The sequence below is a fragment of the Chryseobacterium sp. SSA4.19 genome (assembly GCF_022601875.1).
Lineage (GTDB): Bacteria > Bacteroidota > Bacteroidia > Flavobacteriales > Weeksellaceae > Chryseobacterium.
This window is the reverse complement of the sequence record NZ_JAKVIP010000016.1, coordinates 1-57,671: the sequence shown is the minus strand read 5'-3', so window position 1 is coordinate 57,671 and position 57,671 is coordinate 1. Positions and strand designations below refer to the sequence as shown.

Below are 57,671 nucleotides of genomic sequence, written 5' to 3'. Positions count from 1 at the left end.
GGCTAAAGGTTTATAATAGCAATATTGAAAACGAATACGTTTGGAAAATGCAGCTTTGGGATAATAATATTTTCTGCTCCATAGAATCTGAGCTTCCTAACACCGGAAAATTACTGAAATCTACAAATGGAGGTTTTACGTGGGAAACAAAAGATTTCCCGGATCATTACGTGCAGGCGGTTGGCTTTACATCAACGACTCACGGTTGGATGGGCGGTCATAACACAGGGTTTTATGAAACTTTTGATGGTGGAAATTCCTGGACAAATACCGGGATCGGAGGTTCTTTAAACAGAATTTTAATTCTTAATAATAATCTTGCGTATGCAGCAGGCACAAATCTTTACAAAATGACAACCGGAAATTTGGCGACTCAGGAAATTTCTGTAGAAAAACAGGAAAGGAAGCTGAAAGTTGAAGTTATTCCGAATCCTGTTAAAGATAAATTAAATTTAAATGTAAATTACACGCATTCGGATCATATTATCGTAGGTTTATATGACGCTTCCGGAAAGTTTATTAAAAATATTCTGAAAGATGATGTCAGTGATAAAGGGCTGAAAAAATATTCCTTGGAATTTAATTATCCAAAGGGAAATTATCTGTTGGATATTCATTCTAATTTAGGAAGACAATCAATTAAAATTATTAAATAACTTAAATTCAGGATAAAAGTTTTTGATACATTTTCTCCATTTTGATTGTGAAAAATACACAAACTGAGAGAAATGTTGTCATCTCAAAATCAGTTTAAATAAAAAAATGCGCGGAAATTTTCTGCGCATTTTTCATTTTTAGTATAAATGATTTTAATCTATTCTCTCATTCTTAATTTCGTCAACAATTTCAGGATTCAGCAACGTTGAAATGTCACCGAAATTGCTGAAATCGCCTTCTGCAATTTTTCTTAAAATCCGTCTCATGATCTTTCCGGAGCGTGTTTTGGGAAGCCCTGAAACAAACTGGATTTTATCCAGCTTGGCAATGGGACCGATCTGTTCTGAGATCAGCTGGTTAATTTCTTTCTTGAGGTTTTCCTTCTGGCGGCTTTCTCCGGTTTCTTTTAAAATAACAAAACCATATAATGCATTTCCTTTAATGTCATGAGGATATCCGACGATAGCAGATTCGGCTACGGCAGGGTGTTCATTAATACTGTCTTCAATCGGTGCCGTTCCTAAATTATGTCCTGAAACGATAATCACATCATCCACACGGCCTGTAATCCTGTAATAACCTACTTCATCTCTCAGAGCACCGTCCCCTGTGAAATATTTTCCTGGGAAAGCAGTAAAATAGGTTTCTTTATATCTTTGATGGTCACCCCAGATGGTCCTGGCAATTCCCGGCCATGGAAAACGGATGCAAAGGTTTCCGGTAACCTGGTTTCCTGAAATTTCATTTCGTTTGTCATCCATAAGTACCGGTTGTATTCCAGGCAGCGGCAGGGTAGCATACGTTGGTTTCGTAGGGGTTACAAAAGGAAGCGGTGAGATCATGATACCTCCGGTTTCTGTTTGCCACCATGTATCGACAACCGGACATTTTTTCTTGCCTACATGATCATTAAACCAATGCCATGCCTCTTCGTTAATAGGCTCTCCAACAGAACCTATCACCTTTAAGGTACTTAAATCATGTCTGTCTACCCATTCCGAGCTTTCTTTTGCTAAGGAACGGATAGCCGTAGGAGCCGTATAAAATTGGGTAATTTTATGTTTTTCAATAACCTCCCAGAAACGGTCGGGCTGAGGATAGGTCGGTACGCCTTCAAAAATGACGGTGGTGGCTCCGTTTAAAAGAGGACCATATAAAATATAGGAATGTCCCGTGATCCAGCCGATATCAGCAGTGCACCAGTAGATATCGTTTTCTTTATAATTAAATACATTTTTAAAAGTATAAGCAGTGTATACCATGTATCCTGCGCACGTGTGAAGCATCCCTTTAGGTTTGCCAGTAGATCCGGAAGTATATAGAATGAAGAGCGGATCTTCTGCATCCATAATAACAGTAACGAAATCCGGTGAAGCTTTTTCGTATGCATCAGCCATCCAGTGGTCTCTGCCGGGCTTCATATTAATCTCGTTATGGGTTCTTTTTACCACCAGGACATGTTCTACCGTAGGTGTTTTTTCAAGAGCTTCATCAATGATCGTTTTGAGGTCTAAAACCTTATTTCCCCTGTAGCTTCCATCTGACGTAATCACCATTTTCGCACCGCAGTCATTCACTCTGGAAGCAACGGCAGAAGCGGAAAATCCTGCAAAAATCACAGAATGTACTGCCCCCAGTTTTGCGCACGCAAGCATGGTAATGGCAAGTTCGGGGATCATCGGAAGATAAATGCAGACGCGGTCACCTTTTTCAATGCCCATTTCTCTTAACACATTCGCTGTTTTATTGACTCTTGTATATAACTCGGTGTACGAAATATGCTGCGCTTCCTCTTTCGGGTCATTAGGCTCCCAGATGATTGCTGTTTTTTCACCCCGTACGGAAAGATGGCGGTCCAGGCAGTTTTTGGTAATATTCAGTTTGGCATTTTTAAACCAGCTTATTTTTGCCTCATTCATATCATATTTCACCACCTTGCTCCAGCGCTGGTACCAGACAAAATTCTGATCGGCGATCTTATCCCAGAATTTCTTTGGATTTTTAATTGATTTCTTATATTCTTCAAAATAATGTGGTAAATCTTCTATCAGGTAATTCCTCATATCCTATTCATCTTTAAATTATGGTTACTTAAATGTATGTTTAATTATTGAATAACGTTGTATGTTGGCGATTTTTCCTCTGAATTTCATTAAGGCTATTTCATATCAACCACCTGCGGAATCGAGATATATTTTATGAAATAAGATTGTAGCCCTGCACCGTTTAGTACTAAAGATATTAAGAGCTGACTAATTCATAAGATGTATAACATGCTCCTTTAATGGTAGGAATCATTCAGTGAAAAAGCAATAATATACACTATTCCAGATCAATCTTAAAACTCGTGGTTTTTTTGACCTCGTGCAGTACGATGGAACTGTGATATTGCCCGATATTAGGAATGTTTGAAATAACGTTAACGGTGAAATCATTATAGGTGTTAATATCCTTTGAAACAATTTTCAGCATATAATCATATTCTCCGGAAAGACTGATGATTTCCTGAACCTCATCATATTTTCCGATATTCTTTTCAAAGCTTTCTAAAACTTTCTGGGACTGCTCCTTCAGGCGGACATTGCAATAAACAACGATATTCAATCCCAGCTTTTCACGGTTCAGAAGACCGACATATTTCTCTATGGTTCCGTTTTTCTCCAGCTGCTTGATCCGTTCATAGGTCGGTGTGAAAGTAAGCCCGATCTTCTCTGAAATTTCCTTTACGGATAGAGTAGAATTTTCCTGAATGATGCTGAGAATCATTTTGTCTTTGAAATCCATATGAATATGATTGAATTGTAACAAAAATAATATTTAAAAATGAAATCAGGATATAATTGTGGTATTTTAACTAAGTCAGATTTTCTTTGGAGGTTTACAAAATTGTTGTATCTTTGCGCCTAATGAATAACACAGTATTTATATCATTAGAATTACCTGGCGTAGACGCCCTTTACGATATTTATTTATTTTAAGCGAAGATATTTTCTTCGCTTTTTTTTTGCAAAAAATTTGATTTATTATGTTTACGATTACAGAACTGAGCACTGAGAGAATCAACAGTATACTGACAGAAGCCATGGCTTTTGCAAATGGGAAAACGGCTAAAATTGAAGGAGAAGTTTTTTGTTCAAACCTTTTCTTCGAAGATAGTACAAGAACAAAGACCAGCTTTGATATTGCTGAAAGGAAACTGGGCCTGCAGGTTGTTTCCTTTGATGCTTCCAACAGTTCTGTGAACAAAGGTGAAAGTTTATATGATACTGTAAAGACAATTGAAAGCCTGGGAGTAAACCTGGTCGTGATCAGAGATAAGAAAGACCGTTATTTTGATGAGTTGAAAAACATCGGAATTCCTGTAATCAACGGAGGAGACGGAACGGGGAACCATCCTTCCCAGTGTATGCTGGACCTGATGACCATTTACCAGGAATTCGGAAAGTTTGAAGGCCTGAAAATCGGAATTGTAGGAGATGTAAAACACAGCCGTGTTGCCAATTCAAATGCTGAAGCATTAAGAAGGTTAGGCGCAAAAGTATATTTTTCAGGACCTGAACAATGGTTTGATGAAGGAGCTTTAATCAACGGTACTTATATAGCCGTAGACCAGCTTATTTCGGAAGTAGATGTTCTGATGCTGTTAAGAATTCAGCATGAACGCCACGATGCCAAAATGAGTTTTTACCCATCGGAATACCACAGGAAATACGGATTGACTAAGGCCAGAGAGAAGAGCATGAAAGAAACCTCGATTATCATGCATCCTGCGCCTATCAACAGAGGTGTGGAAATTGATACGGAACTTGTAGAATGCGGACGTTCAAGAATTTTTAAACAAATGGAAAACGGAGTGTTTGCAAGAATGGCCATTCTGAAAGAAGCCCTGGAGAAACAGGGGCATACCTTTAAGTAAATAAGATGTAAAATGTATCATTTTAAATACATTATACTTCTTACAACCGACATGATACAAGAGTAATAGAAATAAAATAGAATAAAGAGATAAAGAAAATGAAGAAAAAATTAATACTGGAGTCCGGTGAAGTATTTCATGGAGAGGGTTTTGGAGCAGCATCGGAAACTGTGGGAGAGGTGGTTTTCAATACCGGGATGACAGGGTATCAGGAGCTGATCTCAGATCCGTCTTACTGCGGCCAGATTGTCTGCATGACGTATCCGCTTATCGGAAACTATGGAATTAATAGAGATGATTACGAGAGTATTGAGCCTGCCATCAAAGGTCTTATTGTAAAAGAACTTTGTGACCTGCCATCTAATTTCCGTACTCAGATCACTTTAGATGAATTATTTAAAAAGAAAGATCTTTCGGGTATTTCAGGAATCGATACCAGAAGGCTGACAAGGATTCTCAGGAACCATGGAGTGGTTAAAGGAAAAATCGTCAATGCTGATGCGGATGAAAATACTGTAGTTTTAGAATTAAAATCTACAACATTCCCAACCAATCAGGTGGAACAGGTTTCTACGAAAACGTCCTACGCCAATCCGGGAAGAGGGCTGAAAGTGGTTTTGGTTGATTTCGGTTCCAAATTGGGGATTATCAGAGAATTATCCCAACGAAACTGTGATATCACGGTAGTTTCCCAGGATGTTACTGCAGAAGAAATTTTATTGATGGATCCGGACGGCGTAATGCTTTCCAATGGTCCCGGTGATCCTGAAGACAACCAACAGGCTTTGGAAATGATCCGTGGAGTATTAGGAAAAGTTCCGATCTTCGGAATCTGCTTGGGTCACCAATTAATAGGGTTGGCTTGTAGAGCAAAAACGTTCAAGTTGAAATTCGGACACCGCGGAGGAAACCATCCCGTATTGGATTTAGAAAAAAACAAAGTGGCTATTACTTCTCAAAACCACGGTTATGCAGTGGATCAGGAAAGTTTGAAAAATACAGATTTAATTGAAACACACATCGCATTGAATGACAGGACAAACGAAGGTCTGAAACACAAGATTCATCCTTGTTTCTCCGTTCAGTACCACCCGGAAGCAAGTCCGGGTCCTGAAGACGCAAATTATTTGTTTGATGACTTCATAGATTTAATGGAGAATTTTAAAAAGTAATTGGATTTCAGATATTAGACATCAGATAAAAGACTTTTAATATGCATAATTTTGAGAAATTAATTTTCTGGCAGAAATCAATAGAGCTTGCAAAAGAAGTTTATATTATTTGTGCTGATTTACCGAAAGATGAAAAATTCGGTTTGATTTCTAAAATTAAAAGATCTATAGTTTCAATCCCTTCAAATATTGCAGAAGGAGCGGGCAGAAATAATGACAGAGAATTCTACCACTTTCTCGGAATAGCAAATGCTTCTTCTTTTGAATTGCAGACACAATTTATCTTAACAAGAGAATTAAATTTATTGAATACAGAAAAGTGAATAGTTTAATATCAGATCTCAATGAAATCCAAAGAATGATTTATACATTCAAATCTAATCTAAAAAAATAACATAACACCGGAAGTCTGAAATCTGACATCTGGCATCTCATATCTAAATTAGAAAATGGCAAAACGTACAGATATAAAAACAATTTTAGTAATCGGTTCCGGGCCTATCATCATCGGTCAGGCGGCGGAATTTGATTACGCAGGAACACAGGCTTGTTTATCTTTGAGAGAAGAAGGCTACAAGGTCATTCTGATCAATTCAAACCCTGCAACGATTATGACTGATGTGGAAATCGCCGATAAAGTGTATATCGAGCCGATATCCCTTCAGTTTGTAAGTCATATCATCAGAAAAGAGCGTCCCGATGCACTTTTACCGACGCTTGGCGGACAGACCGGCTTGAACATGGCAGTAGAATTGGAAAAATCAGGGATTCTTGAGGAATGTAAAGTTGAGGTTCTCGGAACCACGCTTTCAGCAATCAACAGGGCAGAAGACAGGGATTTGTTCCGTGAATTAATGAGAGAGCTGAACGAACCCGTTCCTGAATCCGACATCGTAAATACAGTAGAAGGAGCATTGCGTTTTGCTGAAGAGATCGGTTATCCCGTAATCGTTCGACCTGCTTTTACCATGGGAGGAACAGGTGGCGGAATTGCTTCCAATGAAGCTGAATTAAAAGAAATTTCAGAATTGGGATTAAAATACAGCCCGGTAACGCAGTGTCTGATCGAAAGATCCATCGCAGGCTTCAAAGAAATTGAATACGAAGTAATGCGTGACGCAAACGACAACGCCATTGTAGTCTGTAACATGGAAAACATCGATCCGGTTGGCGTACATACCGGTGATTCAATTGTGGTGGCGCCTTCCCAGACCCTTTCTGACAGAGAATATCAGTTGTTGAGAAACGCTTCGTTAAAAATCATCAGGGCTTTAGGAATTGAAGGCGGATGTAATGTACAGCTGGCTTTAGACCCTAATTCATTTGATTATTATATCATCGAGGTAAATCCCAGGGTTTCCCGGTCATCGGCGTTGGCAAGTAAAGCAACAGGATACCCGATTGCTAAAATTGCAGCAAAAATTGCAGTCGGATTGACTTTGGATGAAATCATGAACCCGGTGACGGGAAAAACATACGCTTGTTTTGAGCCGGCTTTGGATTATGTGGTGACGAAATTCCCGAGGTTCCCGTTTGATAAATTTGAAACGGCAGATAGGAGACTGTCAACCCAGATGAAAGCGACAGGTGAAGTAATGGCAATCGGAAGAAACTTCGAGGAGTCTTTACAGAAAGCCATCCGCTCATTGGAAACTGGAATTAGACATATCGGTTTAAAGACCAAACAGGCGCAAGCACTTACTGCAGAAGAAATCGAAAGAAGGATCAGAGTTTGTGACGATGAGAGGCTTTTCATCATCGGCGATGCTTTAAGAAGAGGATACGATTGGGAGCAGATTGTAGAATGGAGCAAAATCGATAAATTCTTTATCTGGAAAATTAAGAAGTTGATTGATTTCGAAAAGATCATCGCTGATAATAAATTTGATAAAGAAACCTTATTACAGGCTAAAAAATTAGGTTTCGCTGATATTAATATTGCGGTTCTCTGGGATGTAAAAGGACGTGAAGTGTTCAATTTCAGAAAAGAAAACGGAATCATGCCGGTGTACAAAATGGTAGACACCTGCGCTGCGGAATTTGAAAGCGAAACTCCATATTTCTATGGAACTTACGAAGAAGAAAACGAAAGTGCAGCTTCAGACAAAGATAAAATCATTGTTTTAGGTTCAGGACCGATCAGAATCGGGCAGGGTGTTGAGTTTGATTACGCTACCGTTCACTCAGTTTGGGCCATCAAAGAAATGGGCTACGAAGCCATTATCATCAACAACAATCCTGAAACGGTTTCTACGGATTTCTCCGTATCGGATAAATTATATTTCGAACCGTTAACGGAAGAAGATGTTATGAACATCATCGAACTTGAACAGCCAAAAGGCGTTGTGGTTCAGTTCGGCGGACAGACAGCAATTAACTTAGCCGATAAATTAGCTTCTCATGGCGTTCAGATCCTGGGAACTTCCCTTGAAGATTTAGACAGAGCAGAAAACAGAGATAAATTTGAAAAAGCCCTTCAGGAAATGGGGATTCCCCAGCCTTTAGGAAAGACCTCAACTTCCAAGGAAGAGGCGATAAAAATTGCCAATGAAATCGGGTATCCGGTATTGGTTCGTCCAAGCTACGTTTTAGGAGGACGTGCCATGGAAATTGTATATACCGAAGCAGAATTAGCTCACTATATGGAGTTTGCGGTAGACGCAAGTCCGGAACATCCGGTTTTGGTAGACCGATACATGGTGGGAAAAGAAATTGAAGTGGATGCCATCTGTGATGGGGAAACGGTCGTAATCCCGGGAATTATGGAACACATTGAAAGGGCAGGAGTTCACTCCGGAGATTCAATTGCAGTATATCCTCCACAGAATATTTCACAAAGTGAAGTGGAAACCCTGGTAGATTATACCCAGCGATTGGCAAAAGGGCTGAAAGTGATTGGATTGATGAATATTCAGTATGTGCTTTTTGAAGGTAATGTGTATGTCATCGAAGTAAACCCAAGATCATCACGAACGGTTCCTTTCCTGTCTAAGATCACGGAAGTTCCGATGGCGAATTTGGCTACGAAGGCAATTTTAGGTCAGAAACTAACGGATTTAGGTTGTAAAAACGGATTGGTTCCCAATAAAGAAGGTGTTTTTGTAAAAGTTCCTGTATTCTCTTTCTCAAAATTGGCAAAAGTTGATATCTCTTTAGGGCCTGAAATGAAGTCGACAGGAGAAGTGATGGGCAAAGATACCACTCTGGAAAAAGCATTATATAAAGGATTGGTGGCAGCCGGAAGAAAAGTTCCGATGCACGGCTCGATCTTGTTCACGGTTGCAGATAAGCATAAGCAGGAAGCGGCTGATCTGGCAGCAAGATTCCATGAAGTAGGCTTCAGGGTCTGGGCGACGGAAGGAACAGCAAAATTCTTCGGCGAACAGGGAATTCCTTGCAAAATCGGATATAAAATCGGAGAAGAGAGCGTGAACCTGATCGACCTGATCCAGAAAGGAAAAGTTCAATACGTAGTGAATACCATGACGAAAGGTAAGCAATCCGAAAGAGATGGTTTCCAGATCAGGAGAATGAGTGTGGAGAACGGCGTTCCTTGCTTAACCTCAATGGATACGGTGGAAGCCATCCTGAAAGTAATCGAAAGTATGACTTTCAAAATGGAAACGATGTAGTTTCCGGATTGAGATATAATAAAAGCGGGAGATATTTTCTTCCGCTTTTTTAATGGATATTTTTAGAAAATACTAAATTTATTGAAACGTTACAGAAACTATTATGTTGAAACAAATTTTCGGTGTATTATCATTCTTGTCCATAATTTCTTGTGAAGGAGATTTTGAAGAAAAAAGATTATTGGATTATTCTGAAAAAAATGGTAAGGTAAAATTTGAAATAATCAAGAGAGATTTTACTAAAAATGATTCTTTGAATTTTGAAGAAAAAAGATTTGTGGTATTCGATTCCAGAAATCGGATAATCAATAAAAACAATTCTCAATTTTTCTTTTACGATCATAATAATAAACTCAAAGAAATTAAATCTATATATCGTCGTGGTGGTAAAACAAATATACTGATTGATAAATATTTATATGATGAAAAGCAAAACCTTATATTTATAACTTATCAATTTAATGAAGTTGATACAACTCAGATTATCAGATATAATAAATCGAATCAATTGATTCAAAAGGATTATCCGTTAAGACATTTATCAATAAAATATAAATATGTTAAAGATAAAATTTCTGAAATAAGGGAATCAGAAAATGAAAGTATTTCTAAGAACTCCAAATTTATTTATGATAGTATAGGAAATAAGTTAATCGAAGATTGGGAGTTCAAAGAAAACCAAAGGTTAAGAACATATTTTAAATACAATTCTCGCAATAAACCTATATATAAAAGAGATAGTGCTCTTACTAATTCTGGAAATCCAAATGAATATGTTGAATTCATTGATAAATATTATTACGATAAAAATGATTCTTTAATCGAAAAAAGACAATATGGTAGATTTTTAAGTGAAAAAGAGTTTAAATATAGGGGAAAAACTACCTTCGAATACAAAAGAATTATTCGTAATTAAGCTACTTGAATTATTGACCGATATATTATTTCTAACCTGAACTCCTGTCTAAATGCATATACCAACCATCCACATGAATCAGCTGTCCCGTTGTATGAAGATTTTTCAGATAAGAGCAATGCATTCGGACCAGTAATTTTTAAGAAGTCTGAATTTTATTTATAGAATGAATGGACTTATTTTATTTTGTAATAAGACTCATTAAAATATTTGCTGGGTTTTATATAAACTTTATTTCTTTCCACATCAAAAATCCAATTAAATCTTCTCAGTAAATCGGCTCCGAAATAATTTACCGTTTGAGTCTTCAATTCTCCGACAAAAAATCCTGCTGAAACGTCCTTCAGAATAAAATCTCCGACTTTCAAAAAAGGTAAAATTCCCCGTTTGGTTGTGACGCTTCTTCCTGCTGAATTTTTCATTGTTTTTTCACCTGTTATTTTTAGTTTTTTATCCAATTCTTTCCCATCAGAAAATTCATTGCAGTAAATTAAGCCGCCCGAATAACCCGACTGCAAAAGAAAATACAATTCTTCCTGCTGATTTTCGATGATGTTATCAGCAACAATAGAGAAATATCCGTTTTTTGAAAATAGTGGAATCGATTGATATCCTTTCAGGTCAGGCATTTTATCATAAATTACAAACTGACGGTTGTTATAATCAATCTTAAACGTTTTTCCTTTAAAAATTCCGGTTCCTATTTTCCGTCGGCTTCATGACCGGTAATTTCATTGTCGAAAAATCTGATGTTTTCATATTTTTTAGTTCCGATTTTTATTGTATTTCCATCGCTGATTTCATCTTTAAAAATAATGTGATCTGCTTTTCTGGTTCTTTCGGGTGAAATTGAAGCGTCCTCCATGGCAATCTGAAACATTAAATCGAGCGAATCTTTATCATTTACCAAAGTTTTTATAATAACGTTATTGTATTTTGTAATCCTGAAAGGAATGGTGTCCTGAGCTTTAATGATACACAATGAAAGAAAGAAGCTCAGTGAAAAAATGATCTTATTGCTCATGATTGTTGATGATATGCAAGGTTAAATGTAAGAAAATTTACCATCATATTTTAATTAAATAAGAATCCGGATGCGTACAAATGCATATCTTTAAGGAAGAATTAATAATATTAAACACCACATGACCAAACATCAGCAGCGAGTCGCAGAAGTCTATCATTTTTTCAATAATAAAGATACTGTTTTAGGATTCAGGAGATTGCTGGACTGTGCAATGGATACCCAGGATATGGGAATTTACAGAGAAGCTATTGATCTGACCGATTGGAAAGAAAAACATCCTGAAGACGCAGGTAATCTGATTGAGAAATCTAAAGTTCTGCTTCAAAGAATCGAAAAAATCCCGGTAAAAGAATATTCACTTGAAAAATCAGTACTTCTGGCAAGGAATATTGTGAAATCTTATGGACACAACCGCTTTTCTCTGGGGCCTGTTTCCATAGAGATCAACAAAGGCCAGGTATATGGACTGGTAGGGGAAAACGGCAATGGCAAAACCACTTTGCTGCGGATTTTGGCTAGAGAAATTTCTTACCATGAAGGAGAGCTGCAATATTCCTTCAATGAAGAATCTGAAGACGATTATGATCTTCGTACAAAATTGGTGTACATTCCGCAGAGAACAGCCAAATGGTATGGAAATGTAAAAGACAATTTAAAATTTGTCCTTTCCGGTTACGGGATCAGACCGGAGGAAAATGAAACCCGGACGCTGATGATGATTGCCAGGCTTGGTCTCTGGAATTACAGGCACCTGAAGTGGAGTGAGCTTTCTTCCGGATATAAAATGCGGTTTGAATTGGCCAGAACGCTTTTGAGAAAACCTGAAATCCTTCTGCTGGATGAGCCTCTGGCAAATCTTGATGTAGTGGCTCAGCAGGTAATCTTGGAAGATCTCAGGTCGATTGCCGGTTCTGTTAACCATCCTATTGCACTTATTCTGAGTTCACAGCAATTATATGAAGTGGAAAAGGTGTCTGATAAGGTTATTTTCCTGAAAAATGGACAATACAAGGACAATTCCGAGTTGAAAGATGAAATTAACAATAAGCTGATTATAGAGATCGATACCGACAGTTCAAGAGAAGATCTGATTAAGGCTTTTGAAGGTTTCAGTCTTGAAAAACTGAATTTCAACGGAGGCGTGTATGTAGCTTATTTCTCTTCAGAAACAGCGTTTTATGAGGTTATGACAGCGCTTGGGAATGCCAAAACAGATATTGTATATCTCAGGAATATCTCATCCTCCACCAGACGGTTCTTCGTAAATTAAATTCATTTTAATCTATAAAAATGCAGAAAAAAATAAAGCAGTTTAATCAGTATTTGCTGGAAAGATATCCTACAATCTGGAACACAAAGATCGTATGGATGCTTCTAGCGAGTCTTATCATTCATATTGTCTTTTTTATTATCGGTTATATTTCACATTCGGATCCTAAATCGCTTCAGAAGTTTGATGTAAGGGATGATTATTTTGCAGACGGGATGATTTTTATTCATTTGATTATTTCTATCCTTATGATCGTAGGATGGCTGATTTTGATGTTTAAAAACAATGCTTTCAAAAACTTTTATCCAACTACGAAATGGAAACTGTTTTCACAGTTCCTGCAGTATTTTATCATCGTCTTCGCCTGTACTTCATTCTTCTTTTCATACATGACGGGCTTTAGGCTCTTTGTGCAAAATACGTATCCTGACAATGAAATGTCGGAAAAGGTAGCGGTCATTAACAGGACGTATCCTTTCTTTTCTCAGGACATTGAGAATTACACCCTCGACAATAAAGTATTTCCGCAGTATCCGGATCTCTTCTGTGAAACAAATATTGAAAAAATAGACCGCAATAAGAAATACTTTGTGTATTATGACCGTGTGTATCAATTCTATACCTTGTATTCAAAAACAGTAGATAAGAAGGATGCAGCGGGGAATTATTCCTATCCTCAAACGGAGCCGGAAAATAGATTTGCCTACTCGGAAAAGAATGATGATTCTGAAACCTATTACTTTAAAAAAGAGGTAGTGGATCTTTCACCCTATATCAAAACCACAGGCCTTACATTTTATAATTTTTCAAGTCTGTTTTACCGGAACAATCTTGAAGAGAAAATGTTTTTAAAGAGAGGATATTATAATGACCAGTTCAATGATTATAAAAATTCTTACCGGAAAGAAAGATTTGAAGTAAACAGGCTCACGGCAGAATTGTTAAACAAGAAGAATCCGGCAGAACTTGAGAAGCTGATGAAAGATTTCCTCAGAATCTCAGGCGAATTTGGAATTGATCATAACCTGGATTCCAAAAACTGGGCAAAAATGGTATACCAGCCTGAAGATTTCAATGTCCGTTATTTTATTAAGAAATATAAGGTCAGGCCGAATGAAGCATACGATCCTAACGGTCAATATAATGATGACTATGGAACGACTACAGTAGCGACAGATGCGAGAACGGAAGTTGTTGAGGGACATATTGTTAATAAATCCGTCCAGATCAAGGATTTTAATCCTGATATCAGCAAACAAATTTCTCCGGAAGATTATTTTAAGAAAAACCTCACCGATTACTATTACAATACCAGTGACCTCCGGAATTTTTTGGGAAATGTGGATGTCATAAAATCGACTGATTTCTTTTCAGAAAATATCCATATCTACCTTTGGATTGCATTCTTTCTGGCTTCTGTTATCTTCAGTTTCAGAGTAACGGATTTACGGTCATTACTGTTCAGTATGATCAGTGCAGGCGTTCTGTTTCTCGCCGTGGTGCTTATTACCGTTTTATATTCTGTATCAGGAGGAAGGGGAAATGAAGAGTTTTTTATTTCTTATCTGCTGCTGGGTATTGGGCTGCTGATATTATTGGTTCCTTTATGTATGATGAGAAAATTCGGAAAACTTGCTTCATCCATATTCATTACGGTTTCCATCAATGCCTTTGTGCTGTTTGTATTCCTGATATTCTTTATCATAAGTCTTCATCAGAAAGAAACATGCAGGGAGTTGATAAGTTCTAATGGATATAGCGACTGCAAAACAATCATTGAGACCTTAGATTTTTCTTTAAGTTATATTATTCTGGTTATAGGTTTTGTATTTATGTATTTTTATACGGTGATCCTTAAAAAATGGAAAGCCATGCCGGAATAAGATTACTGTTATACATCTTATCTCTCATATTTTTATAAGATTTTTGCTCATGACAATTATAAGAATATTATTCAGACGTTACTCAATACAAATTTATTCCAAAGGAGAAAGTAATCAACAGGCATTTTTTCTTACAGTGGAAGGCGATACGGACAGCCATATTTGTTATGTCAAAGAGGGAAAAAGTATCATAGTCTCCGGCACATTGAGCAGGCAAAAAAAATCGGATAACTAACTCTGTATTGAAAATTAAGATTGTGTTAAAAAACATTCGGACTTATCGCTGTCACTACTTTAAATGTTATCATCGGCCTTGTGCTCATTAATTGAATGTATATATGAGTAATTGTTATTCTGGTTATAATTTAATTTAACAAAATTTGTCAAAACCCGAAATTGATTTATCATCCCGATTTTGTATTTTTAGATAAAATTTTTAAAAGTGAAAAAGTTACTATTTGCAGTTTGTATATCAGCTTCAGCATTAAGTTTTGCCCAAGATTATTCAGTGCCGGCGGCAAGTCCGAGACAAAAGGTAGAACAGCAGTTCTCAATGTCTAAAATCACGATTGATTACGGAAGACCGGGTGTGAAAGGCCGAAAAATCTTCGGAGATCTGGTTCCTTACGGGCAGGTTTGGAGAGCAGGTGCCAATTCATCCACTAAAATTACCTTCGGACAATCCGTGAACTTCGGAGGGAAAATTGTTCCGGCAGGTACATACGGATTATTTATTGTTCCGACTGAAAAAGAATGGAAAGTCATTTTAAATAAAGATTTCCAGCAGTGGGGAGCCTATACCTATGATGCAAAACAGGATGTTGTAGATGTTACCGTTCCGGTTAATAAACTGGCCGATAAGCAGGAATGGTTTGAAATCACTTTAAACCCGACAGATGAGAATTCCGGGAATCTGGCTATTAAATGGGATATGGCCCAGGCAGAAGTGGCTATAAAACCGGCTAAGCCTGAAGCGGTGGTTAAGATCGCAGACAAGCTTAAAGAAATTAAAAAAATAGAAGCTGAAGCAGCCAAAACAAAAAGCTAACCATGCATTTTTCAATTCAGCCTATCCTGGAAGATCAGGAATATCAGTTAATCCCCTTACGGCAAGGGGATTTTGAGTCTTTATACGAGGTGGCCTCCGACCCGGAAGTCTGGAAACAGCATCCGAATAAGGACCGTTACCAGAGAAAGGTTTTTCAGAACTTTTTCCAGGGTGCCATGGAAAGTAAGGGGGCTTTCAAGATTGTAGAAAAAGCTTCAGGAGAAATACTGGGCAGCAGCCGTTATTATGATTATGATGAAACCACCAACCGTATTTTTATAGGTTATACTTTTTACGGAACGAAATCCTGGGGGAAAGGTATTAATACCAAAGTCAAAAAGCTGATGCTTAATTATATTTTTCAGTTTGTAGACCAGGTATACTTTCACGTAGGAAAAGATAATATCCGTTCACGGAAAGCGATGGAAAGACTGGGTGCCAGGAAGATTGATGAACAGGAAGTGGCCTATTTTGGCGAACCTTCAAGAACCAATATTGTATACGAAATCAAAAAAGAAAAAAATATGAAAAAATTTAAAATCCAGCAGTCGCCGTTTATTGTCCCCACTACAGACGGAAAGCTGATTGAAGAACACTGGGGAAAATCGACACAGAATTCAAATATCTCCATAGCGCATATGGTGGCCCCCTCTAACTGGAGCGAACCGCACCAGACCCCGGAATTTGACGAATTCACCCTCATTATTTCCGGTAAAAAACAGTTTGAGATCGACGGGGAAACCGTAATTCTGGAAAAAGGCCAGAGCATTATGATTGAAAAAGGAGCAAGAGTGCGTTACAGCAACCCATTTCCCAAAGAATGTGTATATGTTTCCATCTGTCTTCCTGCGTTTTCTATGGAACTGGTGAACAGGGAGCAGGAAGGAGTAGATTAAGTATGGCCACTCAAACCTGTCCAAAATGTAGAGAAGATACCTTCACCTGGCATCAGATGGATGAAGATTCTGACTTATTAAGTTGGGGATGTTACCAGTGCGGTTACAGTGCGGAAGAAAATGAAAAAGATGAATCTGTCTGCAGCCAATGCGGGAAAAAAGCTAAAAGTCGGTTAAGAGACGATAAAGTTGTATACTGGTGGTGCTTCAGCTGTAAAAGTGAAATTATTGAAAATTAAATCATCTTAACGGTAGAAATTGTTATTTGATCATTGTATAATTATTTGTAAGTTCGCCGCTGTAAAAACTGACAACTATTTTTATACATATGAGAAATAAATTATTCGCCGCTCTTTTATTAGGGATTACGCTTTCAACAACATCTTGTGCTACCATTATTACGGGAACAAAAGATAAAATCACATTCAATTCAGCTCCCGAAGGAGCAAAAGTATTTCATAAAGGTGTTGAAAAATGTACGACACCCTGCACTGCAGAGATTCCTAGATCTTTGAGTAAGCAAATGGTAACATTTGAAAAAGAAGGCTTTACCAGCAAAGAAGTTAAACTTACCAAGACCTTCAATCCCGTAACTTTAGTCAATATCTTATTGGGTGGTGCTATTGGTGTTGGAATCGATGCTGCGACTGGTTCTCTTACTAAATATTCCCCGAAAGAATACAAAGTGGAGCTGGAAGCAAAATAAGCTTTCTTGGCAAAAATACATTTTAAAATATAAACCTGACAGATATTTAAAATCTGCCAGGTTTTTTATTAAGATTAATATATTGTGTCAACCTGATGAATAGAGAAGGAAGTCATTATTTAAGGATTTCCTTAAGGAACATCAGCGTATGATTCCAGGCTCTTTTGGCCATCACGGCATTGTAATCCTGTGATTTCGGATCGGTGAAAGTATGTTTGGAATGAGCATAGGTAATAATCTGCCAGTCGGCATGTCCTTCATTCATTTCTTTGATCAGGTTGTTGTAGTCTTCTGTACCGACGCTTTTATCATCAGCAGGATTTTCTACCAGGATTTTTGTGGAAATCGGTCCGTTTTTTCTCGTCTGGTCTTTTCCGAGACTTCCATGAATAGAAACCACACCCGCAACAGGAAGGTTTCCCCTTGCAGATTCAAGAGCGCCTGCTCCGCCGAAACAATATCCGATAACAGCAACTTTACCTGGAAGCGCTCCGTTCTTTTTCAGCTGTTCCAGAGCCAGAAAAATCCTTTTCTGGTACGCTTCATAATTTTTCTTGTAAGAGCCCGAAGCTTTTGCTGCGGCATCATTATCTGCCGGAATATTTCCCTCCCCATAAATATCTGCAATAAAAGCGATGTATCCCTGTTTCTCAAGTTCCGCTGCTGCGGTTTTAGCTTCATCATCGATTCCTTTCCAGGCTGGAAGAATTAAAACTCCGGGAAGTTTTTTTCCTGCATTGGATGTTACTAAACCGTTCAGTTTTTGAGCTCCGTCCTGGTAAGAAATTTTTTTAAGATTTTGACCGAAAATTGCGGTGGAAGTTAATAGAAGTGTTGATAATACGATTAAACGTTTCATAAGTAAATTTTTAAAATCATTAAATCAAATTTAAGGCTAAAAAGATTATTGATTGTTCTTAATTTCGATACGGATTAATTCATCAACTTTTTCATTGAAATTCAATTTTGTAATTCCTGATACTTTTTCCAAGGTTTTAAAATAATTTTCCTGGTCTTCAGGATTGAATTTTCCACAGGTTAAAAGTTGTAAAACACTGCCAAAACCTTTTTCCTTTTCAATTTTTTTTATAATGATTCCATTGATGAGATTTTCAAAATAAATGGGTGTAGAAGGGAGACTGAAGTTTTCTTTATTACCATATAGTGAAAGCCAATCTGTTTTTTTAGATCCTAAATATGCATCTCTAAAATGTATCCAAATTTGTTCCCATCTATAAAAAGGATGACCGTCGTTAATGTAGGAGTATCCTTCGAGAACTGGCAAATACAAATTTTTTTGTGGATATTTTTTATTAATTCTTGCTTTCCAGAGACTGCCGAAAGAAAAATCATCCAGCATTCCTTTTTGCGTAGAAACAAATAATACACTGTGGTTGTTGCTGTTTGCATAATCAATTCCTAAAAAAAATTGCCAGCGTCGGATTCATCTGTTTTATAATCAATTCCCAAAAGTTTGTTAGCCTTTAAAATTCCATCTGCACAATATACTGTGGTGGGAAGTTTTTGTTCTTTTAGATTTAAACTCAGCTGATTATTTTTTGAGATAAAATCTTTCATTTTTTTTTCATCAATATTCTTTTCAAAGTAAAAAGTGTAATTTTCTATTGATTTTGATTTCCAATTATTTAAATTGTTTTTAATTGTCGATGAAAGCAAATGCTGGTTGTTTATTTCCTGTACTGAAATTTGAATATTCGCAACTGAATGTTTTGTTTCTTTATCTTTAAAATAGCAATTGAGATAAACAATATAATTATTTTTATCACTAACCTCAGCCGATATAATTTCATACATCAGATTGTATTGTGTTGTAAATATTTTACTATTCTGCAGTTTTCTAAGTTCATCTAAAAACAGCCAGGTTTCTAATTTGTTTTTTGGATTTATAATTCTTAAATTCTCATTCTCAATATTTTTATCTAAAATAAATTGACTTAAGTTTTCAATGATTTTTTGTCTTTTTAATGAATCTTCTACAATATTCAGATTATTATTCACAAGAACTTTTGACTGTGAGAAAGTAAATACGTAGAAAAACAGGAATAAAAAAACAGATATATTTTTCATCATTGGTTATCTGGAGATTAAGATCTACGAAACCTATATTGCGTGCCATCGTAAAACGCATTAATATGCTGCAACCCATTTGTTAAAATAATTTCAGAAGCACCAATTATAGAATTATATCTTGCAGTTTGCTCAAACGTTTTTTCAGTTAACTTGATTTGTGGAGCTTTGCATTCAATCAAAATTTTTGGCTGAGCTTTTTCGGTAATTAAAAGATCAATACGTTTTGTTAAACCATTCAGAACAATCTTTTTTTCAGTAATTAAAGCCGATGTAGAGTAGGACTTCACGGTAAGATAATAATGAACCCAATGTTGCCTTACCCATTCTTCAGGCGTAAGCAAAAGGTAAGTTTTACGAACTAAGTCATAAATAAAAAACTTATCTTTGTCCTGCTTGAATTTAAAATCAAAAGTTTCCTGAAAGTTCAGTTTTGGAAGTTCCATTTATAAGATGAAAGAATTAGATACAATCCTCAAAAATATTAAAAATAAAGAAGTTCTGCCGATTTATTTTTTTCACGGAGAAGAACCTTATTTTATTGATCTTGCCGTAAAGGCCCTGGAACATGATTTCCTGAGTGAAGATGAAAAAGCCTTTAATCAAACCGTGGTCTACGGAAAAGATACCGGCTATCCGGAAGTTCTTTCTCTTGCCAGGCAGTTCCCGATGATGGGCGAAAAGCAGTTGGTCATTGTAAAGGAAGCACAGGATTTAAAATTAACCGAAAGCGAGAGCAAAGCGTTGGAGGTATATGTGGAAAATCCGGTTCCTTCCACCGTACTTGTTTTTGCGCACAAGCATAAAAAATTAGACAGCCGGAAAAAAGTAACCAAGTCTCTGGAAAAAGCCGGTGCACTTTTTTTAAGTGAATCGGTAAGAGAACATAACCTTCCGAAATGGATTGCGGATGAATGCAGCAGGCTGGGCATGAAAACGGCACCTAATATGTCTCATTTGCTGGCAGAATATCTCGGGAACGATCTTTCGAGGATTGCCAATGAGCTGAATAAACTTAAAATGATTCTTAAGCCGGGAGAAATTCTAGACGGTACCCTTATAGAAAATCACATCGGCATCAGTAAAGAATATAATGTTTTTGAACTGCAGAAGGCTCTGGGAACTAAAAATGCCAATGCCGCATTTAAAATTGCCCATTATATGGGGAAGAACCCTAAGAACAATCCTTTTGTGATGCTGCTTTCAAGCTTGTATAACTATTTTTCCAATGTCATCATGTATCATACCATGGCGGGCCAGCCTCCGCAGGTAATTGCTTCCCAGATGGGAGTTAATCCGTATTTTATAAAAGATTACTCAGAATCGGCAAGGCTGTATCCGTTAAAGCATGCCACAAGAGTGATCTCAGTGCTACGGGAATTCGATATGAAAGGAAAAGGGCTGGGAGCCGTCAACATGAATGAAGCAGAGCTGATTAAAGAACTGGTTTATAAAATCATTCATGTGGATAAAATCAAGATGAAAGTTTGATACCGTTAAGACCGATAAGCGTTGTTTTCAATATTTTTAATCTGATAGTGTATTATTTACGGCATAATCGAAAACCGGCATCTTAGATATTGACAAGTATCATTAAAATAACTTTAATTAAATATTAAAAATTACGAAATTAGCGGTCATAAATTTTAAATCTTTGAAAAGCAGATTATGGAGCAAAATATTTTAGATTGTGTGATCGTAGGATCCGGACCTTCCGGCTTTACAGCAGCTATTTATGCGGCAAGGGCAGACTTGAAACCTGAGCTGTATACAGGTCTTGAACCGGGCGGACAATTAACCACCACCACGGAAGTGGATAACTTTCCGGGATATCCTTCGGGGATTACGGGTCCTGAAATGATGATGGATCTTCAGAAGCAGGCAGAAAGATTTGATACCAAAGTACATTATGAGATGATCACGAAGGTTGAATTTTCTAAAGAAGTTGGGGGAACACATAAGTTATATGCCGGGAATAAAGAAATTTTTGCCAGAACCGTTATTATTTCTACCGGGGCAACGGCAAAATATTTAGGTCTTGCTGATGAGAAAAAATATGCCGGAGGAGGTGTTTCAGCATGTGCAACCTGTGACGGATTTTTTTATAAAGGAAAAGATGTTGTAGTGGTAGGGGCAGGAGATACGGCAGCTGAAGAAGCTACTTATCTTGCAAAACTGTGCAGAAAGGTAACTATGTTGGTAAGAAAAGATGTTTTCAGAGCGTCTAAAGCAATGATTCACAGGGTACATAATACTCCGAATATTGAAGTAAAATTCCATCATGAGCTGATTGGCATTGAAGGGGAAAATAATTTGGTTGAAAGGGCAGTGGTCATTAACAATCAGACCAATGAAACATCCACAATTGAGGTGGACGGTATTTTTATAGCGATCGGGCACAAGCCTAATACCGATGTTTTTGTCGGACAAATTACTCTGGATGAGAACGGATATATTGCTACTGAAAAAGGGACTGCAAAAACCAATCTTCCGGGCGTCTTCGCGGCGGGTGACGTACAGGATCATATCTACAGACAGGCAATCACGGCTGCAGGAAGCGGATGTATGGCCGCTATGGATGCAGAAAAGTACCTGGCTGAATTAGAAGACTAAATTTTTAATCTCATATAGAATAAAACGCACCCTTTGGTGCGTTTTGTTTTTATATATTTTCCTTGATATATCGATCCGTAAAATTAATCTTTCTGATTTTTAACTGATTATTGCACTTTACGAGATTTTATGCCGAAATATTTTGGCAATCGTGAAAAACATTTTATATTTGCACCACTGAAAACGACGATGCTATCGGAGTTTAAGGAGAGTTGGCAGAGTGGTCGATTGCGGCAGTCTTGAAAACTGTTGACTGTAACAGGTCCGGGGGTTCGAATCCCTCACTCTCCGCCAGTTGGGAAACCAAAATAAGCTAAAACGCTGTAAACATCAATGTTTACAGCGTTTTTTGTTTTAACGATGATATCAAAGAAAATCAAAAAAGAAGGATCATGTAGGATCATGCACTAAAGGGATCAAGTGCAAAAGTTGGAGAAAAAAGATAAAGCTTTATTTTTGTTGAATGTCCAGTGAGAGCGAACTTTTGAATTATTACTTCCCGAATATTAAATTTTTCATTTTTGATATTGTCAGTTGAAGAGAAAGAAAAGCTGCTCCATATTTACTTTGAAGAAAAAAATACGGTTCCAAAAAGTTTTTCATAGATCATGCATAAAAGTTGTTGACTAAGCAAAAAGTTCTCTACCTCTTACTCATAAAGTTGTCCTCTAAAGTTTTTATTACAGCATTAAAATATTCTGTTATAATCGGTACTTCTCTTATTGTAAATACACATTTTTAATTTTATGTATATTAGCGCATTAAAAATTATAACACTATGATAAAAAAATTACTTTCATTAATTGCAACAATTTCATTTTGTTTGTTGGCTTTCAGCCAAACCATATCTTTCGAAACTTCAGAGGGATATACATTAGGGGATATTAACAATCAGCAAGGGTGGAATTATTTGGGAAATTTAGCACCTAATACAGGAATGGTGAGCAATACAGCTGCGACAACAGGATCAAATGCTTTACAGGTATCCGGTAACAATACAACCGACGATGGAAGTATCAGAAAAACGATTACTGGTTTTAATATGACCGAATATTCTTTTGATTACAAGATCGAAGGTATTGATGGCTCAGATTATTTTATGGCAGTCCGCGATAACAGCAATTCTATCATAGGGGCTTTTGTAATAGATTTTGAGGAGGGGAATCTTGCTGTTTATAATGGGATAACGGAAGATACAGATGAAACTGCCATTAATATTTCACCAGATACATGGTACAATTTTAAAATGGTAATCAATAAAACCACCAATACGGTGCAGTATTTTGTAAATAACACACTTTTAGGCAGTAAGAGCATCTCAAGTACAGCAACCAATGTCAGTATTATTGATTTTGGGTATGCCGACTTTGGTACAGGCTTTACTGTTGATAATATTAAAATAGCAGACTCAAATCTTCTGGCAACTTCTGATACTCAGTATGATGCCGATATATATATTTATCCTAATCCTGCATCAGATTATATTAATATCAAAACTCAGGATAAGATTGGACCTGTGGAAATTTATGATGTTTCAGGTAAGCTGGTGTTAAAGGACTTGTCCGGAAAAAATCAGGTCGCTGTGACATCATTGCAAACTGGAACTTATTTTTTAACGGTAAAAATAAAAGATCGGTTAATCAATAAGAAATTTATAAAAAGATAAGCTGAGCGTTTTTAAAGGCTTAAGCCCATTAAACGATATTAAATTAGATCCGAGGAATGATTTCTTCGGATTTTTTATTCACTTTGTGGTTTTTGCATAAACTTGTCCGGGAGAATTACATAAGGGTTATCTTGTAACTTTAATGGTATTGAATTACATTTGTCGTTGATCGAGGAACTTAACTATGAATAAAAAAATAACCGAATGCAGCCATACTTGCTTTATGTGTCAGCATATATTGCCTGAATGGTGGGAAGTGATTAATGTTAAAAGAGATATTATCAAAGTTAAGAAAGGGCAGAAATTCATTGAAGAGGGAAGTAAAAGAGAGGGTGTTTTCTTTATTCAGGATGGTTTTGTTAAAGTACATAAACATTGGGGTGAACGTGAAATGATTGTCCGTTTTGCTAAAAAAGGCGAAATCGTCGGCCACCGGGGAATTTCCGCTGAAAATATGCATTCACCCATTTCGGCAACGGCCATGCAGGACTCCGTTCTGTGCTTTGTAGAGCTGGATTTTTTTAAAACTTTATTAAAAGCCAATATTTCATTGTCCTATGAGCTGATGATGTTTTATGCAGATGAACTGCAATGGTCTGAGCAAAAAATGGGAAGTTTTATCCATTTGTCCGTTAAAGAACGTTTTGTCATTAATCTTAATTATCTCATTAAACATTTTGGGCTTGATGAGTCGAATACACTTCAGATCGAACTGTCGAAAACTGAGATGGCAGCTTATATAGGAACTACATATGAAACCATGTACAGGGTAATAGCAGAAATGGAAAACGCTGATATCCTTACATTTTCCGGTAAACAGATTGAAATTATCAGTCTTACAAAGCTGCAGGCCCAGGCCCTGAGTTGAATCATCATGTCTGAAAATCTGTGTAAAGCACTGAGATTGGTGCTTCTATTTAATTTTACTTTATAATCATATAGTTTTTTAGCGGTGATGAACATATTAGTTCAATAGCATGATGTAAATCATATTTATTGCAATTAATTGTATTTCAATTTGATAGATGATATAATTTGTATCATTTATTTTGAATAATTTTAAATAAGATAATTGTGTCTTATTTAGAAATGTATTGCTGTATCTTTGTTGAAGAAAAACAGGATCCCTCATACAGTAAATGAGTGACCTTTAAATTTAAACGGGATGTTCAGCATTTTCACCAATATCAACAGGAAAGCATTTATTAATGCAATTATTGCTACATTCGTAGTGATCGCTATTACGGTAGCAGGTTCTGTTAATCTTCAGAATTTTGATGCCGCTTTAATCATTTATTTTTTCGGGACCATCAGCATGACATTCGGAGTAGTGTATCATCATTCAGTATGGAAGCAGCGCCCGGCAACGCAGAAATATTGGAAACGTACGTGGGAATTTATTTTCAGCAAAGATTATCCGATCTATATCAAAGAAGTGATCCGCCTTTCCGTACGAAACATTCTTTTCCAGAAGTTTATTGTTTCCAGAGGAAGAATGCGCTGGCTGGGTCATTTTCTTTTAGCAACAGGCTGCCTCATCTCTTTTGTGGTTACGTTTGGTCTTACCTTCGGATGGCTGCATTTTACATTGAAGCCCGGAACGATTGATCAGTACGAAACTCATATGATGGGAGTTACCGTGATGACCTTTCCTCTGAATACCTTTGTTGCGATGTTCTTTTTCCACATCCTGGTCTGGACGGCAATCATGGTAATCATAGGATGTCTGATCATGATGCACAGAAGATTTGTTGATGAAGGGTTAATCGCGACCCAATGGTTTGAGCGCGACTGGCTTCCCTTAATTTTATTGGTTGCTGTTTCCGTGACAGGTTTGGGGATTTGGTTTGATTATACCTATCTCGAAGGAAAAATGAGCCAGTTTATGGCCATTATACATGCGATTACCGTTGCAATGTTTCTGATGTGGATCCCTTTCGGAAAATTCTTTCACATATTTCAGAGACCTGCTCAGGTGGGCGCAAATATTTATAAAATTGAAGGGAAACGGCGCGGGATGCAGATTTGCCCGCACACCGGCGATGAATATACTACCTCAATGCATATCGATGATTTAAAAGAAATCACTCAGGAAATGGGATTCGATTTAGAAAATGAAGAAGGAAAAAGTTATTTAGACTATAGCCCGGAAGGAAAAAGAGCAATGCTCGCCAAAGCGCACCTCAAAGCAAGACAGGAATCAGGAACTTATTTTGGTTAAAATAAAATAAACATGGCAAGATTACCCGTAACAGCCGACGAAATCATTAATGTATTCGGACCGCATCAACATTATCCAAACAAAGGAACCGTAAGGTCAAATCCTCAGAATCCCGATGCTTTGGTAAAAACACATTGCTGTTTTTGCGGCCTGCAGTGTGGGATTCAATTAAAAGTGAAGGATAAAAAAGTCGTGGGTTTCGAACCGTGGAATGACTTTCCTTTTAATGAGGGCAGACTTTGTCCGAAAGGAGTTCAGCGGTACATGCAGGACAATCATCCGGATCGTCTGCTTTCACCCTATAAAAGGATTGAAGGTAAAGGTTTTATCCCGATAGAATGGGAGGAAGCATACGATGTGGTGATTAAGGAAATCAGGAGGATTCAGGAAAAATACGGAAAAAATTCTTTTGCGATGCTGTCAGGCGTTTCTCTAACCAATGAGAAAAGTTATATGGTCGGAAAATTTGCAAGAGTTGCATTGAAAACCGCTAACCTCGATTATAATGGACGGTTGTGTATGGTGAGTGCTGGTGCGGGAAATAAGAAAGCATTCGGAATGGACCGCTCTTCCAACAGCTGGGCAGACCTCGCTCATGCAGAAGTTATCCTTATTACCGGAGCGAATGTGAGCGAATGTTTCCCTGTTTTAACACATAAAATTTGGGAAGCCCGGGATAACGGAGCCAAATTAATCGTTATTGATCCACGCCAGATTCCGATTGCGAGAACGGCCGATATTCATCTGCCGTTAAGACCCGGAACCGATTCAGCACTGACGAATACGATGCTGAAGGTTTTAATTGATAACAATTGGCTGGATAATGATTTCATAAATAATTATACCTCAGGATTTAAAGAAACGGCCGAAGCGGTAAAAGATTGTACCCTCGAGTGGGGTGAAGAAGTGACAGGAGTTCCGAAAGAGCTCATTTTCAAAGCTGCAGAAATGTGGGGGAAAGCAAAAACCAGTTTCCTGATGCACGCTCGTGGCATCGAACATCATTCTAAAGGTGTGCAGAACGTTTCAAGCTGTATTAATTTAGTTTTAGCAACCGGAAGAATAGGAAAACCTTATTGCGGCTATGGAACGATAACCGGACAGGGAAACGGACAGGGCGGTCGGGAACACGGTCATAAATGCGACCAGCTTCCCGGAAACAGAGATATTGAAAATCCGGAGCACCGTAAAATAGTCGCGGATATCTGGGGAATCAAGGAAGAAGATATGCCTCGAAAAGGATTGAGTGCCTATGAAATTATTGAAGCGATCAATAGGGGAGAAATCAAAGGTTTGCTGTCGATCTGTTTCAATCCTTTGGTTTCCCTGCCGAATAACAACAATGTCCGCGCAGCATTGGAAAAATTGGAATTCTATGCAGGAATCGATTTCTTTTTATCTGAAACTCTGCGACACGCCAATATTATTCTTGCAGGTTCTTTGCAGGAAGAGGAAGAGGGAACAACAACTTCTTCAGAAGGTCGTGTGATTAGAATCAGGGCAGTTGTTGATCCACCCGGAAAAGCAAAACGTGACAGCGAAATTTTAATGGAATTAGCCCGTAGATTAGGGGAAGGCGACAAATTCAATTATAAAAAAAGCGAGGAAACTTTTAATGAACTAAGAGTTGCATCAAGAGGAAGTGCTGCCGATTATTACGGGATTACCTACGAAAGAGTAGAAAAAAATCTGGGGATTTTCTGGCCCTGTCCAACCGAAGATCATCCCGGGACACCGAGACTTTGGGAAGATAAACAGTTTAATACAAACGATAAAAAAGCACATTTTAACCCGACTCCTTACAAAAAACCAACTGAAGAACCGGACGAAGAATATCCGATCGTGCTGACAACAGGAAGGGTTGTAAGCCAATATTTAAGCGGTTCACAAACCAGAAGAATCGGAAAACTGGTAGACCTTTATCCGGAACCTTTATTGGAAATTCATCCTAAACTGGCAGCAGAATACGGCATTGAAGAAAATGATTTAATCAAAGTTTCTACCCGGCGAGGAAGCGCATTGTTTCCTGCTAATGTCGTTGAAACCATAAGACAGGACACGGTTTTCATCCCTTATCATTGGGGTGGTGTGAATTCCGCGAACCAATTGACGATTGATGCTTTGGATCCGGTTTCAAAAATACCCGAGTTCAAAGTTTGCTCCTGTAAAATTGAAAAGACTGGACGGAAAAAAGGTGAAAACTCAGTAGAATTTGCCAACCAAAGTAGAGATATTCAATATTAGATTTTAAAAATTATGGCGGAACAGTTTGAAAAATTTAACGATATGGAATTTTTTGTGGATATGCAGCGGTGCATCGGCTGTCACTCGTGTGAGATGGCGTGTGCTGAGTGCGAAACCAACGGAGAAACCTCAATGATCCATATTCATTACGTGGACAGAGCCGAAACCATTCAGACAACCGTTCAGGTATGCATGCACTGCGAAGACCCGATCTGTGCCAATGTTTGCCCGGCGGACGCAATTACAAAAGACGAATATGGAATTGTTCACACTGCAGATACCTCAAAATGTATCGGCTGTGCCAACTGTGTTATCGGCTGCCCGTTCGGCGTTCCGCAAATCCCGGATCAGAGTGCCATGCTGATGATGAAATGTAATATGTGCTACGACCGAACCAGCACAGGCCTAAAACCCATGTGTGCTACTGTCTGCCCAAGCGGAGCCTTAACGTTTGATACCAGAGATAATGTGGCGAAGAAAAGACCTAACAGTACACCGGTCAACCGTTTTATTTTCGGGAAAGAAATCGTCAATACTAAAGTAAATATCATGATGCCGAAAGGCAGCGAAGAATTAAAAGTTTTTTAAACCTCTTACCATGTCAGAAGATCATAAAAAAATTCCCGCCTGGAAATCCGATTTTCCAATTAAAAAACGGGAAGCAGCCTATGTTTCACGTAAAGAATTCATCAAGCTGATTACCTTTTTTTCAGGTACTTTAGCGTTAGCGAATTTGGGAATTCCGGTATTCAATCATTTCAAAAAAGAAGAAACACTGGGAGAATATTTCGTAGGACTGACCACCGATCTTAAAGTCGGCAGCATGCGGACTTTCTACATCAACGAGAACCATAGAACGCCATACATGCTCATCAGGTTAGCTGAAGACAAATGGAAGGTTTTTGAGCAGAAATGTACCCACTTATCCTGTTCTGTTTTATACAATCATGAAGATAGAGTGATAGAATGCCCTTGCCACCACGGTTTTTTCAATCCGGATGACGGTTCAGTGATACAGGGGCCACCGCCGAGACCGCTACCGCAATTGACGGTTGTAATAAAAGAAGACAAAATCTACGTGACAGATTTTATCAAAGAATCGAAAGATACTCACGGACACGGATAAAAAGTTTGCGGGCTTAAGCATTTAAAAATTAATTAAAAACCGAAAAAATGTCAGTACGAAAGAAACCCATAAAAAAAGTAACCTTCCGCGTCAACGAGATGTTGGTTGCTATTATCAGTATTTATATTTTGCTGGTCAGTCTGCAGATGTGGCTTTTGTTTGGAACCATCAACAAAGCGTTAGACAAAGAGCACATCGATTTTGCCTGGTATTCGGCAATTGGTTCGGTGATTATTTTTATGTGTACGGTTTTCTTTTTGAGATATGTACCTGATATTCCAACCGGGCAAGTTAAAAATTCACAAGATGAAAGCGATGGCAAATCCTACTGATTTAGTCGATTCTTTCGGGCGCAAACACAATTATCTCCGGCTTTCGATTACTGACAGCTGCAATTTCCGCTGCCTGTATTGTATGCCCGATGAGCCGTTCAAAAGTACACCATCAATTGAGTTGATGAGCAATCAGGAAATTTATGAAATTTCTAAAATTTTCGTTCAGAAATTCAATATCAATAAAATCAGAATTACGGGTGGTGAACCTTTGGTCCGAAACGGTTTTGAATCCATCATTCGTCAGATTTCAACACTGGGAGCTCATATAGGAATCACAACCAACGGCGTTTTGCTTCATAAATATTTTGATTTATTTGAAGAATGTGGTGTAAAAAATCTCAATATCAGCATTGATTCTCTCGACCGCGAAAAATTTAAATATATTACTAAAAGAGATTTGTTTCAAACGGTTTGGGAAAATAGTAAAGAAAGTATCAAAAGGGGATTTAATGTAAAATTAAATGTTGTCATAATGCGAGGCTTCAATGAAAACGAAATTCCTGAGTTCATAGCACTTTCACATCATTACCCCATCGAGTTAAGATTTATAGAATTCATGCCTTTTACCGGAAATTCGTGGGAGAAAAATAAAGTTATTCCGATATCTGAAATGCTGACTTTAGTTTCAGAACATTTACCCTATGAAAAGGTGGAAGACCACAAAAATGATACATCCAGAAAATACAGAATTAATGCGGAAAGCAAAGGCCTTTTCGGATTTATTTCTACGATGAGTAATTCATTTTGTGCAGGTTGCAACCGGATCCGGATTACTTCCGACGGGAAAATGAAAAACTGTCTTTTCGGTGCAGATGAGTTTGACTTAATTAAATCTATAAGAAATAATGAAGATCTGAACGAGATTATACAATTTGCGATCGCTCAAAAGCACAAAGAAAAAGGTGGACAATTCTCAAAAATGGAAAATATAAAAAAAAGTGAAATTGTCAACAGAAATATGATAAAAATAGGGGGCTGATTTTATTTGAACACCGATAGGCTGAAAAATACATAACGGCAGATTTTATGATATGAAACGGTTAATGCTGTAGGCTCTTGCTGTAGTGGAGTAGATTTATGGGAAAAATAAAACAATTGAATAGCAGAAATAATGGCGAATATGTCTTTTAAAAATAAATGAATAATAAAATATCTGTGTTTTTATAAAATAAACTTCTTAATAAATAATACCAATGAAAAAATTAACCAATCTAATTACAGTTGTAATGATTGCATTGACAATGTTACAATGTAAAAAATCAGACACAATCAATCCTGTACCTGATAATTCTGTAAAAACCGCTCAAAAACATTCAGAAGAAAAGGAAAGCCACAAACATGACGAAAAAGAAGATTTGAAGTATGTAAGTAAAGAAGTAAAAGTAACAGGAGATGTCGTAACACCATTGACCTTAACGGTAGATTCTTTAAAAAAAATGAAGGTGATAGAACTCAAAGATTTTAAAATTGTTTGCCAGACCGGTTTGACAAAAGACAGCGTAGAATCTACAAAAGGAGTTTTACTGACTGACATTTTGGAAAAAGCAAAGATCGCCCAACAGGAGCATAAAGACCGTAATTTCTATATCATTACAAGAGCTTCAGATGATTACAAAGCTACATTTTCCTGGGCAGAATTCTTCAATAGCCCGATTGGCGAAAAAGCGTATGTCGTATTTGAGCAAAACGGAAGGCCCTTGAAAGAAAAAGGAGAAATGATTATGGTAAGCCTTAACGATACCAAAACCGGTCCGCGACATGTAAAGTGGCTGAAAAGCATTGAAGTAAACCGAGTGAAATAAGAAAAAGTAAAACCAGATAAAATTTCATCCCCGATTTTAAACTTTAAAAGCGTCTTCAAAATGAAATACTTTATCCCCGTTTCCGAAGCAAAAAAAATTATTGAATCACAAATTTTCCGGACAGAGAAAATAACGGTTTCATTATTAGAAGCTCAAGGATTCTTTACCTCGGAACCTATTTTTGCAACTTTAGATGTTCCCTCCTTTAATAACTCTGCGATGGACGGTTACGGATTTCGGTTTGATGATTTAGCAGATTTTTCAGAATTAAAAGTTATGCATATCATTCCTGCCGGAGTATCAAAAAATAATTTTGAGCTTGGCCGGGGAGAAGCAGTGCGTATTTTTACAGGAGCAAAAATTCCTGATGGTGTTGATACTGTTATTATGCAGGAGAAAGTAACAAGAATTGAGGACCGAATTCAATTTAATGGTAATGAAATTTTAAAAGGAGAAAACATCCGTTTGAAAGGATCTCAAACCCGACTCGGGACGAAAATTATAGAAGAGAACACGTTTATTAACCATGCCGTTATCGGGTTTTTATCGGGATTTGGAATTGACAAGATAGCTGTTTATAATAAAATAAAAATAGGATTGCTCTATACAGGAAATGAATTAGTGGAAAGCGGGAAACCGCTTCTGGATGGAGAAATATACAATTCTAATTCTTACACGCTTCAATCAGCTTTGGCTGAAATTAATCATGGGTTTTCATTCATCAATCATGTCGAAGATACGGAAGAAGCTACTTTTTCTGCCATAAAAAAAAGTTTAGAAACGATCGATGTTTTACTGATTACCGGTGGTATTTCCGTAGGAGATTATGATTATGTGAAACCTGCTTTAGAGAAATCAGGTGTTTCAGAATTATTTTATAAAATCAGGCAAAAGCCTGGAAAACCTTTGTATTTCGGTAAGTTAGACAAGAAGATGATTTTTGCACTGCCCGGAAATCCTGCGTCCGTTTTTTCCTGTTATCATCAATATATAAAGCCTTTTTTACTGGGGTGTTTTGGGCGTAAAGATTTTGAGGAAGAAAAAGACTTTGCCATTTCAGAATCTTTTGCAAAGAAAAAAAACAAAGACCAAACACAGTTTCTGAAAGCCTGCTATTCTAAAGGGAAAGTGCGAATTCTCAACGCACAAGAATCCTACAAAATGGATTCTGCTGCACAGGCCAATTGTTTTGTCGAGTTTCCTGAAAAAGCAACTGAAATCAACATCGGAGAAAAAGTAACAATATGGAGAGTCTGAAAGTCAAAGGCAGAATCTGGATTGAAACCGAATCGGGCTTAAAAATAGGTGTTGGTAGAGCACGGCTTCTCGAACAGATTCATCTTTTGGGAAGTATTTCTGAGGCAGCAGCACTACTAAAGATTCCTTACCGAAAAGCGTGGGGAATGGTGCAGGACATTAATACCAACGCTTTCCATGAAATCGTAAGAAGGGAAGCCGGTGGAAAATCCGGTGGTCAGAGTTTCCTCACAGACTATGGAAAACTCATTGTGGAAAAGTTCAAAACAGCAGAAGATTATTTTACCCAGTTTTCTGAAGAAAAAATTTAAAAAAATGAAAGCAGTCATTTTAGCAGGAGGCAGGAGTTCCAGGATGGGGCAAAACAAAGCAATGATGAAACTGGGTGAAAAAATGTTGATACAATATGTTATCGATGCCGTGTCACCGGTTTTTTATGAAGTATATATTTCCGGAAACCACTCTGATTATCCGATTTCAGATGGAATTATAAGAGATATCATTTTGAGTAAAGGTCCGATGGGAGGCATTTATTCCGCATTAGAGTTTTTCGGGGAAGATATTTTTGTCTGCAGCTGCGATATGCCTTTCGTTTCATCAGAATTAATTAAAAATTTGCATCACAGAAAGGAAGACGGTAGAATTAATATTGCACAATGTGGCAATAAAATGTATCCGGTTTTAGGAATTTATCCTTTTTCTGTTCTCAATAATCTGAAAAATGCCATTGAAAGCGGAAATCTCAAAATGACCAGCTTTCTTAAAGAGCAAAATGCATATTACATACCGTTTAATGATGAGTTTGAAAATCAGTTTTTAAATATCAATACACCGGAAAATTTACGGAATGCAGAAGTTATTATGAAAAACACATTATAAATAATTTGAAGATTATAAAACAATTATCTGCAGCTATGAATTTGATTTTGGATATCTGACAATAAAGAAAAATATAACAAATACAATGGATCAGGCTTTGAATAGGCATGATTAAATTCAAAATTATCGATTATCATGGGAAAGGTATTAACTTTGATGATTATCCGGCATGTATTAGACAGAATACTACCTGTCTAATGATTATCTAAATAGAAGGTCATTCGTTATCACATTGAATGATCACTTTTAAATGTAAGTATATGAAACTAAAAATATTCGGCAAACTCACAGACCTTTTCAACGGAAATGATTATGATTTGGATTCTGAAGATATCAGTTCTGTTTCGGATCTGAAAAACAGGCTTTATGAAAAATTCCCGGCTTTAAAAGAGTCTACTTTTTTAGTAGTTGTCAACGGTATAAAATCGGATGATGATACGTCTATTAATAAGAATTCAGAAATTGCTTTGCTGCCACCGTATTCAGGAGGCTAATACTGAAGATATGAATGTAAACAGATATAGCAGGCAAGTAATACTGCCGGACTTTGGGATTTCTGCACAGGAAAAACTAGCTGCTTCTTCCGTTCTGGTGGTTGGAGCAGGCGGTTTGGGCTGTCCGGCATTGCAGCTTTTGGTTTCTTCGGGAATTGGAAAAATTGGAATCGTTGATTTTGATTTTGTTGAAATTCAGAATCTTCATCGACAGTTTTTGTTTGATGAAAAAGATATTGGATTGCCAAAAGTAATTGTAGCAGAACGATATTTAAAAAGTAAAAACCCCGAAACGGAAATTGAAATTTTTAATGAAAAACTGACTGCGCAAAATGGTATTGGAATTATTCAGAATTACGATGTCGTCGCTGATTGCACCGATAATTTTACGACAAGATATTTGCTGAACGACGCCTGCTTTATTTTGAAAAAGCCTTTGGTGTATGCCTCTATTTTCAGATATGAAGGACAGGTTGCAGTATTTAATGTAGAGAAAGAAAATCAGATAACCAATTACCGTGATCTTTTTCCGGTGCCGCCGAATCAGAACGAAGTGCCGAATTGTAATGAAGCAGGAGTTTTGCCAACGCATTCATCCGTAATCGGTACATTTCAGGCGAATGAAGTGATCAAATTATTAACAGGTTCAGGTGATATTTTAATCCATAAACTGCTGACTTTTAATACTAAAAATTATCAGTCGATGGTATTTAATTTTAACGGAAATGAAAAAAAGTCGGGACCCAATACAATTGAAGAGCTTCAAAATTTCAATTATGAGGAATTCTGTCATATCTATAAAAGCAATGAGATTACATCCTTAACCGGATTGGAAATTTTTCTGGATCAGGAAAAAAGTATTTTGATCGATGTCAGGGAGCCCGATGAACAGCCGAGACTCGAGTCTTTACAGGCTTTGGAAATTCCGCTGGCTTCTCTTGGGCAGCATCTGGAATCTTTAAAACCGTATGATAATATCTGTTTCGTATGCGCTTCGGGAATACGCAGCAGAAAGGCAATGGAGCTTATAAAAAACCATTTTCCGGAAAAAGAAATCAGGCATTTTCCATCCGGAGCAAAATCAATCGTACAATGAAAAAAATAAAAAATATATTTATCGAAGGTCCTATCGATCCTTCATTTATTGCCAAAAGCATCAGCAAGCATACCGTGAAGACAACAATTGGCGGACACAGCATCTTTCTCGGACAGATTCGTGAAGATGTAAAGAATGATAAAAAAGTCCTGTCGATAGAATTTACGGCTTATCAGGAAATGGCGCTCGAAAAAGCTCACGACATCCGGGAAGAAATCATTACGAAATATAATCTGACCTGTGCTCATATATATCACTCGTTGGGAAATATCAAAGTCGGAGAAATCTGCCTCTTTGTTTTCACTTCTGCACCGCACCGAAAAGAAGCAATAAACGCCTGTGACGAAATGGTGGATAGAATCAAGAAAGAAATTCCACTTTGGGGAAAAGAAATTCTGGAAGACGAGTCGCATGCATGGAAAGAAAATAAATAAATTTTGAAGCAGAGTTTACACGTCTTTTTTATCAAAAACATTCAAATAATTTAAATATTAATTAATGGTCAATATCACCCATAAAAATAATACACTCAGGAAAGCGATAGCGGAAGCCGTTCTCAGTGTCAGTTCAAAGGAAACAATCGATGCAATCTTGAACAATGAAGTCCCTAAAGGAAATGTTTTTGAAATGTCAAAAACGGCAGGATTGTTTGCGGCAAAAAAAACGAGTGATGTTATTCCGGATTGTCATCCGCTTCCTATAGAATATACCTCCATTCAGTTTGAGATCAGGGATTTGGATATTCATATCACATCGGAAATCCATACCATTTATAAAACCGGAGTAGAAGTGGAGGCGATGCATTCTGCATCTGTGGTGGCGCTCACAATGTATGATATGCTGAAACCGATTGATAAAAAAATTGAGATCAGGAATATCAGGCTGCTTGAGAAAAAAGGCGGAAAATCGGACCTCAGAGATTCCGGAGAAGGAATCAATGCTTCCGTAATTGTTTGTTCAGACAGTATTTTTGCAGGAAAAAAAGAAGATAAAGCAGGGAAAGCAATCATTGCTTCGCTGGAAAAGAATAAGGTAACGGTAAGTGAGTATGTAATTATCCCTGATGAAATAGAAGACATTCAGCGTAAAGTAAAATCCGATGTAGAGCAGGGTATACAATTAGTGATAATCACCGGAGGAACAGGACTTTCAAAAAGAGATATTACTCCGGAAGCCATCCGTCCTTTACTGGATCGTGAAATTCCTGGAGCAGCAGAAGCGATCAGAAGCTATGGACAATTGCGAACGCCATATTCGATGCTTTCCAGAAGCCTGGTAGGCATGATCGGTGAAACCCTTGTGATGGCGCTCCCCGGATCCACAAAAGGAGCAGAGGAATCCATGGATGCAGTTTTCCCCGGCATACTGCACATTTATAAGATTATAAACGGAGGTCAGCATCAATAGAAATGAATGACATAAATCAGTAAAATAAAAGATATTTAACTCTTTTATTTGAAAGTATAAATCTTACATTTGTTATATCAAACTAAGAAAACCTAAACCAAAGGATTTTCTTCATAGAATAAAAGACAAAAAGATATTAATATTTTATTTTACTTAAAAATGGATAAAAATCAATTGAAGGCCGGGCATCCTGTTCACACGTATCTGATGGAAGAGGAGCTTATCCTGTCCTTGTTAGACGAATTGAATACAACAGATCCTCATGAAGAATTTCAGAAATTTTATAATATGTTTAATCATCTCGCAAGTGTCGAAAGAAGATTTGAAAGAAAAGAAAATCAGCTTTTCCCTTTTCTGGAACAGAAAGGCTGGACAGGCCCTTCCCGGAATATGTGGTCTTTTCATGACACCATACGTGACATTTTCAGGATCATCCGGAAGAATATAGATGAAAAAGATCTTGATTCCGCCAGGCAGAACATTCAGTATGCCGGACATAATCTTAAAAACCTGATGGAAGTTGAAAAAAGTGTTCTGTTCCCGAATGCGATTGATATCCTCACCGATGAGGAATGGATCAAGATGCGGGAAGGAGAAGATGAAATCGGCTGGATGCTGAGCGAAGCGCCTGCGAAATATCCCGCTCAAAACGGATATGTGCATCCTTCAGATGATAAAGTCTTAAGAACCGATGTCATTTTTGATGACAGTGCATCGCATTTTGACGAAGGTTATATGACCATTGAGCAGGTGAATCTGTTATTCAGGACCTTGCCGCTTGATCTTACATACGTGGATGAAAACGACCGGGTTATTTTCTATAACCGTGGAGAAGAACGTGTTTTCCCAAGGAGCGCAGGAATTATCGGCCGTGAAGTAAGGTTCTGCCATCCTCCGAAAAGCGTGGATACCGTTCTTAAAATCCTGGAAGCATTTCGTAAAGGCGAGCAGAACGAAGCATCATTTTGGTTCAATTACCGTGAAAAGCTGATCTATGTTCGGTATTTTGCGGTTAGGGATCATCAGAAGAACTACCGTGGCGTTATAGAAATGTCCCAGGATATTTCTGAAACCAAAAAAATTGAAGGGGAAAGAAGGCTGCTGGAATGGGAATGATATTAATCATTAAAATAAAACACTAAATGGTCTTTTATTTCATTTCTGATCTCTATCTTTGTCATATAAAAAGAGCAAATGTTTTCTAAAACCTGCGAATACGCCATCCGGTCTTTGATTTTCATTGCGCAGCAGTCTAAGGACGGCAGGCGGATCGGTATTAAAGATATTGCATCAGGAATAGATTCCCCGGAATATTTCATTGCGAAAATATTACAGGATCTCAGCAGAAAAGGATTTGTACAGTCTGCGAAAGGTCCGAACGGCGGATTTTATATGGATACGGTTAATCTTGAGCAGTCTGTGGCAGATATTGTAAGAGAGATTGATGGAGACAAGCTTTTTTCGGGATGCGGCCTTGGGCTTAAAGAATGTTCGGAAACACATCCGTGTCCTATACATAATGATTTTAAACACATCAGGCAGGAAATAAAAAATATGCTGGAAAACTCTAAAATCAGCATGTTTGTTAAAAATTTAGATTTAAAGTTAACTTTTCTGAAACAATAAAACCTTTTAATAAATCAGTTACAGACTTAATATAATTTAAAAAACACAGTTAAATAAAATACTAAAAGGTATTTATATCTTATTGTGTTGTTTCAAAGATTGTTTAAGCCATGAACTTTGTAAAACAATTTTAACATGAGAAAATCATTCTTCATCACGGCGCTTTTATCAGCAGTTATCAGTATGAATTCCTGCAGGCAAAATCCTTCTGCCGGGAACAGTGCTGCGGCTGATACGGAAAAAATAGTAGCCGATGGCTCTTCTGAAGTGCAAAAACTGGTCGCACCACCTTTTCTGCCTGGCCCTGTCGGTGAAAGGGCTGCAAAAAAAGTCATCATAAAGCTGGAAACGATAGAGAAAACCGGTGAGCTGGCTGACGGTACGCAATACCATTTCTGGACGTTCAACGGAACGGTTCCAGGAAGTTTTATCCGCGCCAGAGTAGGAGATGACATTGAACTCCACCTTAAAAATAATGAAAACAATACTTTTCCCCACAATATAGACCTGCATGCAGTCAATGGGCCGGGAGGTGGAGCAGAAGCTACTTTTGTTGCACCCGGCACAGAAAAAGTCTTCAATTTTAAAGCTTTGAATCCGGGTCTCTATGTGTATCACTGCGCTACCGCTCCTGTGGGTATGCACATTGCCAACGGGATGTATGGGCTTATTCTCATTGAACCTGAAGGAGGTCTTCCTAAGGTTGATCGGGAATATTACATCATGCAGGGCGATTTCTACACCAAAGGAAAATTCGGAGATAAAGGTCTGCAGGAATTTGATATGGATAAAGCGATTGCAGAACACCCGGATTATGTTGTGTTCAACGGGAACACGGGAGCTTTATTGGGAGATAATGAACTTCAGGCTAAAGTTGGTGAAACAGTACGTTTTTATGTAGGAAATGGCGGTCCGAACCTTACGTCATCATTCCATGTGATCGGGGAAATCTTTGATAAAGTATATATGGAAGGCGGCAATAAGATTAATGAAAATGTTCAGACCACGGTCATTCCGCCGGGTGGAGCATCAATTGTTGAATTTAAAGCAACGGTTCCGGGAGAATATGTGATTGTGGATCATGCAATTTTCAGGGCTTTCAATAAAGGAGCTTTAGGAAAATTAAAAGTGTCAGGTGCTGAAAATCCAGCTGTTTATAAGAAAAACCAGTAAGATTATATAGAAATCAATTGAAAAGGTGATTGCTTAGGTCGCATTGAGGGTTTTAAAAAAGGAATCATGAAAAGTGTGTTAGTAATGTGTTTTATAATGGTGATCTGCCAGCTTTCCTGTTCTGGTCATTGTGATGTTTCCAATGTAAAACCCATCGCTCAGAACCATTTAACAAAGATCTCCAGCTTAAAAAAAATGGTAAAGATCGATGGGGGAAAATATGAAGCTTTTATTGGTAAGGACTCGGGAAGAATCGTGAAAGTAGCATCTTTCTACCTGGATGACAGTCCGGTTACCAATGGAGAGTATCTTCAGTTTCTTAAAAAAAATCCTCAGTGGGCTAAAAGCAAAGTATTGAAGCTGTATGCGGACAGCACTTATCTCGTGCATTGGAAAAGCGATTATGAAATTCCGCAGGATGTAAGTGTGGATGCTCCCGTTACCAATATTTCCTGGTATGCCGCAGAAGCCTATGCAAAAAGCGTAGGGAAGAGACTTCCTACGATAGACGAATGGGAATATGCGGGCCTTGCAGACCAGCATTCAGCAAATGCTTCCCACGATCCGGAGTTTACAGATTTCATATTAAAATCGTATCAAAAAACAGATAAGAACAAACAGCTCATTAAACAGTCAGAGCCTAATTATTACGGGGTCTACGATATGTACGGAATGGTTTGGGAGTGGACGTATGATTTCAATTCGGTCATGATGAGCGGAGAGTCCAGAAAAGACAATACTACTAATGAATCTTTGTTCTGTGCGGGAGCAGCAGTTACCTCATCAGACCTTAGGAATTACGCGGCATTTGTACGATATGCACTGAGAGGAAGCTTAAAAGCAGACTACTGCCTCAATAACCTGGGTTTCAGATGTGCGAAGGATATTAAATTTTAAAATAATGAAAAATATATTATACATTTTGCTCGCAATGATGATGTTGTCCTGCAGCAAAAAAAATGAAGAAATAAGTCCCGATTCCATTTACAACGTAAGATCGGAGTGGGAAAACCAGAATGGTAAGAAAATTACCTTTCCGGATTTAAAAGACAAAGTAATCGTAACTGCAATGATTTTTACTTCCTGTAAGACTGCCTGCCCGAGGCTGACCGCCGAAATGAAAAATATTTCCCGTAAAGTAGGAAAGGCAGATCCTGACGACATTCAGTATGTCCTGATCTCCATAGACCCGAAGACCGATACTCCGGAGGTCATGAAAGCCTATCTGAATGCCCATCAGTTTAATTACAAGGAATGGACTTTTATCCGCAGCAATGAAGCTGATACAAGGGAACTTGCCAATATTATGGCTGTTAAATATAAAGAAATTACACCCATAGAATTTTCACATTCCAACATCATCAGTGTATACTCCAAAAAAGGAACACTTGCTTTTCAGAAAGAAGGTCTTGGTACTGACGACGATGCCATTGTAAAAGAAATTAGAAAACAAATAGAATTATAATCCGTAAAAATGTAACAATGAAAAAGTTATTTTTAACAGCAATGCTGATATCTCTCGCTGTGATCTCCTGTTCAGAAAAAAAAGAATCTGCTGAAGAATCGGTTCCTGCTACAGAATCCAATATCATGATGGAAGAACCGAAAGCGAAAGATACTGCAGCCGTAGCATCAGCCGCTGCTACAGGTCCAGAAGCAGATATTGCAGAAGGAAAGTCTCTGGTAGAAGGAACAGACTGCCTTTCCTGCCACAAAGTGGATGCAAAACTTGTAGGCCCTGCTTATCAGGATGTAGCCGCTAAGTATACCGAAGCGGATGTAGATCACCTTGCACAAAAAATTATTGACGGTGGTAAAGGTGTATGGGGAGATATTCCAATGACGCCACACGCAGGACTCAGCAAGGAAAATGCACAGAAAATGGTAAAGTATATTCTTTCTCTTAAGAAATAAATCCAACGATTACCCTTTAAACAAGCAAATTAGAAAATCTGAAACAACATTGTCGGGAACGACATGGATTAAGACAATGTTGTTTCAAACAATAGCGGATCATGTATATTTTCATAAAACGGATCATGCATACATTGAATATTAATAAAAAATTTTAAAACAATAAAAGATAAAAAAGTATTATATTATGAATATAAAAAGAGACTTTATAGGAGACATTGTAGCTGAAGACTTCAGAACAGCTGCAGTATTTAAAAGATACGGAATCGATTTCTGCTGCAAAGGGGGAAGAACTATAGAAGAAGCCTGCGATTCTAAAAAATTAGGTAAAGAACAGGTATATGAAGATATTGAGAACCTTCCGAAAAGCAGTGGCGATTCCATCGATTTCAACAGCTGGCCGCTGGATCTGCTTGCGGATTATGTTGAGAAGACCCACCATCGTTATGTAGAAGAAAAGACTCCTGTTCTTCAGGCATTTTTAGATAAGCTGTGTAAAGTACATGGCGGAAGCCATCCCGAGCTTTTTCAGATCAGGGATCTGTTTGAATCGTCTGCACAGGACCTGGGAGCACATATGAAAAAAGAAGAGCTTATGCTTTTTCCTTTTATTAAAAATATGGTCAATGCAAAGATCTCCGGAAATGCTATTCAGCAGCCCCCTTTCGGAACCGTAGAAAATCCGGTTAATATGATGAAGCATGAGCATACTGTGGAAGGTGAACGTCTTAGAAAAATAGCAGAGCTTACTGACGAGTATAACCCGCCTGCCGATGCCTGCAATACCTACAGAGTGACATTCTCCATGTTACAGGACTTTGAAAACGACCTCCACAAACACATTCATCTGGAAAATAACATCCTTTTTCCAAAAGCCATCAGGCTGGAAAAAGAGTTTTCTTAATATCATTAAAATTAAACATAAAAAAATATGACACCTAAAAAGTTATGGATCTGGCTTGCAGCAGTAATTATCGGTTCGTTTGCAGTCCTTATTTTCTACGGCGTTGAGATCTACCGGAAAATTCCGCCTGTTCCGGATAAAGTGGTGACCACCGAAGGTATCACGGTCGCTACCGGGCAGGACATCAAAGACGGTCAAAACGTCTGGCAGTCTATCGGCGGGCAGACGGTGGGCAGTATCTGGGGACACGGTGCATACATCGCACCCGACTGGAGCGCAGATTACCTTCACAGGGAATCGCTTCTTTTACTGGATGAGCTTGCTAAAAAGGATGGGAAAGTATACAAAGATCTTGCTGACGATGAGCAGGCTAAATATAAAGTTTTGCTTAAACGAGAACTTCGCAGTAATACACTTGATGAAGCCACTAAAACCATCGTGATCTCTCCCGAAAGGGCTAAAGTTCAGGCAGAGCTGGCGGAATATTACGCTAAAATATTTATGAATGCTCCTGAGATGAATCAGCTTCGTGATCAGTATGCCATTCCTAAAAACACCGTGAAAACCCCTGAAAGAATGGCTAAGATGAATGCTTTCTTCTCATGGGCAGCCTGGGTTTGTATTACTGAAAGGCCGGGAGACACCGTATCCTATACAAATAACTGGCCGCACGATGAGATGATCGGCAACATTCCGCCGCCTTCCCTGCATTTATGGTCAGGATTCAGTGTTCTGATGCTGCTCGGGTGTGTTGGATTGCTTGTATTTTATCACGCTAGAAACAAAGAAGAAGAAATCAGTGAAAAGCTTCCTCTGGAAGATCCGCTGAGAAGCATGAAGCCAACCCCTTCGATGAAAGCCACCTTAAAATATATTTGGGTTGTAGCCTTACTGATCCTTGTTCAGATGCTTGCCGGGGTAATTACTGCCCATTACGGAGTGGAAGGAAGTGCTTTTTACGGAATTCCGCTGGATGAAGTACTTCCCCAGTCGATTTCCCGAAGCTGGCATGTTCAGCTGGCTATTTTCTGGATTGCCACATCGTGGCTCGCTACAGGCTTGTATATTGCTCCCGCTGTTTCCGGATACGAACCCAAATATCAGGTGCTGGGAGTCAATGTATTATTCGGTGCCTTACTGATTGTAGTTTTCGGATCATTGGCAGGACAATGGCTGGGTGTCATGCAGAAGCTGGGCTATGTGGATAATTTTCTTTGGGGACATTCCGGGTACGAATATGTGGAACTGGGAAGAATTTGGCAGATCTTGCTTTTAGTCGGGCTGATTCTTTGGTTGGTTTTGATGGTGAGGGCACTGCTTCCTGCATTGAAGAAAAAAGGAGGCGACAGGCATTTGTTGCTGCTTTTTACCCTTTCAGCTGTGGCAATTGCCCTGTTCTACGGAGCCGGACTAATGTATGGCAGGCAGACGCATATGGCTATTGCAGAATATTGGAGATGGTGGGTCGTTCATTTGTGGGTAGAAGGCTTCTTTGAGGTTTTTGCCACGGTGGTTGCTGCTTTCCTGTTTACAAGATTAGGATTGCTGAGACTCAAATCTGCCACGAATGCCGTATTGTTTTCCACTATTATTTTCCTCGCCGGAGGAATCTTAGGAACTTTCCATCACCTGTATTTCAGTGCTACACCGACTGCGGTTCTGGCTTTGGGAGCAACATTTAGTGCTCTGGAGATTGTCCCGCTGGTACTCATCGGTTTTGAAGCATGGCAGAATTACCAGATCAGTAAATCTACCAAATGGATCAAAGCTTATAAATGGCCAATCTACTGCTTCATCGCCATGTGCTTCTGGAATTTCCTGGGGGCAGGGATCTTCGGTTTTGCCATCAACCCACCGATTGCTTTGTATTATATTCAGGGACTGAATACAACTGCTGTTCATGGTCATGCCGCCTTATTCGGGGTGTACGGGATTTTAGGAATCGGTCTGATGATGTTCGTTCTCAGAGGTCTCTATCCTGATAGGCAATGGAATGATAAACTAATCGGCTGGGCATTCTGGCTGACTAACATAGGTCTTTTGGTGATGGTAACCATCAGCCTGCTGCCGATAGGCATCATGCAATCGGTGGCTTCCATTAAAGAAGGGTACTGGTATGCCCGTTCTGCAGAATTTATGCAGACCGACATGATGCATACCTTAAGATGGCTCCGTGTGCCCGGTGATATTTTACTGGCAATAGGAGAACTGCTGCTGGTGATTTTTATTATCGGTCTTAAAACCGGATGGTCATTAAAAGAAGAAAGATAACCAATGTGTGTGATGAGAACTGTCACTGTCTTAATGCACTGGCAGTTCTTTTTCCTAAAATTTAAAAGGAAGAAACTAACAAAGTAGAATAATATGAAAAGGAATGAAAACCTCGTGCCTTTATCACGCGACCATCACTTTGGACTGTTGTGCTGCTGGAAAATAAGGCAGGGAATCAAAAAAGATATTTCTTATGAAAGAATCAGGAAATATATCAACTTTTACTGGGAGAAAAACCTCAGCGGACATTTTGAAATTGAAGATACCATACTGCCTGAGGTAAAGAACAATAATCTTCAGATCCAGATGGAAAATGAGCATAGGGAAATCAACAGGCTCATCAATAATATCAAACAGTCAGATAATAAAGAACTGCTGGCAGATTTTGCAGATCTGCTCTATCAGCATATTCGTTTTGAAGAAAGAACGGTTTTCCCTCATCTTGAAGAGCATCTTTCAGCAGATCAGTTAAGTGAGATCGGAGCACAGCTTGATGGGCTGCACCATAAAGAACAGGATGACTATCCGGATGAATTCTGGAAATAATAAGGATGAACCTGAAAAAATAAACATCATAATAAAAATTAAATCAACTATTAAAATGAATGTGGAGATAAAGCCGGCATTAGAAGAATACCTGTATCTGGCCATGGGAAAATGCAACGGGCATAAAGTGGTAATGGCAGTTGGATATACCAGCGATTACGCCGATAAAAAAGCAAAAGAATTTGAATCAGCAAGCAACGGAGCTGTGCAATACATTGATATTTCAGTGGTAAAAACCGGTGAGAAGGAAAAAAGCAGAACTTTGGAAAAATATAAATAATCAATGGTTTCAAAGCATTTTGAATTGTCAAGTTATAGCTTTATCTTTGGAATAGGTAAGACATTCAGTTAATAAGCCTTCTTTCCCTTAGATGTATGAATAAATTGATTCACTTAAAACTTTTCCTGATCGGAGTTCTTGCTTCATTCATAATATCAGGATGCAAAAAGACCGAAGGTACCCATAAGAACGGCGGTCAAAGTCACAGAATCTCTGTGGCAGCGGCAGCAAATCTGCGGGATGTGCTGGAAGAGCTGAAGAAGGTCTACATCAAAGAAAATTCCGGCAGAACAATAGACATTACTTTTGCTTCATCCGGATTAATGGTACAGCAGATCCTGAACGGCGCACCGTTCGATCTGTTTCTTTCAGCAGATGCTTCATTTCCTGAAATTCTTAAAAAGAAAAATAAAGCCTCAGGAAATCCTGAAACATATGCGTATGGAAAAATTGCTTTGTGGAGTGCAACATCAGATGTTTCACAAGGTTTAAAATTGGTATTGAATCCTGATGTTAAGAAGATAGCTATCGCAAACCCGGAACTGGCACCCTATGGAAAAAATGCTGTTGGAGCTTTGAAAAAATCAGGATTATATGAATCCATCGAACATAAAATTGTTTGGGCAGAAAACATCGGTCAGGCAGCGCAGTTTGCTTCAACAGGAAATGCCGACATTGCTTTTGTGGCTCTTTCCAATGCAATGAGCCAGGAAATGATGAACAAAGGAAAATATTATGTACTTTCGGAAAAAGAAGCGTTTCCCATCCCGCAGAGCGGTACTGTTCTGAAAGGGAAAAATACAGCTGGGGCCGGAGATTTCTTACATTTCATCAGAAGCGAAAAAGCAGTTCCTATCTGGAAAAAGTACGGTTACCAACCTGAAATAAAACGTTGATGCCGGATCAGGATTTCATTTATACGTTGCTGCTCACCGGCAAACTGGCGTTGGTGACGACCACGATTCTTTTAATAATCGGAATTCCTGTTGCGTATTGGCTTACATATTCTCGGTTTAAACTGAAGTTTGTAGCAGAGACCCTTATCTGTATGCCTATGGTTTTGCCGCCGACCGTAATGGGGTATTACCTTTTGGTGGCTTTCAGCCCAAATAATGCATTCGGGAATTTTCTTCAGGAATATCTTGATGTAAGGCTTGCTTTTTCATTTAACGGAATTGTGATTGCCAGTATCATTGCCAATTTACCCTTTATGATCCAGCCATTGCAGAACGGGTTTTCTGCATTGCCGGATGAACTGAGGCAGGTTTCATATACGATGGGGAAATCCAGACTGGTTACTCTATTTAAAGTTCTTCTTCCCAACATAAAAGCATCGGTTATTACCGGAATTGCTCTTAGTTTTGCCCACTGTATCGGCGAATTCGGCATCGTGATTATGGTGGGAGGAAATATTCCGAAAGAAACAAGAATTGCGTCGGTGGCAATCTATGATCAGGTGCAGGCACTTAACTTTGAAGCCGCCAACCGGTACGCCTTTGTGCTTTTTATTCTTTCATTTTTTACGTTGCTGCTGATTTACGGTATTAATCGTAAAATTAATTTTACCACATTTAGATGATAGACATCAGCATCAGACATCGGATTTTCACTTCTTCAGGAAACACGTTTCTTGAAGTTGAAGAGAAAATCGAAGAGGGAAGTATTGTGCATGTTTCCGGTGATTCAGGGATTGGAAAGACTACGTTTTTTAAAATCCTTTCGGGGCTTGTATTGCCGGATTTCGGATTGATTAAAAAAGGGAATGAAATTTTATCGGATACCCAAAAGAAAATATTTTTGCCTCCGCAGAAACGGGATATGGCATTCATGTTCCAGAACTATGCCCTGTTTCCTAATATGACTGTGAAGCAGAATATTGCATTTGCCGGAAAAGAAAAAGCTATAGACAAAATTGATGATTTTTTAGAGAAATTCAACCTTAAAAGCCTTGAAAATATTCTGCCCGAAAAACTTTCAGGCGGACAGCAGCAAAGAGTGGCCCTGGCAAGAGCGCTGGTTCAGAATGCATCTGTTATTCTTTTGGATGAACCTTTCTCTGCTGTAGATCCTGTGATTCGGAAGATCATGAAGAATGAACTTATAAAAAAAGTTCAGAATAGCAAAGCAACCGCATTTGTAATCAGCCATAATGAGGATGAATTTAAGGATATCAGACATTTTAAGTTGATGATTAAGTAATTGTTTTTAGCTCTTCATTTTTTAACAAAACGGAAACATTGTGTTTCTGTAGTCTAATCAATTTCAAAAAATTACGGTCCCCATGAGAAAATTTAATTTTTGGATTAAGTTGTGCTTCATCAATTTCTTTATCGTATCAGTCGTTGGAACGATGATGCGCTATAATATCGCATTTTCATTACCGGGATTTTCCCATAAATTTATGCAGGAATCTCATTCTCACTTTGCCTTTTACGGATGGGTGAGTGCAGCGATTTATCTTTTTGTTACCCGATATCTGGACGAAACTTCAATGCGGATCATGATTTCCAAATATCGTTTTTTGATGATTTCCAATCTGATAGGTGCTTATGGCATGCTGTTGACTTTTCTGTATGGAGGCTATTTCTGGCTATCGATCGTTTTTGCATCGGTAGCTTTATTTACAGGTTTTGCTTATTTCGCTTTTTTGTTAATTGACTTAAGATCAGATCAGCGTCCTGAAACCGTTTGGTTAAAATCAGGAGCTTTTTTTGCCGTATTTTCATCGCTTGGAATTTTCGGACTATCGTACTTTTCAGCAAGAAAAGATGATTTTGAGATTCTTTTCAGGGCATCTACTTATTTTTATCTTCATTATCAGTACAACGGATTCTTCCTGTTTTCATGTGTCGGACTGTTTTTAATCTCATTAAAAAAATATGGAATACAAATTCCGGAAAAGCTTAACCGAACCGTATTCTATCTTTTATTTTCAGGCTGTTTTCTTGGCTACTGCCTTTCGATATTGTGGTTGAATATATATTGGAGCCTTCGTATTTTTTTTATACTGATTTCCCTTATGCAGCTATTTGGAGGCGTGAGACTTTTTATTTGGGTGAGAAATCAGAAATTTCCAAGCGAGCAGAAGATTCAGAAGCTGCTTCTTACCGTATTTGGCTTTGTATTTTTAGCAAAATTTGTCCTTCAGAGTCTGTCTGTGATTCCGGCATTGGGTGCTGTTACGTTCAGTAATATTAATGTGGTGATTGCGTATCTGCATCTGGTTTTGCTGATGGGAATAAGCATTTTTTTGATTTGGCTGTTATTGCAGTCAGAAAATATTCAGATGACAAAAACATTAAAAGTAAGTACTTTAATTTTGATATCAGCGATTGTATGCAATGAAGTCATCTTATTCTTATCAGCGATTTTTTCAGTGGCAAATATCGCTTTTTCAACGTCTAAATATTGGTTGCTTTTCATTTCCGTTGTGATTGTGATCTCTATCGCAGGTTTTATACGCTCGCTAAAGCTAAGGTAATTTCGTACTTTTATGATAGAACTTTCTATAAAGATTAGCCGGGATATTCCATCATTTTCATCACGCTTCCCAGGTCTTTAAGATCTTTTATTTTATATTTAAACATGATCTTAACTTTTTCTTTCACAGCAAAGGCAAGGTCATGGATCGGACAGGGATTATCTGCACTACATACCTTAAGGCCCAGAAGGCATGAGGTCAGCACTCCTTTTCCTTCAAAATTTTCGTAAATGTCTTTGATCGTGAGATTTTCAAATTGCTCGTCACTAAGATAAAAACCGCCGCCTTTTCCTTTTCCGGAAGAGATCAGCTGCTTTTTGGTGAGCTGCTGGAGAATCTTTGAAGTAAAATGCGTAGGGGTACCGATCTGCTCGGCAATATCAATAATCCCTATCTTTCTTCTTTCCATTGCCAGTACGATACAGGCTTTGATCGCATATTGGCATGTGTTTGAAAATATCAGCATCTGCTTGTAAATTATGAAGGCTTAAAATGTGAATATTTCCAGCCAAATGAGAATGTAAAAATACGAAATCCTGAATGAAATTTGAATATTATATAACCTGATGTTTTGCAGACTGTAAATCATAAAAAAAACCACTAATAAGAATAGTGGTCAAATAGAAATATATGATCTCGTCATTTATTTCAGCCTGAAATTCGGAGCTATTTTTACGGCAACCCAGGTCCAGGTCTGCATACTTTTAGGATCCGGGATGTTTTTAATGATGTTCATACTTTCACCGGCAAACATAAATGAATGTCCAAGATTGGCAGTTATTACTTTTCCGAATTTGTGTGTGAACACAAAATCCAGCTCGCTTCCCAAATACGATGAATATTTTGTTCCTGAACCATCGAATCCCAATTGACCGTTAGAAGTGAAAGCATGAACATTGGCCTGAATCTGGGAATCGGAATTGAACTTAAAATTTGATTTCAGATAATAATCATTCAGCCCGAAACTGTTGAAGTAACTGTTTCCCAGGTAGAAATAATCCATAAAACCATTGTACAGGTGATTGGTTCCGTACAATGGACTGAAAGATCTGTTAGTTCCTGGATCCGTATCAAAACTTTTACCGGAAAGCCATTCCGTTCCTGCAACGATATTGAATTTCGGATGAAGAAGGAAATCGGAATTGACAGAAAACTGATAAGCAGATTTACTTTGAGCAAGCGTGTTTTTCCCGACCTGATAATAGGCAGAACCGAAAAAGCCCATATTTTCGAAATACTTTTTAGCATTGATTCCCAGGGTCAGCATATCGTAATGCGTACCCAAAGGATTCTGCAGTATATTGTTCATAGCAATGGCTGAAAACTGGAATTTACGGTTTCCTGTATACTGATAGTGGATGATTTGTAGTGATTTCGTTATTTCTCCTCCTTCTGCAATGCTGTAGATTTCTTTTTCAGGAAGATCATTTGCGTCGTTATCATCATTATTGTATGTTGCGACTGCCTCAATCCGGGACTTTGGACTGATGTGGTACGTACTTTTCAATGCATCAAAGCTTCTTCCCTGCATGGCCCAGTCCAACCCACCCACAAGACGTTCGTTATCGTAAGCAAGGATTTGCCGTCCCAGCTTTACTGAAAAACGGTCTGAAAAATGATAGTCTGCCCAGGCTTCATTCAAAATGAAGTTTTGGTTTTTTCCTGATGCAGTTCCGGTTTCTCCCCAGGTCCGCACATCCTGAGCGCTGATATACATTTCAAGCTTTTTGTAATAATAATCGATTCCGAAACGCGCGCGTGATAACACCGTGGTTTCAGCAGATTTTCCTTTTGACGACAGTGTTCTTGCCCCGTTATCCAGTTCGCCTCTCGTACGCAGGTCAATATTCATCTTCAGGCTGTCTATTTGCGCGTTGGTCATCCCGAAAGCGAATGTTACGCAGACGGCTGCCACTTTATACTTTATCATTTTATTGAATTTCAGCGGTTATTTTATAGGTTTTGTGGCAGACCACACAGTTGTTCAGAAGTTCGTTCATCTTCAGTTGAATTTGCTGCCGGTTGTATTTTTCTTTTGTCATTTTAGCCATTTCATCAAAAAGTTCGTGCGTTCCGAACCCCATCTGTTTAAATTCAAATGGAAGCGACTTTACCAATCCCTGCGGAACGGCATTCACTTTACAGGTTCCAGACTGTTGGCCGACACTTGCAATAAGGTCCGGATCATTTTTAGCAATTCCCTCATTGATCTTTTGCACACTTTCCAGAAAGCTGCGCATTTCAGACATTACATATTCACGGTTTTGCCCACTCATTCTGATCTCAGATCTTCCGTCTTCCTTTACCGTTACTTTTTCGCCCTGGTAAAAGAATTTGTAGATCAGCCCGATATTTAAAAGCAGTGAAAGAATAAGGATGGAACCTGTCAGTTTTTTTTTCATTTTATATTCATTTTAATGGTTTAGGAAGGCCTTTCGCAACCTTTTCTCGTGTAGAAATACCAGTTGACTCCCGTAGCCATTACACATCCGAGAACCAGGAACCAGAAGAACAGCCTTGCATCTCCTGAGATTGCTCTTGACTGTGTAATAAGAACATTAAATACGAAAGGACCGAACGCCGCGATTGCTGATGTAAAGCCGATCACACCGGCTGCTTTTCTCGGAGATTCGGCGAAAATGGTCGGGAATTGCTTGAAAGTAGCTGCATTTCCGATTCCCGTAAAGAAAAAGATGGCTAAAACAATAAACAGGAATCCCTGAAACTGATCCGGAGAAGTGGGCGTAAGATAACCGCCGAGAATCAGCCTGGAAATTAAAATAATCAGAGATATCCCGGTAATATGGGTAAGGAGCGCGCCGCCGATCTTATCCGCTACCTTTCCGAAAATGATTCTTGAAGCTGAACCGATCAGCGGACCGTAAAAAGCAAATTGAAGTGGGTCCAAGTTTTTATCTAAAGGAACATACAGGTTTTTTATCATTAAAGGAAAAGCTGCTGAAAATCCGGCGAAAATCCCGAAAGTCATAATGTATGTCATGGTACAGTACAAGGTGTGCCGGTCTTTAAAGATATCCAGCTGTTCTTTAAAAGTAGCTCTTACGGGAATGCTTTTTAGAGAAAACCAAGCCCAGATTCCTATGATGAACAGAGGTAAAATATAGATGAATGCTACATTTTCAAGATAAATGGTTTTTCCGGTTTCCTTGATGATCTGTCCGCCGCCCATAAATGAAAATATACCTAAACTGATCACCAGTGGCGAAACCAGCTGAACGAGGCTGACTCCGAAATTACCGACACCAGCCTGGATGCCGAGCGCTGTCCCTGATTCTTTCTTAGGGAAAAATAAAGATGTTGAAGGCATAAATGAGGAGAAATCACCCCCGCCAATTCCCAGCAGAAAACCGATCAGCATAAAATAGGCAAAAGAAGTCTGTGGGTTCATCACGGCAAAGCCGAGCATGAGTAAAGGGATTATTTTAATGAATGAACTGACGGCAATTATTTTTCTCGTCCCGAAAATAGGAATGAGGAAAGTATTGACGACCCTAAGGAGTCCGCCTGCAAGTCCCGGCATGGCTGCCATCCAGAAAAGCTGGTCATCTGTAAACTGGAATCCGATATGCGGAAGCTTGATCACGATGACACTGTATAAAAACCAGGTGGCAAACGAGAAAATAAGCGCTGCCGTTGTAATAGTCAATGTTTTCCAGGCTGTTTTTTTGCCGCTGCGATTCCAGAATTCTTCGTTTGAAGGGTCGTAGTTGTTTAACCAATGTGTATTATCCATCTTTAGTTGTTTGTTAGTTTAAATTTCTTAATCTTTGTTGCAATTGACATGTTCTATCCTGTCTTTAATGTGCGGAGCGGTTTGATTTGTCATTTTTTTAATGGTATGGTTCATCCAGAAGAGTGATATTGCTGAAATAAGAAATACAAAAATCCATGAGCTGGTCCACAATCCTGAAAAATCCAGAAGGTATCCGAAAAGAATAGGCCCGATGAAGCCTCCCAAACCGCCGATAAGGCCTACCATGCCACCGACAACGCCGACTTCATTAGGGAAATATTCAGGGATGTGCTTGTACACCGCAGCTTTACCAATTCCCCACATGATCCCAATCAGGATCACTAAAACGGAGAAAACCCAGATATGCGCCTCGAATTTGATGAGGGTAACACCTTGTGCTAAAAGCTGCTTTTTCTGGATCTGCTCATTTTGTTTGACAAGAACCTCCTGCCAGGAAAAAGATTTTGGAAGTACGGAAGTCTGTTGAGGTATTTCCGGTTTTGGGTGGATGGCGAAAGTTTCATTGTTCAAAATGATTCTGCCGTTTTCAACGGTTTTTACGGTTCCAGCTTTTTTGGCGGTGATTCCTTTACCCGGCGTCATGATTTCCATTTTCGGAAGCATAAGGAGGCCACTTAAAATCAATGAGGAGTAGAGCACCCAGTACATCACTTTTCTCGCTCCGAATTTATCCGAAAGGTAGCCTCCGAATGCCCGGATTATACCGCTTGGTAAACTGAAGGCCGAAGCCAAAAGTCCTCCCAGAACCAGCGAAGTGTTGTAGACGCTCACGAAATAAGGCATGAGCCACTGAGAGAATGCCACAAACAATCCGAATACCAGAAAATAATATAATCCGAATCTCCATACTCTGATCTTTGATAAAGGTTCCAGAAGCTGCCCGGTAGATTTATTCTGAACCGCTGCCTTTTTATTTTTTACGCAAAAGATGAATACCAGCCCTATAATGATTAAGGTCGTTCCGTAAAGCAAAGGAAGTATTCTCCACCCGGTTTCAGGATTATGGGCAGACAGATAATTGAGTAAGGTTGGAGCAAAAAATGTGGTAAGTGCTGCGCCTGCATTTCCCATTCCGAATATTCCGAGTGCGCGTCCCTGCCACTGTTTGGGATACCATGCTGATGTAAAGGCAATTCCTACGGCAAATCCTGTTCCAATCATCCCGAAAAGAGCACTCAACAGAAAATATACCCAATAGGAATGTGCAAAATACAGCAGAAACATGGGAATGCTGCATAGCAGAAGTAAAGTTGAGAAGACCGGCTTTCCTCCGTACTTATCGGTTAAAATTCCTAAAGGAAGCCTCATGACAGAACCGGTAAGGATGGGAATCCCGAGCAGCCATCCTGTTTCCACCACAGACCAGTTGAAAATATTGTTGTCAACGAGATACGTTACCAATACACCGTTCAGTGTCCAGCAGGCGAAACAGATGGTAAATGCCAGGGTATTCAGGAAAAGAACTTTATGTGCAGAAGATAAATGGGCATCCATGATTTCGTCTTTTATGTAGGGTATCTGTTAATTCTTCCACAAATATATTGTTAATAAGATATTTTTATCTTATTTAATTCCGTTTTTCTTTTTTTTGTGTCATAAATCATATTTTGTATATGAATTAATATATGTCATTATCTATTTGTATGATCTGAATTTTTTAAAAAAGGGGAAGGTTGTTGGATTTTAATGTGCTTTTCTTTATCCGAAGCAGAGCTGAGGTTAATATTACATATATTTTACATCAGAGATTCTTACGTAGAATATTTTATTGACAATACTATAAAATAGCTGTACTAATAAACAATTAATAAACTTTGTGGAAGAATAAAAATCCTTACTTTCAAAGCAAGGATTTATTGAGTTGTTATAATAAATGATCATCAGCTTAGTATTCCGTATCAATAAATACAGCTGGTAAAGTTCACTTTTTTGATTTCGCTATGATTTGATTATTTCTATGGCTTAATATCAACAGAAAAACTGTTGCCATCAAACATATTACAGTAGCCTGAATACTTCCTTCGGGACCGAAAGCACCTCCTGTAATGATATCCGGACCTTTAATCTCAGTTGTTAGCCAACCTGTTGTTTTTTCATTGCCTGATGTTATCGCTCCGTAAATACCCGACTGTGTAAAATTCCATGCAAAATGCAGCGCGATAGGAAACCACAAATTACGTCTGTATATAAAAGCAGAACCTAATAGAAATCCGGCTGTCGTAATGCATAAGGTGGATAGGAAGTTGCTGTTGGGGTTAGCCAGATGAAGCCCTCCGAATATCAGGGATGAAATTGCCAATGCAAGATAGCTTCCCAGTTTCTCTTCAAGCAGCCTGAAGATAATTCCACGCACCAATATTTCCTCAATAATTGCTACTGTAAACATCAAGGCCAATGGAATGAGGATGAATGAAACTGGATTTACCGCAGTAATTTGGTAATAGCCATTGATATAGATTACCAGTATGACTAAAGACTGTAAAGCAAAACCGATTGCTGAACCCATGATTAGATTTTTTACCAGCCCCTTACCGCTAAACTCATTAATACTTCTTTTTTCATACTTTTTAAACAAGAAGATGTATGTTGAAACCGCTGCGGTTGAAATTAAAATTCCTTTCAACAGATTTCTGTAGTCTCTGTCTAATGGCGTTAGGGCCAGAAGTTTTGATGCAATTTGCTGTCCTATAACCACTACTGCCATAAAAATCAGCAGAGCAAGGACAATTTTTGTGATGGTCAGGTTTAAAATTTTCTGTTTTGTAGTATGTGTTTCCATTTGTCTGGTTTTTGATTTATTTCTACAAATATAGAGGGTCCTGAAACTGAAAAAATAGAATGAAATTTGCCTTCTTATAATTTTTGAAACTGTTTAGGCAGGAAGCCTGTCTGGGTTTTGAAAGTCCTGATGAAATGGCTTTGATCTGAAAAACCACATTCAAGGGCAATTTCAGTTAAAGGGATGCTCTGGTCCTGAATCAATACAAGAGAGCGTTCTATTTTAAGCCTCCGCATATATTCACCAAACGTACAGCCGAAATACCTGGGGAAATGCTTTGATATGGTGATGGGATTAAGCTGGAGAATCTGGGCGAGCTCATTTAATGTCGGATTTATATTCCAACAGTCATTTAAAAATTCCTTTAGATTCTTTACCCATAACGGGCTCTTATGGAAATGTTCCGAATGATGATTACAATCGGATAATTGGGAAAATAGCATCGTAATCGTATCAGCGGAGTAAGCATCTGCGGTCAGTGTTTCCTTGAAAATCTTAAGAATCAAAAATTTGGTATAGATTGTATTATGAACCGATTTTTCAATCAGAGCTTCAGAAAAATTAAGTTCCTGAAGCAAATGTGCACTAACTTCAATGTTAATATTTCTGGAAGGGAAGAGGGTGTTTTTATTTAGATGCAGCTCATCGCTGTGGTAAAACAACAAAGAACCGGCACCTAATGTTTCACTACCAGATCTCCTTTTTTCAGTGGTACCGCCTTTTAAAAAATACGTAATATGGGCATTGTGATGAGAATGCCAGCCTTCATAGACCTTTTGGCGGTATTCTGTTTCCACCACGGAAATGCCATGTTCAGTGGTAAAACTATTCTTGGAATTCCCTAAATAGGTTTCTTTCTGAAGTTCATACATTGGATGCTAAACTTATTTCTTTTTTATCAGTTCTTTTAGCTTAGAAATCATTACTTCGCCATTCCTGTTCTTTGGATTGAGTTTTAATGATTGCTGATAATTTTTCAGAGCAGGTTTATACTGCCCAAGTTCGGCATAGATTTCTCCTAAACTGTCATAGGCATTCGCACTCAAAGGGTATAAGGCAATATTCAGCTTAAACAATTCCAACGCATCATTTAATCTTTTCTGTTCTACCAATTGGTATCCCCAACCGTTAATTTCACTTTCTGTTAAAACAAAATCCGTATTTTTAGATTTTAATCTTTTAGCGGTGTCAAGAATACTTTTGTAGCCATTTTTATCTAACGCTGATTTAAGCAATTTGGCAGAAGAAGACATTCCGAATCCGTTGGCTTCTTTCATATCAGGTATAAACAGTCCTGCCAGTTCATCGATAAATCTATCCGGATTCCCACCTGACAGATTGGTTAATACGATAATTGATAAATCATCTTCCGGATAAATAAACAGGGCAGACCGTCCGCCGCCGACAGGAGCTACTGCAGGGTGCTCGGCTCTTCCAATAATCGGCCATCCTGCCGCATAGCCATTGAGGAGCCTGCTGAATCCTGCTGTTTTCCCATTGTTCAGTACATCCGGCTTCCAAAGTGCTTTTAGACTTGATTTCTTTTGCAGTAATTCCATATTCTGTAAGGCAATGACCCACTTTGCCAATTCATTTGCGGTAGAGCTCATTCCTGCTGCTGTCTGAAGCGGTGGCGGGAAAGAGAAAAACATATTGTTGAGCCTGCCTTTGGAAAACTGGTAGCAGCTGGCGATATTAGCGATCACTTCCTTGCTTGCTCCAAAGCCTGATCTGATTGTTTTTTCCATGCCCACTTTCTCAAGCTGGTTTTTGATAATAAACTCCTGAAAGCTCATACCGCTCAATGTATCAATGATTTTACCAAGCAGCACATAATTGGTCTGGTTATATCTGAATGCTTCACCTGCTTTAAAATCATTCGGCATGGCAATAACCTTTTTCCAGGCAAGAACAAAATTATCAGCAATCATAACAGATTCTTCTTCATCCACAATATCTGGAATTCCAGAAGTATGGGAGAGGAGTTGCTGAACGGTTACTGCTTTCCAAGTGTCCGGAATATCATTAAGATAGGTGGAAATCGGCGCATTCACATTTAATTTGCCCGCTTCTGCTAACTGCATCACTGCAACACCCGTAAAGGCTTTGGTTATGGAATTAAGCATGAAAACCGACTTACCGGAAACGGCGATCGAATCCTGGATATTGGCCAATCCGTAATATCCCGTTTTTATTATTTTACCATGTCTCACAATGGCCAGCTCCAATCCCGGGATGTCCCGTTTCTTCATTTGGCTCTGTATAAATACATCAATGCTATCCGTCTGGGAAAAAGCAGGTATAGTACAGAAAAATGTTAAAAAAAAGGATGCATATAATTTGAAAAGATAGCTCATGCAAATGATGGTTATTTAGAATTGATTTCTGAATTTCAGTCAGGCAAAGATAAGCAGAGATACGGATTTGACTTAAATTTATTTTCAATAATCCTTTATTGAACAAAACATTTAATAGTTCTGATATTTTAACAATCAAGACACTCTCCCACAAAGTGTGTAAGTTAAAAAGTCAGGGCTTAGATTTTATAATCTGAGCCTTTCTTCAAAAATA

Annotated in this window: 60 protein-coding genes, 1 tRNA gene and 1 pseudogene (1 of these 62 running past the window's edge); 46 read left to right on the top strand and 16 right to left on the bottom strand. The window is 38.3% G+C overall.

Features of this window, described 5'->3' with window-relative positions; all coding sequences use genetic code 11:
• Positions 1-656: the 3' portion of a T9SS type A sorting domain-containing protein gene (locus MKJ01_RS12545; RefSeq protein ID WP_241614402.1), read on the top strand. The gene continues 598 nt to the left of window position 1, outside the view; 656 of the gene's 1,254 nt are visible here — the last part of the coding sequence; its start codon lies beyond the left edge, outside the window; the stop codon is at positions 654-656.
• A gap of 153 nt (positions 657-809) precedes the next feature.
• Here the strand turns inward: MKJ01_RS12545 and acs are convergent, their stop codons facing one another.
• On the bottom strand, positions 810-2,720 hold the full coding sequence (gene acs / locus MKJ01_RS12540; protein ID WP_241614403.1) for an acetate--CoA ligase: 1,911 nt from the start codon (positions 2,718-2,720) through the stop codon (positions 810-812).
• Positions 2,721-2,979: 259 nt separating this feature from the next.
• Positions 2,980-3,441 carry an Lrp/AsnC family transcriptional regulator gene (locus tag MKJ01_RS12535; protein WP_241614404.1) on the bottom strand — a complete coding sequence of 154 codons (462 nt, stop codon included), beginning with the start codon at positions 3,439-3,441 and terminating at the stop codon, positions 2,980-2,982.
• Positions 3,442-3,682: 241 nt separating this feature from the next.
• On the opposite strand from MKJ01_RS12535, the gene MKJ01_RS12530 reads away from it, so the two are divergent.
• The 5 genes from MKJ01_RS12530 to MKJ01_RS12510 all read left to right on the top strand — a co-directional run bounded on the left by MKJ01_RS12530 (position 3,683) and on the right by MKJ01_RS12510 (position 10,293).
• Positions 3,683-4,573: an aspartate carbamoyltransferase catalytic subunit gene (locus MKJ01_RS12530; protein WP_241614405.1), complete on the top strand. Its 891-nt coding sequence runs from the start codon at positions 3,683-3,685 to the stop codon at positions 4,571-4,573.
• Between the two features lie 98 nt (positions 4,574-4,671).
• Entirely contained in the window at positions 4,672-5,745 is a 1,074-nt protein-coding gene (locus MKJ01_RS12525; protein ID WP_241614406.1) for a carbamoyl phosphate synthase small subunit, read from the top strand.
• A gap of 41 nt (positions 5,746-5,786) precedes the next feature.
• Positions 5,787-6,068: a four helix bundle protein gene (locus tag MKJ01_RS12520; RefSeq protein ID WP_241614407.1), complete on the top strand. Its 282-nt coding sequence runs from the start codon at positions 5,787-5,789 to the stop codon at positions 6,066-6,068.
• Positions 6,069-6,194: 126 nt separating this feature from the next.
• Complete coding sequence (gene carB / locus MKJ01_RS12515) at positions 6,195-9,377, top strand: carbamoyl-phosphate synthase large subunit (RefSeq protein WP_241614408.1); 3,183 nt, start codon at positions 6,195-6,197, stop codon at positions 9,375-9,377.
• A gap of 103 nt (positions 9,378-9,480) precedes the next feature.
• Positions 9,481-10,293, top strand: coding sequence for a hypothetical protein (locus MKJ01_RS12510; RefSeq protein ID WP_241614409.1), 813 nt, complete (start codon positions 9,481-9,483; stop codon positions 10,291-10,293).
• Positions 10,294-10,469: 176 nt separating this feature from the next.
• On the opposite strand, the gene MKJ01_RS12505 is transcribed toward MKJ01_RS12510, so the two are convergent.
• Together MKJ01_RS12505 and MKJ01_RS12500 are read right to left on the bottom strand one after the other, a co-directional pair.
• Positions 10,470-10,922: a hypothetical protein gene (locus tag MKJ01_RS12505; RefSeq protein WP_241614410.1), complete on the bottom strand. Its 453-nt coding sequence runs from the start codon at positions 10,920-10,922 to the stop codon at positions 10,470-10,472.
• Positions 10,923-10,993: 71 nt separating this feature from the next.
• On the bottom strand, positions 10,994-11,317 hold the full coding sequence (locus tag MKJ01_RS12500; protein ID WP_241614411.1) for a hypothetical protein: 324 nt from the start codon (positions 11,315-11,317) through the stop codon (positions 10,994-10,996).
• A 121-nt stretch (positions 11,318-11,438) separates the two neighbouring features.
• On the opposite strand from MKJ01_RS12500, the gene MKJ01_RS12495 reads away from it, so the two are divergent.
• The 7 genes and pseudogenes from MKJ01_RS12495 to MKJ01_RS12465 all read left to right on the top strand — a co-directional run bounded on the left by MKJ01_RS12495 (position 11,439) and on the right by MKJ01_RS12465 (position 17,123).
• Entirely contained in the window at positions 11,439-12,590 is a 1,152-nt protein-coding gene (locus MKJ01_RS12495; protein WP_241614412.1) for an ATP-binding cassette domain-containing protein, read from the top strand.
• Between the two features lie 20 nt (positions 12,591-12,610).
• Entirely contained in the window at positions 12,611-14,473 is a 1,863-nt protein-coding gene (locus MKJ01_RS12490; protein WP_241614413.1) for a hypothetical protein, read from the top strand.
• Between the two features lie 442 nt (positions 14,474-14,915).
• Complete coding sequence (locus tag MKJ01_RS12485; RefSeq protein ID WP_241614414.1) at positions 14,916-15,521, top strand: DUF2911 domain-containing protein; 606 nt, start codon at positions 14,916-14,918, stop codon at positions 15,519-15,521.
• A 2-nt stretch (positions 15,522-15,523) separates the two neighbouring features.
• Positions 15,524-15,952: pseudogene (locus MKJ01_RS12480) on the top strand (GNAT family N-acetyltransferase); the annotation flags it as partial.
• 93 nt (positions 15,953-16,045) lie between these two features.
• Positions 16,046-16,417, top strand: a complete 372-nt coding sequence (locus MKJ01_RS12475) for a cupin domain-containing protein (RefSeq protein ID WP_241632628.1) — start codon at positions 16,046-16,048, stop codon at positions 16,415-16,417.
• A 2-nt stretch (positions 16,418-16,419) separates the two neighbouring features.
• Positions 16,420-16,656 carry a hypothetical protein gene (locus MKJ01_RS12470; protein WP_241614416.1) on the top strand — a complete coding sequence of 79 codons (237 nt, stop codon included), beginning with the start codon at positions 16,420-16,422 and terminating at the stop codon, positions 16,654-16,656.
• Positions 16,657-16,745: 89 nt separating this feature from the next.
• Entirely contained in the window at positions 16,746-17,123 is a 378-nt protein-coding gene (locus MKJ01_RS12465; RefSeq protein WP_241614417.1) for a PEGA domain-containing protein, read from the top strand.
• Positions 17,124-17,238: 115 nt separating this feature from the next.
• On the opposite strand, the gene MKJ01_RS12460 is transcribed toward MKJ01_RS12465, so the two are convergent.
• Genes MKJ01_RS12460 through MKJ01_RS12445 form a run of 4 tightly spaced genes read right to left on the bottom strand, consistent with a single transcriptional unit; the run spans position 17,239 to position 19,657 of the window.
• Positions 17,239-17,982 (bottom strand): dienelactone hydrolase family protein, encoded by a 744-nt coding sequence (locus MKJ01_RS12460; protein ID WP_241614418.1) that lies wholly within the window; start codon positions 17,980-17,982, stop codon positions 17,239-17,241.
• 45 nt (positions 17,983-18,027) lie between these two features.
• Complete coding sequence (locus MKJ01_RS12455; RefSeq protein WP_241614419.1) at positions 18,028-18,483, bottom strand: hypothetical protein; 456 nt, start codon at positions 18,481-18,483, stop codon at positions 18,028-18,030.
• 59 nt (positions 18,484-18,542) lie between these two features.
• Entirely contained in the window at positions 18,543-19,214 is a 672-nt protein-coding gene (locus MKJ01_RS12450) for a hypothetical protein (protein WP_241614420.1), read from the bottom strand.
• A gap of 14 nt (positions 19,215-19,228) precedes the next feature.
• Entirely contained in the window at positions 19,229-19,657 is a 429-nt protein-coding gene (locus MKJ01_RS12445) for a type I restriction enzyme HsdR N-terminal domain-containing protein (RefSeq protein WP_241614421.1), read from the bottom strand.
• Between the two features lie 7 nt (positions 19,658-19,664).
• Here MKJ01_RS12445 and holA point away from each other — a divergent pair, with 7 nt between their 5' ends.
• The 33 genes from holA (at position 19,665) to MKJ01_RS12280 (ending at position 48,546) form a co-directional block, all read left to right on the top strand.
• The gene (holA, locus tag MKJ01_RS12440; RefSeq protein WP_241614422.1) at positions 19,665-20,702 is read left to right on the top strand and encodes a DNA polymerase III subunit delta; all 1,038 of its coding nucleotides are present in this window, start codon (positions 19,665-19,667) and stop codon (positions 20,700-20,702) included.
• A 177-nt stretch (positions 20,703-20,879) separates the two neighbouring features.
• Positions 20,880-21,824 carry a thioredoxin-disulfide reductase gene (trxB, locus tag MKJ01_RS12435; protein ID WP_241614423.1) on the top strand — a complete coding sequence of 315 codons (945 nt, stop codon included), beginning with the start codon at positions 20,880-20,882 and terminating at the stop codon, positions 21,822-21,824.
• Positions 21,825-22,030: 206 nt separating this feature from the next.
• Positions 22,031-22,118 (top strand) — tRNA-Ser (locus MKJ01_RS12430).
• A gap of 484 nt (positions 22,119-22,602) precedes the next feature.
• On the top strand, positions 22,603-23,490 hold the full coding sequence (locus MKJ01_RS12425) for a T9SS type A sorting domain-containing protein (protein ID WP_241614424.1): 888 nt from the start codon (positions 22,603-22,605) through the stop codon (positions 23,488-23,490).
• Between the two features lie 184 nt (positions 23,491-23,674).
• Positions 23,675-24,358, top strand: a complete 684-nt coding sequence (locus MKJ01_RS12420; protein ID WP_241614425.1) for a Crp/Fnr family transcriptional regulator — start codon at positions 23,675-23,677, stop codon at positions 24,356-24,358.
• 297 nt (positions 24,359-24,655) lie between these two features.
• Positions 24,656-25,711, top strand: coding sequence for a hypothetical protein (locus tag MKJ01_RS12415; protein WP_241614426.1), 1,056 nt, complete (start codon positions 24,656-24,658; stop codon positions 25,709-25,711).
• Positions 25,712-25,723: 12 nt separating this feature from the next.
• Entirely contained in the window at positions 25,724-27,955 is a 2,232-nt protein-coding gene (locus MKJ01_RS12410) for a molybdopterin oxidoreductase family protein (RefSeq protein ID WP_241614427.1), read from the top strand.
• Positions 27,956-27,967: 12 nt separating this feature from the next.
• Positions 27,968-28,543, top strand: coding sequence for a 4Fe-4S dicluster domain-containing protein (locus tag MKJ01_RS12405; RefSeq protein ID WP_241614428.1), 576 nt, complete (start codon positions 27,968-27,970; stop codon positions 28,541-28,543).
• Between the two features lie 10 nt (positions 28,544-28,553).
• Positions 28,554-29,081, top strand: a complete 528-nt coding sequence (locus tag MKJ01_RS12400) for a ubiquinol-cytochrome c reductase iron-sulfur subunit (protein ID WP_241614429.1) — start codon at positions 28,554-28,556, stop codon at positions 29,079-29,081.
• A 47-nt stretch (positions 29,082-29,128) separates the two neighbouring features.
• Positions 29,129-29,413 carry a DUF6755 family protein gene (locus tag MKJ01_RS12395; RefSeq protein ID WP_241614430.1) on the top strand — a complete coding sequence of 95 codons (285 nt, stop codon included), beginning with the start codon at positions 29,129-29,131 and terminating at the stop codon, positions 29,411-29,413.
• Complete coding sequence (gene moaA, locus MKJ01_RS12390) at positions 29,388-30,395, top strand: GTP 3',8-cyclase MoaA (protein ID WP_241614431.1); 1,008 nt, start codon at positions 29,388-29,390, stop codon at positions 30,393-30,395. Before MKJ01_RS12395 ends, moaA begins: the two co-directional genes overlap by 26 nt.
• Before the next feature lie 214 nt (positions 30,396-30,609).
• Positions 30,610-31,218: a molybdopterin-dependent oxidoreductase gene (locus MKJ01_RS12385; RefSeq protein ID WP_241614432.1), complete on the top strand. Its 609-nt coding sequence runs from the start codon at positions 30,610-30,612 to the stop codon at positions 31,216-31,218.
• 60 nt (positions 31,219-31,278) lie between these two features.
• Positions 31,279-32,475 carry a molybdopterin molybdotransferase MoeA gene (locus tag MKJ01_RS12380; protein ID WP_241614433.1) on the top strand — a complete coding sequence of 399 codons (1,197 nt, stop codon included), beginning with the start codon at positions 31,279-31,281 and terminating at the stop codon, positions 32,473-32,475.
• Positions 32,463-32,786: a winged helix-turn-helix domain-containing protein gene (locus tag MKJ01_RS12375; protein ID WP_241614434.1), complete on the top strand. Its 324-nt coding sequence runs from the start codon at positions 32,463-32,465 to the stop codon at positions 32,784-32,786. Before MKJ01_RS12380 ends, MKJ01_RS12375 begins: the two co-directional genes overlap by 13 nt.
• A gap of 4 nt (positions 32,787-32,790) precedes the next feature.
• Positions 32,791-33,354, top strand: coding sequence for a molybdenum cofactor guanylyltransferase (locus MKJ01_RS12370; RefSeq protein ID WP_241614435.1), 564 nt, complete (start codon positions 32,791-32,793; stop codon positions 33,352-33,354).
• Positions 33,355-33,614: 260 nt separating this feature from the next.
• Complete coding sequence (locus MKJ01_RS12365; RefSeq protein ID WP_241614436.1) at positions 33,615-33,848, top strand: MoaD/ThiS family protein; 234 nt, start codon at positions 33,615-33,617, stop codon at positions 33,846-33,848.
• A 10-nt stretch (positions 33,849-33,858) separates the two neighbouring features.
• A complete protein-coding gene (locus tag MKJ01_RS12360) occupies positions 33,859-34,944 on the top strand; it encodes a ThiF family adenylyltransferase (protein ID WP_241614437.1) in 1,086 nt (361 codons plus the stop codon).
• Positions 34,941-35,378 (top strand): molybdenum cofactor biosynthesis protein MoaE, encoded by a 438-nt coding sequence (locus MKJ01_RS12355; RefSeq protein ID WP_241614438.1) that lies wholly within the window; start codon positions 34,941-34,943, stop codon positions 35,376-35,378. The genes MKJ01_RS12360 and MKJ01_RS12355 overlap by 4 nt, the downstream gene beginning before the upstream one ends.
• Before the next feature lie 64 nt (positions 35,379-35,442).
• Positions 35,443-36,351, top strand: a complete 909-nt coding sequence (gene moaCB, locus MKJ01_RS12350) for a bifunctional molybdenum cofactor biosynthesis protein MoaC/MoaB (RefSeq protein WP_241614439.1) — start codon at positions 35,443-35,445, stop codon at positions 36,349-36,351.
• A gap of 159 nt (positions 36,352-36,510) precedes the next feature.
• Positions 36,511-37,467, top strand: a complete 957-nt coding sequence (locus MKJ01_RS12345; RefSeq protein WP_241614440.1) for a DUF438 domain-containing protein — start codon at positions 36,511-36,513, stop codon at positions 37,465-37,467.
• A gap of 78 nt (positions 37,468-37,545) precedes the next feature.
• Positions 37,546-37,977: an Rrf2 family transcriptional regulator gene (locus MKJ01_RS12340; protein WP_241614441.1), complete on the top strand. Its 432-nt coding sequence runs from the start codon at positions 37,546-37,548 to the stop codon at positions 37,975-37,977.
• Between the two features lie 135 nt (positions 37,978-38,112).
• Entirely contained in the window at positions 38,113-39,150 is a 1,038-nt protein-coding gene (gene nirK, locus MKJ01_RS12335) for a copper-containing nitrite reductase (RefSeq protein ID WP_241614442.1), read from the top strand.
• A gap of 66 nt (positions 39,151-39,216) precedes the next feature.
• Positions 39,217-40,047, top strand: coding sequence for a formylglycine-generating enzyme family protein (locus tag MKJ01_RS12330; protein ID WP_241614443.1), 831 nt, complete (start codon positions 39,217-39,219; stop codon positions 40,045-40,047).
• A 4-nt stretch (positions 40,048-40,051) separates the two neighbouring features.
• A complete protein-coding gene (locus MKJ01_RS12325; RefSeq protein ID WP_241614444.1) occupies positions 40,052-40,615 on the top strand; it encodes an SCO family protein in 564 nt (187 codons plus the stop codon).
• 17 nt (positions 40,616-40,632) lie between these two features.
• Entirely contained in the window at positions 40,633-41,064 is a 432-nt protein-coding gene (locus tag MKJ01_RS12320; RefSeq protein ID WP_241614445.1) for a c-type cytochrome, read from the top strand.
• A gap of 187 nt (positions 41,065-41,251) precedes the next feature.
• Positions 41,252-41,968 (top strand): iron-sulfur cluster repair di-iron protein, encoded by a 717-nt coding sequence (ric, locus tag MKJ01_RS12315; protein ID WP_241614446.1) that lies wholly within the window; start codon positions 41,252-41,254, stop codon positions 41,966-41,968.
• A gap of 27 nt (positions 41,969-41,995) precedes the next feature.
• The gene (locus tag MKJ01_RS12310; protein ID WP_241614447.1) at positions 41,996-44,239 is read left to right on the top strand and encodes a nitric-oxide reductase large subunit; all 2,244 of its coding nucleotides are present in this window, start codon (positions 41,996-41,998) and stop codon (positions 44,237-44,239) included.
• A gap of 93 nt (positions 44,240-44,332) precedes the next feature.
• Positions 44,333-44,785 (top strand): hemerythrin domain-containing protein, encoded by a 453-nt coding sequence (locus tag MKJ01_RS12305; protein ID WP_241614448.1) that lies wholly within the window; start codon positions 44,333-44,335, stop codon positions 44,783-44,785.
• 55 nt (positions 44,786-44,840) lie between these two features.
• The gene (locus tag MKJ01_RS12300) at positions 44,841-45,065 is read left to right on the top strand and encodes a hypothetical protein (RefSeq protein WP_241614449.1); all 225 of its coding nucleotides are present in this window, start codon (positions 44,841-44,843) and stop codon (positions 45,063-45,065) included.
• A gap of 95 nt (positions 45,066-45,160) precedes the next feature.
• The gene (modA, locus tag MKJ01_RS12295; RefSeq protein WP_241614450.1) at positions 45,161-45,961 is read left to right on the top strand and encodes a molybdate ABC transporter substrate-binding protein; all 801 of its coding nucleotides are present in this window, start codon (positions 45,161-45,163) and stop codon (positions 45,959-45,961) included.
• Entirely contained in the window at positions 45,961-46,644 is a 684-nt protein-coding gene (gene modB, locus MKJ01_RS12290; protein WP_241614451.1) for a molybdate ABC transporter permease subunit, read from the top strand. The genes modA and modB overlap by 1 nt, the downstream gene beginning before the upstream one ends.
• Positions 46,641-47,264, top strand: a complete 624-nt coding sequence (locus MKJ01_RS12285) for an ATP-binding cassette domain-containing protein (RefSeq protein WP_241614452.1) — start codon at positions 46,641-46,643, stop codon at positions 47,262-47,264. Before modB ends, MKJ01_RS12285 begins: the two co-directional genes overlap by 4 nt.
• Positions 47,265-47,346: 82 nt before the next feature.
• Complete coding sequence (locus tag MKJ01_RS12280; protein ID WP_241614453.1) at positions 47,347-48,546, top strand: hypothetical protein; 1,200 nt, start codon at positions 47,347-47,349, stop codon at positions 48,544-48,546.
• Between the two features lie 34 nt (positions 48,547-48,580).
• On the opposite strand, the gene MKJ01_RS12275 is transcribed toward MKJ01_RS12280, so the two are convergent.
• The 8 genes from MKJ01_RS12275 to MKJ01_RS12240 all read right to left on the bottom strand — a co-directional run bounded on the left by MKJ01_RS12275 (position 48,581) and on the right by MKJ01_RS12240 (position 57,457).
• Positions 48,581-49,012, bottom strand: a complete 432-nt coding sequence (locus MKJ01_RS12275) for an Rrf2 family transcriptional regulator (protein WP_241614454.1) — start codon at positions 49,010-49,012, stop codon at positions 48,581-48,583.
• A gap of 177 nt (positions 49,013-49,189) precedes the next feature.
• Positions 49,190-50,476 (bottom strand): alginate export family protein, encoded by a 1,287-nt coding sequence (locus MKJ01_RS12270; protein WP_241614455.1) that lies wholly within the window; start codon positions 50,474-50,476, stop codon positions 49,190-49,192.
• Between the two features lies 1 nt (position 50,477).
• Complete coding sequence (locus MKJ01_RS12265; RefSeq protein WP_241614456.1) at positions 50,478-50,948, bottom strand: hypothetical protein; 471 nt, start codon at positions 50,946-50,948, stop codon at positions 50,478-50,480.
• A gap of 20 nt (positions 50,949-50,968) precedes the next feature.
• Positions 50,969-52,300, bottom strand: coding sequence for an MFS transporter (locus MKJ01_RS12260; protein ID WP_241614457.1), 1,332 nt, complete (start codon positions 52,298-52,300; stop codon positions 50,969-50,971).
• A gap of 27 nt (positions 52,301-52,327) precedes the next feature.
• Positions 52,328-53,815 carry a nitrate/nitrite transporter gene (locus MKJ01_RS12255; protein WP_241614458.1) on the bottom strand — a complete coding sequence of 496 codons (1,488 nt, stop codon included), beginning with the start codon at positions 53,813-53,815 and terminating at the stop codon, positions 52,328-52,330.
• A gap of 427 nt (positions 53,816-54,242) precedes the next feature.
• The gene (locus MKJ01_RS12250) at positions 54,243-55,100 is read right to left on the bottom strand and encodes a CPBP family intramembrane glutamic endopeptidase (protein ID WP_241614459.1); all 858 of its coding nucleotides are present in this window, start codon (positions 55,098-55,100) and stop codon (positions 54,243-54,245) included.
• 74 nt (positions 55,101-55,174) lie between these two features.
• Positions 55,175-55,972 (bottom strand): helix-turn-helix transcriptional regulator, encoded by a 798-nt coding sequence (locus MKJ01_RS12245; RefSeq protein WP_241614460.1) that lies wholly within the window; start codon positions 55,970-55,972, stop codon positions 55,175-55,177.
• A gap of 12 nt (positions 55,973-55,984) precedes the next feature.
• On the bottom strand, positions 55,985-57,457 hold the full coding sequence (locus tag MKJ01_RS12240; RefSeq protein WP_302850487.1) for a serine hydrolase: 1,473 nt from the start codon (positions 57,455-57,457) through the stop codon (positions 55,985-55,987).
• Positions 57,458-57,671: the final 214 nt, after the last annotated feature.

Bases quoted from the DNA above. Each gene is read 5' to 3' on its own strand.
- MKJ01_RS12415 (WP_241614426.1), top strand. From the start codon at position 24,656: ATGTTCAGCATTTTCACCAATATCAACAGGAAAGCATTTATTAATGCA.
- MKJ01_RS12505 (WP_241614410.1), bottom strand. From the start codon at position 10,922: ATGCCTGACCTGAAAGGATATCAATCGATTCCACTATTTTCAAAAAAC.
- MKJ01_RS12510 (WP_241614409.1), top strand. From the start codon at position 9,481: ATGTTGAAACAAATTTTCGGTGTATTATCATTCTTGTCCATAATTTCT.
- MKJ01_RS12535 (WP_241614404.1), bottom strand. From the start codon at position 3,441: ATGGATTTCAAAGACAAAATGATTCTCAGCATCATTCAGGAAAATTCT.
- MKJ01_RS12240 (WP_302850487.1), bottom strand. From the start codon at position 57,457: ATGAGCTATCTTTTCAAATTATATGCATCCTTTTTTTTAACATTTTTC.
- MKJ01_RS12245 (WP_241614460.1), bottom strand. From the start codon at position 55,972: ATGTATGAACTTCAGAAAGAAACCTATTTAGGGAATTCCAAGAATAGT.
- MKJ01_RS12490 (WP_241614413.1), top strand. From the start codon at position 12,611: ATGCAGAAAAAAATAAAGCAGTTTAATCAGTATTTGCTGGAAAGATAT.
- acs (WP_241614403.1), bottom strand. From the start codon at position 2,720: ATGAGGAATTACCTGATAGAAGATTTACCACATTATTTTGAAGAATAT.
- MKJ01_RS12520 (WP_241614407.1), top strand. From the start codon at position 5,787: ATGCATAATTTTGAGAAATTAATTTTCTGGCAGAAATCAATAGAGCTT.
- MKJ01_RS12500 (WP_241614411.1), bottom strand. From the start codon at position 11,317: ATGAGCAATAAGATCATTTTTTCACTGAGCTTCTTTCTTTCATTGTGT.
- MKJ01_RS12325 (WP_241614444.1), top strand. From the start codon at position 40,052: ATGAAAAATATATTATACATTTTGCTCGCAATGATGATGTTGTCCTGC.
- MKJ01_RS12365 (WP_241614436.1), top strand. From the start codon at position 33,615: ATGAAACTAAAAATATTCGGCAAACTCACAGACCTTTTCAACGGAAAT.
- MKJ01_RS12380 (WP_241614433.1), top strand. From the start codon at position 31,279: ATGAAATACTTTATCCCCGTTTCCGAAGCAAAAAAAATTATTGAATCA.
- MKJ01_RS12345 (WP_241614440.1), top strand. From the start codon at position 36,511: ATGGATAAAAATCAATTGAAGGCCGGGCATCCTGTTCACACGTATCTG.
- MKJ01_RS12285 (WP_241614452.1), top strand. From the start codon at position 46,641: ATGATAGACATCAGCATCAGACATCGGATTTTCACTTCTTCAGGAAAC.
- MKJ01_RS12250 (WP_241614459.1), bottom strand. From the start codon at position 55,100: ATGGAAACACATACTACAAAACAGAAAATTTTAAACCTGACCATCACA.
- MKJ01_RS12330 (WP_241614443.1), top strand. From the start codon at position 39,217: ATGAAAAGTGTGTTAGTAATGTGTTTTATAATGGTGATCTGCCAGCTT.
- moaCB (WP_241614439.1), top strand. From the start codon at position 35,443: ATGGTCAATATCACCCATAAAAATAATACACTCAGGAAAGCGATAGCG.
- MKJ01_RS12530 (WP_241614405.1), top strand. From the start codon at position 3,683: ATGTTTACGATTACAGAACTGAGCACTGAGAGAATCAACAGTATACTG.
- MKJ01_RS12270 (WP_241614455.1), bottom strand. From the start codon at position 50,476: ATGATAAAGTATAAAGTGGCAGCCGTCTGCGTAACATTCGCTTTCGGG.
- MKJ01_RS12265 (WP_241614456.1), bottom strand. From the start codon at position 50,948: ATGAAAAAAAAACTGACAGGTTCCATCCTTATTCTTTCACTGCTTTTA.
- MKJ01_RS12375 (WP_241614434.1), top strand. From the start codon at position 32,463: ATGGAGAGTCTGAAAGTCAAAGGCAGAATCTGGATTGAAACCGAATCG.
- MKJ01_RS12280 (WP_241614453.1), top strand. From the start codon at position 47,347: ATGAGAAAATTTAATTTTTGGATTAAGTTGTGCTTCATCAATTTCTTT.
- nirK (WP_241614442.1), top strand. From the start codon at position 38,113: ATGAGAAAATCATTCTTCATCACGGCGCTTTTATCAGCAGTTATCAGT.
- MKJ01_RS12475 (WP_241632628.1), top strand. From the start codon at position 16,046: ATGAAAAAATTTAAAATCCAGCAGTCGCCGTTTATTGTCCCCACTACA.
- MKJ01_RS12495 (WP_241614412.1), top strand. From the start codon at position 11,439: ATGACCAAACATCAGCAGCGAGTCGCAGAAGTCTATCATTTTTTCAAT.
- holA (WP_241614422.1), top strand. From the start codon at position 19,665: ATGAAAGAATTAGATACAATCCTCAAAAATATTAAAAATAAAGAAGTT.
- MKJ01_RS12410 (WP_241614427.1), top strand. From the start codon at position 25,724: ATGGCAAGATTACCCGTAACAGCCGACGAAATCATTAATGTATTCGGA.
- MKJ01_RS12425 (WP_241614424.1), top strand. From the start codon at position 22,603: ATGATAAAAAAATTACTTTCATTAATTGCAACAATTTCATTTTGTTTG.
- MKJ01_RS12255 (WP_241614458.1), bottom strand. From the start codon at position 53,815: ATGGATGCCCATTTATCTTCTGCACATAAAGTTCTTTTCCTGAATACC.
- MKJ01_RS12455 (WP_241614419.1), bottom strand. From the start codon at position 18,483: ATGCTGGATGATTTTTCTTTCGGCAGTCTCTGGAAAGCAAGAATTAAT.
- MKJ01_RS12395 (WP_241614430.1), top strand. From the start codon at position 29,129: ATGTCAGTACGAAAGAAACCCATAAAAAAAGTAACCTTCCGCGTCAAC.
- MKJ01_RS12275 (WP_241614454.1), bottom strand. From the start codon at position 49,012: ATGCTGATATTTTCAAACACATGCCAATATGCGATCAAAGCCTGTATC.
- MKJ01_RS12470 (WP_241614416.1), top strand. From the start codon at position 16,420: ATGGCCACTCAAACCTGTCCAAAATGTAGAGAAGATACCTTCACCTGG.
- modB (WP_241614451.1), top strand. From the start codon at position 45,961: ATGCCGGATCAGGATTTCATTTATACGTTGCTGCTCACCGGCAAACTG.
- MKJ01_RS12385 (WP_241614432.1), top strand. From the start codon at position 30,610: ATGAAAAAATTAACCAATCTAATTACAGTTGTAATGATTGCATTGACA.
- MKJ01_RS12340 (WP_241614441.1), top strand. From the start codon at position 37,546: ATGTTTTCTAAAACCTGCGAATACGCCATCCGGTCTTTGATTTTCATT.
- MKJ01_RS12320 (WP_241614445.1), top strand. From the start codon at position 40,633: ATGAAAAAGTTATTTTTAACAGCAATGCTGATATCTCTCGCTGTGATC.
- ric (WP_241614446.1), top strand. From the start codon at position 41,252: ATGAATATAAAAAGAGACTTTATAGGAGACATTGTAGCTGAAGACTTC.
- trxB (WP_241614423.1), top strand. From the start codon at position 20,880: ATGGAGCAAAATATTTTAGATTGTGTGATCGTAGGATCCGGACCTTCC.
- carB (WP_241614408.1), top strand. From the start codon at position 6,195: ATGGCAAAACGTACAGATATAAAAACAATTTTAGTAATCGGTTCCGGG.
- MKJ01_RS12360 (WP_241614437.1), top strand. From the start codon at position 33,859: ATGAATGTAAACAGATATAGCAGGCAAGTAATACTGCCGGACTTTGGG.
- MKJ01_RS12450 (WP_241614420.1), bottom strand. From the start codon at position 19,214: ATGATGAAAAATATATCTGTTTTTTTATTCCTGTTTTTCTACGTATTT.
- MKJ01_RS12420 (WP_241614425.1), top strand. From the start codon at position 23,675: ATGAATAAAAAAATAACCGAATGCAGCCATACTTGCTTTATGTGTCAG.
- MKJ01_RS12355 (WP_241614438.1), top strand. From the start codon at position 34,941: ATGAAAAAAATAAAAAATATATTTATCGAAGGTCCTATCGATCCTTCA.
- MKJ01_RS12405 (WP_241614428.1), top strand. From the start codon at position 27,968: ATGGCGGAACAGTTTGAAAAATTTAACGATATGGAATTTTTTGTGGAT.
- MKJ01_RS12310 (WP_241614447.1), top strand. From the start codon at position 41,996: ATGACACCTAAAAAGTTATGGATCTGGCTTGCAGCAGTAATTATCGGT.
- moaA (WP_241614431.1), top strand. From the start codon at position 29,388: ATGAAAGCGATGGCAAATCCTACTGATTTAGTCGATTCTTTCGGGCGC.
- MKJ01_RS12445 (WP_241614421.1), bottom strand. From the start codon at position 19,657: ATGGAACTTCCAAAACTGAACTTTCAGGAAACTTTTGATTTTAAATTC.
- MKJ01_RS12300 (WP_241614449.1), top strand. From the start codon at position 44,841: ATGAATGTGGAGATAAAGCCGGCATTAGAAGAATACCTGTATCTGGCC.
- MKJ01_RS12370 (WP_241614435.1), top strand. From the start codon at position 32,791: ATGAAAGCAGTCATTTTAGCAGGAGGCAGGAGTTCCAGGATGGGGCAA.
- MKJ01_RS12465 (WP_241614417.1), top strand. From the start codon at position 16,746: ATGAGAAATAAATTATTCGCCGCTCTTTTATTAGGGATTACGCTTTCA.
- MKJ01_RS12400 (WP_241614429.1), top strand. From the start codon at position 28,554: ATGTCAGAAGATCATAAAAAAATTCCCGCCTGGAAATCCGATTTTCCA.
- MKJ01_RS12260 (WP_241614457.1), bottom strand. From the start codon at position 52,300: ATGGATAATACACATTGGTTAAACAACTACGACCCTTCAAACGAAGAA.
- MKJ01_RS12525 (WP_241614406.1), top strand. From the start codon at position 4,672: ATGAAGAAAAAATTAATACTGGAGTCCGGTGAAGTATTTCATGGAGAG.
- MKJ01_RS12305 (WP_241614448.1), top strand. From the start codon at position 44,333: ATGAAAAGGAATGAAAACCTCGTGCCTTTATCACGCGACCATCACTTT.
- MKJ01_RS12460 (WP_241614418.1), bottom strand. From the start codon at position 17,982: ATGAAACGTTTAATCGTATTATCAACACTTCTATTAACTTCCACCGCA.
- modA (WP_241614450.1), top strand. From the start codon at position 45,161: ATGAATAAATTGATTCACTTAAAACTTTTCCTGATCGGAGTTCTTGCT.